Raw genomic sequence first — 56,817 nt, forward strand, 5'->3', positions numbered from 1 at the left:
CCGGGGCTTGGGGTCTGCGGCGGTTGGGTCTGATGCGCGGTCCGTGGGTCTGTGCGGTTGTCGTCGGGGACCCGGCGGGGGTCCTTGCGTGGCGGCGGGTCCGGGGCTTGGGGTCTGCGGCGGTTGGGTCTGATGCGCGGTCCGTGGGTCTGTGCGGTTGTCGTCGGGGACCCGGCGGGGGTCCTTGCGTGGCGGCTGGTCCGGGGCTTGGGGTCTGCGGCGGTTGGGTCTGATGCGCGGTCCCTGGGTCTGGGCGGTCCGCGTCTCGGCACCTGCGGTGGCCGCACCTGTGGTCCACTTTCTCGGTACTCCTCGCCCTTCGGCGGTCGCCGTCCTGGGACCTGAGGCAACCAGGGCATGACGCCGCGCCGGCGTCTCGCCGGGTCCCGCGTCCCGGCGGTCCGCGTCCTGGGCGAGGCCTTGGCAGGCTCCGCTGCCGACAGGAGCGCCGCTCGGCACGTACCGGGACCTGATGGGGCGTGGCGTCAGAAGGGGTACCAGCGCACCTCGGGGGCGTTGTCGCGCAGGGACGCCACCCGGCGGCGGAACTCGTCGAGCGCCTTGGGGTTCATGGGTGCGTGCTGGGCAACCCAGGCGCAGCTTGCCGTCTCGCGCGCGCCGCGCAGGACCGCGCAGCCGTCCCACTCGCGCACATCCCAGCCGTAGGCCGCGGTGAACGCGTCGTAGGCGGCCGGGTCGAGGCCGTAGCGGTCGCGGGACAGTGCCATGACCACGAGGTCGTGTTCGCGCAGATCGAAGGAGACGGTCTCCAGGTCGACCAGCACCGGCCCGGCCGGGCCCACATGGACATTGCGGGGGAGCGCGTCGCCGTGGATGGGGCCGGGGGACAGGTGGGGCGTGAGGGCTGCCGCCGCCTCGGCGTAGCCGTCCCGGCGTTCGCGCAGAAAGGCGGCGTCGGCGGGGTCGATCGCGTCCCCGGCGAGCCGCAGCCACCGCTCGACCCCGCCCAGCAGATCACGGCGGGGCAGTGCGAAGGAGGGGGAACCGAGCGCATGGACACGGAGCAGCAACCGTGCGAGATCGGCCGGTTCAGCCGGGCGCACGGCAGCGGGCAGCCGGTACCAGAGGGTGACCGGGTGGCCGTCGCCGAGTCGGGGTGCCGACTCGGCGGCGCGCACCACGGGGACACCTGCGCCCGCCAGCCAGGAGGCCACCGCCAGCTCCCGCTCGGCGCGCGGCAGCAGTTCCGCGTCCCGGCCGACCTTGACCACGATGTCGCCCGTCGCGAAGACCGCGTTCTCGCCGAGCGCCAGGAGAGCGGCGTCCTGGGCGGCGGTCGGAAGCCCGGCCGCCGCCAGTACGTCGCGCGCCCGTGCCTCGTCCATCGCTCTCTCCCAGCGCCGTGCCTGCCGCCTGTCCGGCAAAGTCTTGCATCCGTGCAGGCCGTCTTGACGAGCCGACGACCCGTCAGCACGATGACGGAGCCGCCGGGGCGGCGGACCAGGACCCGGTCAGGGCCGGGCCGCCCGAAGGAGTCGACCAGGTGACATCGGCGACCGCAACGGCGCGGTCCGGGAGGAGACCGGCCTCAGGGGCCTGGCTCCTCGTCCTCCCCGCGCTGATCCCGATTCTGGTGCTGAGCGTCGGCCCGCTGCTCTACGGCATCGTTCTGGCCTTCACCGACGCGCAGGCCGGCCGCACTGCGCGGTGCGCGGTGCGTGGTGCCCGGTGCGGTGCCCCCTGCCCCGTGCCCCGTGCGGTGCCGGGGCGGGGCGGACCGGACGCTTCGTCCGGCGCGGGCCCCGGGCCCCGGCCGCCTCCTGCTCGATATCGGCGCGGCCGGTACGCCCGCAAGCGGTTCGGCGACCACGGCCGTTGGTCGCAGCTCACCCGTTGCCCACTGGCCACGGTGGCACTGGTGACTGCTCGGCAGGGTGCGACGCGAGGATTTCCGTCCCGTGCCGTGCGCCGGCGTCGGCATCGGTCGCATCGAGCGGCGTACGCGGCTGCTGCCGGCGCCCGGCGATGCGGCCGCGTACCCCCGGCTCGTTGAAACGGGCTTTCGGGCGCGGCGGTTCTCCGTAAGGCCCGTCTGTGCGACGACGGTCACCCGGTGCGCCTGCCGCATGCGGCGTTCCCGGGTCGTGCTGGTGTCGCTGGGGTCGACGTTCACCAAGCAGCCGGCGTTCTACCGGGAATGCGTGAAGGCTTTCGGCGGGCTGCCCGGCTGGCACCTGGTGCTCCAGATCGGCAGGCATGTCTCGCCGGCGGAGCTCGGCGAGCTGCCGTCGAACGTGGAGGTCCACGACTGGGTGCCGCAGCTGTCGGTGCTGCGCCAGGCGGACGCGTTCGTCACGCATGCCGGAGCGGGCGGCAGTCAGGAGGGCCTTGCGACGGGCACCCCGATGGTCGCGGTCCCGCAGGCGGTGGACCAGTTCGGCAACGCGGACACGCTGGTGGGGCTGGGTCTGGCGCGCCGCCTGTCGACGCAGGAGGCGACGGCGCACGATCTGCGGGAGGCGGTGCTGTCGCTGGTGTCGGACGGCGAGGTGTCGGCCCGACTGGCCCGGATACAGGAGGAGATGTCCCACGAGGGCGGGACGGTGAGGGCGGCGGATCTGATCGAGGCGGAGCTGGTGGGGTGAGGGGGTCTCCTCCTCCCCGCCCTTCCCGAACCGGAGGACGCGGAGGCGGAGGGTCCCCCCGCCTCCGGCCCGGCTACGCGCTCACCCGCTCCGGCTCGCGCGGGACCGGCGCACCCTCCGCCCCCGGCGGCGGGTGTTCGTCGTGCGTCAGGTCCGGCAGCCGGCGCAGCCACCGCGGGAAGTACCAGTTGCGCTCGCCCAGCAGCGCCATCACCGCCGGGAGCAGCACGCCGCGAATGATCGTGGCGTCGATCAGCACCGCCGCCGCGAGGCCCACACCCATCTGCTTCATCGACTGCATCGACAGCGTTCCGAAGATCGCGAACACCGCCACCATGATGACCGCCGCGCTCGTCACCACGCCCGCCGTCGTCACCACGCCGTGCGTGATCGCCTCACGCGTCTCGCGGCCCTGGAGCTTCGCCTCGCGGATTCGGGACACCACGAACACGTGGTAGTCCATCGACAGACCGAACAGGATCACGAACAGGAACAGCGGCAGCCACGCGATGATCGCGCCGACCCCCTCCGCGCCGACCAGCGACGCGCCCCAGCCGTGCTGGAAGACGGCCGTCAGGATGCCGTACGCCGCGCCGACCGACAGCAGGTTGAGGACGATCGAGGTGGCCGCGATCGTCAGCGACCGGAACGACAGCAGCATCAGCACGAAGGCGAAAACCACCACGAACGCGAACACCGGCGCCACCGCGCCCGTCAGTTGGTCGTTGAAGTCCTTCGAACCCGCGACCTGACCGCTGATCGGCGCCTCGACCCCCTCGACCGTGCCGAGCGTGGCAGGGCGGACCTTGTCGCGCAGCAGCTCCAGGCTCTTCTCGGCCCGGTCCTGGTCGGAGCCGCCCACCAGGGGGACGTACACGAACGCGAGGTTCTGCCTCTTGTGCGTGACGACCTCGACGGGGCCGTGTGAGGCACCCGAACTCACCGCCTGCTCAAGGAAGTCGGCGAGTGCGCGACGCACCGGCGCGGAGTCGATGTCGTCGGCCCTGACCACGACCTCCGCCGGGTCCGCCCCGCCGGGGAACGCCTCGTTGACGCGCTCGTACGTCGCCACGATCGGCACGGAGTCGCCGAACTCCTGGTCCAGGGTGAAGTTCTGCGTCTTCATCCCCACCGCCGGCAGGGCGACCGCGACCAGCGCGCCCGCCGCGACCAGGAACGAGACCAGCGGGCGCCGGAGCACACCACCGAGCACCTTCGTCCACACGCGGCTTCCGCCGCCGCCCTGCCCGTCGCGCTTCAGGCGGCGCAGGAACGGCACACGGCCCTTCTCCACCCGCTCACCGAGCAGGGACAGCAGCGCGGGCAGCACCGTCACGGATCCCACCATCGCGACCGCGACCACGATCAACGAAGCCAGGCCCATCGACTCGAACTCACCGATCCCGGTGAAGAGCATGCCCGCCATGGCGACGCACACGGTCACGCCGGAGACCACGACGGCGCGGCCGCTGGTCGCCGCCGCGATCAGGATCGCCGTGCGGCCGTCACGGCCCGCAGCCCGTTCCTCGCGTTCGCGCCGCAGGTAGAACAGGCAGTAGTCGACGCCGACGGCAAGACCGACCAGCAGCATCACCGAGTTCGCCGTCTCACTCATCGGCATCAGATGGCTCACGACGCCCATCAGGCCCATCGTCGCCATGATCGCGGTGATGGCCAGCAGGACCGGCAGCAGTGCCGCGACCAGCGCGCCGAAGGCGATGAGCAGAATGCCGAGCGCGACCGGCACCGCGGAGAACTCGGCCCGCTGGAAGTCGTCGCCGAAGGCCTCGTCGAACGTCTTGTTCATGCTGGCGCTGCCGATCTCCTCGATCCGCAGCTCCTGGTGGCGCTCCTGCACTCCGGCGACGGCGTCGAGGACCGGGTCGATGCGCTCGCTCGCGCTCTCGGGGTCACCGCGCACATTGAACCGGACGAGCGCGCTGCGCCCGTCCTTCGAGATGCTGCCGCTGTCGTACGGCGAGGTCACGGCAGTGACTTCACGAGTGCCGTCGACCGCCTTCATCACCTCGTCCACGGCCGTGCGGAAAGCGGGGTCCGTCGCCCTGACCGAGCCGTCCCGCGCCTGGACGAGCACGCTCTCGCCCGCCGGCTCCTCGACGCCGGCCTCCTCGGTGATGCGGGCCGCCTGTGTCGTCTCGCCCGACAGTTGCTCGCTGTCCTTGAGTTCCACCCGGCCCGTGGCCGATCCCGCGACCATGGCCAGTAGGACGAACAGCACCCAGATCCCCACGGCGGCCCAGCGGTGCCGAGCACTCCAGCCGCCCGCCCGCGCGGCTATCCCTCGAGGACCTCCTCGGGCTCTCCCCATAACTTTTACACTCCCTCGTGCTTCGCTCCACACATAGCGGCGGCCCGCCGCCGTTTCCCTTTCGAAGCTAAGGGCGTAATCAGGTCGACTCGTCCTGCCGGCCGACGACTGCGAACGGCAATTCCCTCCTCCTTCAGAAGGGGGCGCATCCCCGACATAGGAGATGGAAGCCCCTTACATCCATGGGGAGTTGAGGTCCGCGTCCGACTTGTGGGCCCCTGGCCGATTTCTTATTGCGAAACCTTGTTGAGTAAGTCACAGGTACATGAAGGTCTTGATCTGAGCGTGTCAATCGGTCAGTGTTTCGAGCCAGCCCCCGGAGAATTTCCGTCCGCGGGTCAATCCCCCCACAAATGATGACGAGGAGACCCCTCTTCATGGCAACTCACAAGCGCTCCCACCGGATGAAGCTCACCGCGGCCATCACGGCCGTCGCGGCGGCAGCCGGAGTCACGCTTCTCAACACGACCTTCGCCGGCGCCGCGGCGCCCGCCGAGGGCAAGATCTACGGCGCGAACGCCGAAGGCGCCGTCGCCGGCAGCTACATCGTGATGCTCGACCAGAAGGCCGACAAGAAGGAGCTGGCCTCGGAGTACGGCGGCAAGCTGCGGCGCAACTACAGCTCCGCCATCAACGGCTTCTCCGCCAGCGGCCTTTCGGAGACCGAGGCAAAGCGCCTCGCCGCCGACCCGGCCGTCGCCAAGGTCGTGCAGAACAAGAAGTTCACGATCAACGCCACCCAGGACAACCCGCCGTCCTGGGGCCTGGACCGCGTCGACCAGGCCGACACCGCCGGGGACAGCAAGTACACCTACCCGGACACCGCCGGCGAAGGCGTCACGGCGTATGTGATCGACACCGGAGTCCGCATCTCCCACAAGGACTTCGAGGGCCGCGCCGCCCACGGCTTCGACGCCGTCGACAACGACGACTCCGCCGACGACGGCAACGGCCACGGCACCCACGTCGCCGGCACCATAGCCGGTGCCGCGCACGGTGTCGCCAAGAAGGCGAAGATCGTCGCGGTGAGGGTGCTCGACGACAGCGGCTCCGGCACCACGGAGCAGGTCGTCGCGGGCATCGACTGGGTCACCCAGAACCACCAGGGTCCCTCCGTCGCCAACATGAGCCTCGGCGGCGGCGCCGACGAGGCGCTCGACGAGGCGGTCCGCAAGGCGATCGCCGCCGGTGTCACCTTCGGTGTCGCCGCGGGCAACGAGTCCAGCGACGCGGGCCAGGGCTCCCCGGCCCGCGTCCAGGAGGCCCTCACGGTCGCCTCGTCCACGAAGGACGACGCCCAGTCGGACTTCTCCAACTTCGGTGAGATCGTGGACATCTACGCGCCGGGCTCGGACATCACGTCGGCCTGGAACGACAGCGACGAAGGCACCAAGACCATCTCCGGCACCTCCATGGCGACCCCCCACGTCGTCGGTGCCGCCGCGGTCTACCTCGCCGGACACCAGGACGCCGCCCCGGCGGAGGTCGCGAAGGCGCTCACCGACGGCGCCACGTCCGACAAGATCACCAACCCGTCCGGGGGCACGCCGAACAAGCTGCTCAAGGTCGTCGAGTGACCAAGGGCCCTGCCTCCCGTCGACCGTGACGTGAGCAGGGCCCCCGAGGGGTGTCGTCCGGGCCGGCCGTTCCGCGGCACCCGAGCGGCACCCCTGCGGCGCGCCCGCCGGTGAGCCGGCGGCCGCCGTGCCCTCCCCCACGGGGCGCGGCGGCCGTCTTATCGTGTGTGCATGACGAAGGTGCGCGCATGACGAAGAGGTACGCGGCGCTGCTGCGCGGAATCAACGTGGGTGGCAGCAAGAAGGTCCCCATGGCCCAACTCCGGGTGATTCTCGAGGATCTGGGACACCGAGACGTCAGCACCTATCTGCAGAGCGGCAACGTGGTCTTCGCCGGTCCCGCGCGTGACGAGCAGGCGCTCGCCGCCGGGATCGAGGCGGCCCTGGAGAAGACCTTCGGGTTCCGTGTCGACACCCTGGTGCGCGACGGCGCCTACCTGCGGTCGGTCGCCGATGCCTGCCCCTTCCCCGAGCCCGCGTTGCCGGGCAGGCAACTGCACGTGACCTTCCTCTCCGAGCCGATCGCGCCGGAGCGGCTGGCGTCCGTCGATGCCGCGGCCCACCTGCCGGAGGAGTTCCGGCTCGGGGACCGGGCCATCTACCTGTACACACCAGGAGGCCTCGGCCGCTCGAAGCTCGCCGCCACCCTGGCGCGACCCCGGTTGCTGGAGGGCGTGGTCGCCACCACCCGCAACTGGAACACCGTCCTCGAACTGGTGGAGAAGACCCGTGACTGACCCCGCGACCGATGCCGTGAACGCCGCGATGGAGGCGGAGTTCCGGCTGCTCGACCCGACCGTGAGGTCCACACCCGCACTGCTCGCGCGGCTCCTCCACCCCGATTACGTGGAGTTCGGCACCTCGGGCCGGCTCTGGAACCGTGCCTCGATCCTGGCCGAACTGCCGTCGCACGATGCGTCCGCCCCCCGGCCGATCACCACGTCCCGGATGCAGGGCGTGCAGCTCGCCCCCGACGTGGTGCATCTGACCTTCGACACCGAGTCCGGCGGCCATCGCGCCCACCGCAGCTCCATCTGGCGGCTGACCGGCGGCGAGTGGCTGCTCTACTTCCACCAGGGCACCCGCTTCGCGGAGGCGGACGCGCCGTCGCCCGTCGCGGCGGAGTGAGCCGGGGGAGTGAGGCCGGGCGAGTGAGGCGAGAGGAGTGAACCGGGGGGCCGTGCGCGCCGGAATGGCCCAGGAGAACGGGCGTCAAGTGGACCATTGGGGAGTGCCACTTCCTGGCTAGGGTCGACGACATGGACACCGCGCCGAACACCGACGGCCGAAGCGGCGTCGACAAGACCGTCGTCGACTTCTACTTCGACCCCGTCTGCCCCTTCGCCTGGATCACCTCCCGCTGGATCCTTCAGGTCGAGCACGAGCGCGCGCTCGACCTCCGGTTCCGCCAGATGAGCCTCTTCCTGCACAACATCGGCAACGAACTGCCCGACTGGTACCGCGATCTCGTCGACCGCTCCGTCGGCCCGGCACGGGTCCTGGCAGCCGCCGCCGAACAGCACGGCGACGGGGTGCTGCGCGACCTCTACACCGCACTCGGCACCCGTATCCACCGGGACAGGAACGACGACTTCGCCGCGGTCGTCACCGAATCCCTGGCCGAACTCGGCCTGCCCGCCGCGCTCGCCGAGGCCGCACACGACGCGTCGTACGACAAGGCGGTGCGCACGAGCCACGACAAGGGCAAGGACCCCGCGGCCGACGGGTACGTCGGCACACCCACCCTCCACGTCGACGGCACCGTCTGGTTCGGCCCGGTCCTCAACGCCATTCCCAGGGGCGAGAAGGCCGTCGCCCTCTTCGACAGCTTCCGCGTGCTCGCGAACCACCCCGACCTCTTCGAGGTCAAGCGCGCCCGCATCGGGAACCTCGTCTTCGACTGAGCCGGCGGCGGCGCTGTCGCGTTTGTTCAAGACCCGCCCGTACGGCGCGGCGCAGGATGTGCGGCATGGACAAGGACACCGTGTACCCGTATCTGTCGGAATGCGCCGCCGAGGCCGCGCGCCTCGCCCGGGGCGTGGGCGTGGGCGCGCTCACCGGGCCGACGCCGTGCACCGACTGGGACGTCGCGGCGCTCGTCAACCATCTCGTGCTCTACACATCGCACGGCCTGGAACACCGCGCCCGGCGCAAGCAGCTCCCCGAGGACCTGACCGGTCGTGACTTCACGGCGGACGGCGACTGGGCACGGGGATACGCCGAGCAGCTGGACCGCGCCCTTTCCGCCTGGTCGGACCCGGCGGTGTGGGCGGGTGAGGTGGACCTCGGCTTCGCGACCATGCCCGCCGGCGAGATCGCCTCGCTGATCACCAAGGAACTGGCCGTCCACGGCTGGGACCTGGCCCGTGCCACCGGACAGGAGTACCGCATCTCCGCCGCGGCCGGCGCGTTCGTCCTCGCCGTCGTCGACACCCACGCCGAGGTCTACCGGCAGTACGACGGGTTCGCCGCCCCCGTCGCGGCGCGGCCGTCGGCGACGGCGTTCGAGCGGGCCCTCGCGGCCGCCGGGCGCGACCCCCGCTGGAGCGCGCCGGTCACTGTGTGACCGGCCGGTCGGGAAGGTGAGGCTGACGCGGTCGCCGTGTGACCGGGTGGTCCGCTCGTGGTCCGGAACGGCGGGCTTGCGCGGTCACTGTGTGACCGGCCGGTCGGGAAGGTGAGGCTGACGCGGTCACCGTGTGACCGGGTGGTCCGCTCGCGGTCCGGAACGGCGGGCTTGCGCGGTCACCGCGTGACCGGCCGGTCGGGAAGGTGAGGCTGACGCGGTCACCGTGTGACCGGGTGGTCCGCTCGCGGTCCGGACGCCGGACCTACGCGGTCACCGCGTGACCGACCGGCCCGGAAAGACAGGCCGACGCGGTCACCGCGAACACCCTGTCCCGCGCCCGCGCCCCGTCGTAGCGGGTCAGCAGCAGGCGGGCCAGCTCCGGCCCGGGGCCCAGCACATCGGCCAGCACGTCCGCGTCGCGCGCGCCCTCGGCGATGCGGTCCGGGAGGCGCCCGGGGGCGATCACGTACGGCGCGACCGCCACCCGGTGGACGCCGAGGGCGCGCAACTCGCGCACCGCGTCCTCGGTGCGGGGCAGAGATGCGGAGGCGAACGCAGGTCGCACGGCGCACCAACCGGTGTGCCGCAGCTCCCGCGCTGTTTCGGCGATCACTGCGATCGCCTCCGGGTCCGTGGAGCCCGCCGATGCCAGCACCAGGCCGGTCGAGCTCTTGTCGGCGGGGGTCAGCCCCGCCTCGTACAGCCGCCGGTGGACGGCGGACAGCAGCAACGGCGATGGGCCGAGCACCTCGGCCTGTCGTACCCGCAGCGACGTGGGCGCCTGCCGCAGGACGGCGGGGATGTCCGCCTTCGCGTGGAAGGCACGGGTCAGCAGCAGCGGAAGCGCCACCACATCGCGCACGCCCTCGGCGGCGAGCCGGTCCAGCACGCCCGTCACCGACGGGAGGTTGAAGTCCAGGAAGCCGACCTCGACGCGCAGCCCCGGCCGCAGCGACCGCACACCCCGGACGAGGGCGTGCACCGTCGCGGCATGGCGCGGGTCGCGGCTGCCGTGGGCGATGACGAGGAGGACGGGGCTGTGCATCGTGACTTCAGCTCCTGACCAGGAGACCGCGGCTGCGCAGCACCCACCGCTCCAGCGGGCTGAAGATCAGCAGGTCGATGGCGATGCCGACGATCAGGATCAGGATGATGGCGAAGAACACCCCGGCCATGTCGGCGTTGTTGCGGCCGTTCTCCAGCAACTGGCCGAGGCCCAGGCCCAGGTCGGGGGAGGAGGCGATGATCTCCGCGGCCATCAGCGACCGCCAGGAGAACGCCCAGCCCTGCTTGAGGCCGGCCACGTATCCGGGCAGCGCCGCGGGCAGCACGATGTGCCAGGTGCCCTTGAGCCCGGTGGCGCCCAGTGTGCGGCCGGCCCGCAGGAACAGCGGCGGCACCTGGTCGACGCCCGACAGCAGCCCGTTCGCGATGGAGGGCACCGCGCCCAGCAGGATCACGGCGAACATCATCGAGTCGTTCAGACCGAGCCAGATCACCGCGGGCGGCACCCAGGCCACCGAAGGCAGCGACTGGAGACCGGACAGGATGGGACCGATCGCGGCGCGGACGAACTTCACCCGGGCGACCAGCAGACCGAGCGGCGTACCGATCGCGAGGGCGAGCAGGAAGCCCAGCAGGCCGCGGGACACGCTCGTCCAGATGACCTCGAACAGGGTGCCTTGCAACCACATCTCGGACAGGTTGTCCCACACCGTGGACGGGGCGGGCAGCTTGTAGTCCTCGGTGACCTCGGCCCAGACCAGCAGCTGCCACGCCACCAGCACCAGGGCGACGGCGGCCAGCGGCGGGAGGACCTTCTTCAGCAGCACCTCGCGCACCGGGGTACGGGTGACCTGTACGGCGTCCAGCGCGTCGAGACCGGCTTCGAGTCCCGCGAGATCGTCGTTCCCGGCCTTGGCCTTCGCGGTCGTGTCAGTGCTGGCCATGTCGGCGGATCTCCCCACGCAGTTCTTCGGTGATCTCGACGGACAGCTCCGCCACGGCGGGGTCCTCGATGCGCCGCGGCTGATCGATGTCCACGGTCCACTCACGGGCGATACGCCCCGGCCGTGACGACAGCAGCACCACGCGCTGTGCGAGGCGCACCGCCTCCCGCACGTTGTGCGTGACGAACAGGACCGAGACGTTGGTTTCCCGCCAGATACGGGTCAGCTCGTCGTGCAGCACGTCGCGGGTGATGGCGTCCAGTGCCGCGAACGGCTCATCCATCAGCAGCAGTCGGCTGTCCTGCGCCAGCGAACGGGCCATCGCGACTCGCTGCCGCATGCCGCCCGACAGCTCGTGGACCCGCTTGCCGTACGCGCCGCCGAGCCGCACCAGCTCCAGCAGCCGCTCCGCCTCGCCGCGGCGCTCCGCCTTCGGCACCCCGCGCAGGCGCAACGCCAGCTCGATGTTCTTGCCCGCGCTCAGCCACGGGAACAGCGCATGCTCCTGGAACATCAGGGCCGGCCGGCCGTCGGGGGTCTCGATGGACCCCGCGGACGGCCGGTCGAGGCCCGCGACCAGGTTGAGCAGCGTCGACTTGCCGCAGCCCGAGGCCCCCAGGAGCGTGACGAACTCACCGGGAGCGACATCGAGGGTGATGTCGTCCAGGACGAGCTGGGTGCCGGCGGGCCCGGCGAAGGACTTGGAGACATGCCCGATCCGGGCCGCGTACTCGGTGCGCACGCGGTCGTCGGCCTTGGCGATGGCAGTGGCCATGGTCGTCACCTCCTGGGAACTCGGCTGATAGGGCAGTTACTTGACGCCGAGCCCGGCGTCGGCGAACGAGGGCCTGCCCTCGGCCTCAAGGACCTTGTTGAGCGGCCGCAGGTCGTAGATCCCGGCCAGATCCGGCTGCTCCAGCAGACCCGCCTTCACCGCGTGCCCGGCCTGCGCGTCGAGCGTCGCGGCCAGCGGGTCGTCGGTGAACTGCATCGACGTCCACGCCGGGTCGATCACCTCAGGCGGCAGCGCCTTGCCGGTGAGCTCCGCGAGCTTGGCGTTGGCGGACGCCTTCGCCTTGCCCGGGTTGGCGTTGATCCACTCGTTGGTCTTCACCGTGCCGCGCAGAACCGCCTCGACGACGTCCGGGTGCTCCTTGAGGAACGACTGCGACACGATCACGTTCGTGATCACGAACTTCTTGTCGGGCCACAGCGTCGACTCGTCGAGCAGCACCTTCGCCCCGTCGCTGACCAGCTTCGAGGCGGTCGGCTCCGGCACCCACGCGCCGTCGACCGCACCGGACCTGTAGGCGTCCGGGGTGACCTTGTTCTCCGTGCGGACCACGGAGACATCGCCCTTGCCGCTCTCCGGGTCGACCTTCCAGCCCTTCTCGTTGATCCAGTTGAGGAACGCCACGTCCTGGGTGTTGCCGTGCTGGGGGGTGGCGATCCTCTTGCCCTTGACGTCGTCCAGAGTCTTGATCTTCTTCGGGTTCACCACCAGCTTGACGCCGCCGGAGGCCGAGCCGCCGATGATCCGCAGGCTCTTGCCCTGGGACTTCACATAGCCGTTGACCGCGGGCGAGGGGCCGATGAAGCCGATGTCGATCGAGCCGGCGTTGAGCGCCTCGATCTCGGACGGACCGGCGTTGAAGGTCGCCGTCGACAGCTGCGTGCCGCCGAGCTCCTTCTGGATGATGCCTTCCTGGTCGCCGACCAGGGCGGTCGCGTGCGTCAGGTTCGGGAAGTACCCGACCTTGACGGTGTCCAGACCGCCGATCTTCTCACCCTTGGCGGCGGGGGCGACCTTGTCCTCCTTCGCCTGGGAGCCGTAGCCGCAGGCGGTGAGCGCCACGGCCAGCAGGGGCAGGGCGGTGGCAGCGGCGAGGCTGCGGCGGACGGTGGTGCGGATGGCTGACACGGGTGGGCTGTCCTCTCGGTGGCCCGGCCTCGGCGTCAGGTGGGACGCGGCCGGGTCGTCGGCGGTCTTCGTCGGTGCTGGGTGCGGGGGGTGTGGGCGCGCGAGCAGTGCGCGTACGTCATCGCCCACATCGCGCCACCCCGCCCGTGCCCGCGCCGAGGACGCCGCTGCCGATCCGGCCGCCCTCCTTGGCGAAGGTCCCGAAGATGTCGGTCATGTCAGAAGTCCCAGCCGTCGTCGTCGCCCTCGTCCCTGACCGGCTCCGGCGACGCGAACGACTCGCCGACCATGCCCGCGGTGAGCGTGGTGCCGTCGGCCGGGTCGATCAGGATGAACGCGCCGGTGCGCCGGGAATCGGCGTACGAGTCGAGCGGCAGCGGCTCGGCCGTACGGATCTTCACGCGGCCGATGTCGTTGGCGACCAGCCGACCCGGGTGCGGGTGCAGGGAGAGGTCGTCGAGGGTGAGCCGGGACGGGATGTCCTTGACGATCGCCTTGACCGTGCGGGTGCCGTGCTTGAGCAGCACGCGGTGGCCGACGGTGAGCGGTTCGTCGGCGACGTGGCAGACGGTCGCCTCGACGTCCTGGGTGGTCGGGGGCGCGTCCTTGCTCGGCACGATCAGGTCGCCGCGCGAGACGTCGATGTCGTCCTCCAGCAGGAGGGTCACCGACTGGGTCGTCCAGGCGACGTCGACGGGCCTGCCCAGCAGGTCGATGCCGGAGATGCGCGAGGTGCGACCCGAGGGCAGCACGGTGACCTCCTCGCCGACCCGGAAGGTGCCGGCCGCGATCTGGCCCGCGTAGCCCCGGTAGTCCGGGTGCTCGGCGGTCTGCGGCCGGATCACGTACTGCACGGGCAGCCGGGCGTGGCAGTGGCTCAGGTCGTGGCTGACCGGGACCGTCTCCAGGTGCTCCAGGAAGGTCGGGCCGCCGTACCAGTCCATGTTCGCCGACGGGTCCACCACGTTGTCGCCGGCCAGCGCCGAGATCGGGATCGCGGTGATCTCCGGGACGCCGAGTTCGAGCGCGTACGCCGTGAACTCCTCGGCGATGGCGGCGAAAACGGACTCCGCGTAGTCGACGAGGTCCATCTTGTTGACGGCGAGGACCACGTGCGGGACGCGCAGCAGTGCGGCGATCGCCGCGTGGCGGCGGGTCTGCTCGACGACGCCGTTGCGGGCGTCGACCAGGATCACCGTGAGCTCGGCGGTCGACGCGCCGGTCACCATGTTCCGGGTGTACTGCACATGGCCGGGGGTGTCGGCGAGGATGAACCGCCGCCGGGGCGTGGCGAAGTAGCGGTACGCGACGTCGATCGTGATGCCCTGCTCGCGCTCGGCCCGCAGACCGTCGGTGAGCAGCGCCAGGTCGGGCGCCTCCTGGCCGCGGCCCCGGGAGGCTCTCTCGACGGCCTCCAGCTGATCGGCGAGCACCGACTTGGAGTCGTGCAGCAGCCGGCCCACCAGGGTGGACTTGCCGTCGTCGACGGACCCGGCGGTCGCGAAGCGCAGCAGGGTGGTGGCCGAAAGCTGCTCGGCCAGCTGCTCGGTGGTGCTGGTCATCTCTAGAAGTACCCTTCGCGCTTGCGGTCTTCCATCGCGGCCTCGGACAGCTTGTCGTCGGCGCGGGTCGCGCCCCGCTCGGTGAGCCGGGATGCGGCGATCTCGGCGATCACGGCGTCCAGCGTGGTGGCGTCGGAGTCGACGGCGCCGGTGCAGGACATGTCGCCGACGGTGCGGTAGCGGATCAGCCGCTTCTCGGTCGTCTCGGACTCCTTCGGGCCGCCCCACTCGCCCGCGGTCAGCCACATGCCGGCCCGCTTGAACACCTCGCGCTCATGGGCGAAGTAGATCTGCGGCAGCTCGATGCCCTCCCGCTGGATGTACTGCCAGACGTCCAGCTCGGTCCAGTTGGACAGGGGGAAGACACGGACGTGTTCACCGGGAGCGTGGCGGCCGTTGTAGAGCTGCCACAGCTCGGGCCGCTGGCGACGCGGGTCCCACTGGGAGAACTCGTCGCGCAGGCTGAACACCCGCTCCTTGGCGCGGGCCTTCTCCTCGTCGCGGCGGCCGCCGCCGAACACCGCGTCGAAGCGGTGCTGCTGGATGGCCTCGGTCAGCGGCACGGTCTGCAGCGGGTTGCGGGTGCCGTCGGGGCGCTCGCGGAGCTTGCCGGCGTCGATGTACTCCTGCACGGAGGCGACGTGCAGCCTCAGCCCGTGCTTCTCGACCGTACGGTCGCGGTACTCGATGACCTCGGGGAAGTTGTGCCCGGTGTCCACGTGCAGCAGCGAGAAGGGGACCGCGGCGGGCGCGAACGCCTTCAGCGCCAGGTGCAGCATGACGATGGAGTCCTTGCCGCCGGAGAACAGGATCACCGGCCGCTCGAACTCACCCGCCACCTCGCGGAAGATGTGCACCGCCTCGGACTCGAGCGCGTCGAGGTGGGAGAGGGCGTAAGGGCTGGCGCCCCCGGAATTGTCTGCAGCCTCGCTCAGGACATGCACACTCGTGGTCACAGGAGACCCCTCTCTGTCAGCAGCGTGTGAACCGCCTGGGCGGACTCCTGCACGGTCTGGTTCTGGGACTCGATCCGCAGATCGGGCGACTCCGGCTCCTCGTAGGGGTCGTCGACGCCCGTCAGCCCGCTGATCTCGCCGGCCGCCTGCTTGGCGTACAGGCCCTTCACGTCGCGCACCGAGCAGACCTCCACCGGAGTGGCGACGTGCACCTCGACGTATGCGGTGCCCTCCTGCTGGTGGCGCTTGCGCACGGCCTCGCGGCTGTCCGCGTACGGGGCGATGACGGGGACGAGCACCGTCACCCCGTGGGACGCGAGCAGTTCGGCGACGAAGCCGATTCGCTGCACATTGGTGTGCCGGTCCTCGCGGCTGAAGCCGAGGCCCGCCGAGAGGAACTCGCGGATCTCGTCGCCGTCGAGCAGCTCGACCCGGTGGCCCTCCGCGCGCAGCCGGCCGGCCAGCTCGTACGCGATGGTGGTCTTGCCGGCGCTCGGCAGACCCGTGAGCCAGACGGTGGCTCCGGTCACGTTGATCTCCTGGTCCTTCTGAGTGTTCGTCATCAGCCGTGCAACCCGCATTCGGTCTTGCCGCGCCCGGCCCAGCGGCCGGCGCGCACGTCCTCGCCCTCGAGCACCCGGCGGGTGCAGGGGGCGCAGCCGACGGAGGCGTAGCCGTCCATGAGCAGCGGATTCGTCAGGACACCGTGCTCGGCGACGTACGCGTCCACGTCGTCCTGGGTCCAGCGGGCGATCGGCGAGATCTTGACCTTCTGCCGCTTCTCGTCCCAGCCGACGACCGGGGTGCCGGCCCGGGTCGGGGACTCGTCGCGGCGCAGGCCGGTGGCCCACGCGTCGTACGCGGTCAGTCCCTCTTCGAGGGGCTTGACCTTGCGCAGGGCGCAGCACAGGTCGGGGTCACGGTCGTGCAGCTTCGGGCCGTACTCGGCGTCCTGCTCGGCCACGGTCTGGCGCGGGGTCAGCGTGATGACGTTGACGTCCATGACGGCGTCCACGGCGTCACGCGTGCCGATGGTCTCCTCGAAGTGGTAGCCGGTGTCGAGGAAGACGACGTCGACGCCCGGGAAGACGCGGGATGCGAGGTGGGCGACGACCGCGTCCTCCATGGAGGAGGTGACGCAGAACCGCTTGCCGAAGGTGTCGGCCGCCCAGCGCAGGATGTCCGGCGCAGAGGCGTCCTCGAGGTCGCGTCCGGCCCGTTCGGCAAGGGACTTGAGGTCCTGCTGAACAGTCGTCATATCTCTTCCCTCCCACTGCTGTCTGTTCCGAGTCCCCGGGCCAGGAGCCCGAGGAACTTCAGCTGGAAGGCCCGGTTGCATGCCGCGCATTCCCACGCACCGTGACCCTGCTCGCTCGGACGCAGGTCCTCGTCGCCGCAGTACGGGCAGTAGAAGGGGGCGGCCCGCTCGCTCACGGTGTCTCCCTTTTCTCCCCCGGAGCCTTCGGCCCGGGGGCACCCTCATCTCCGCTTACGCGGCGCAGAGGTGCGGCCAGCGTCGTCGCCTGCAGCCCGGCGGCCGCGCGTGCTCCCCCAGCTACCGCTGGGAGGTGCCCCCAGCTCACGACAGGGCCTCCTCGCTCGCACGCGCCGCCCAGGTCGCGAAGCGCTCGCCCTCCTCGCGCTCCGCCGCGAAGCGCTTCAGGACCCGCTCCACGTAGTCGGGCAGCTCGTCGGAGGTGACCTTCAGACCGCGGACCTTGCGGCCGAACGCGGGCTCCAGGCCCAGCGCGCCGCCCAGGTGCACCTGGTAGCCCTCGACCTGATTGCCGGCGTCGTCCAGCACGAGCTGGCCCTTGAGGCCGATGTCCGCCACCTGGATACGGGCGCAGGCGTTGGGGCAGCCGTTGATGTTGATGGTGAGGGGCTGGTCGAACTCGGGGAGCCGGCGCTCCAGCTCGTCGATCAGCGCGGAGCCGCGGCCCTTCGTCTCGACGATGGCGAGCTTGCAGAACTCGATGCCGGTGCAGGCCATCGTGCCCCGCCGGAACGGTGAGGGCTTGACCTTCAGATCCAGGGCCTCCAGGCCGGCCACGAGGGAGTCGACCTGGTCCTCGGCGACGTCGAGCACGATCATCTTCTGCTCGACGGTGGTGCGCAGCCGGCCGGAGCCGTGCGCCGCGGCCAGGTCGGCGATCTTGGTGAGGGTGGCGCCGTCGACCCGTCCCACGCGTGGGGCGAAGCCGACGTAGAAGCGGCCGTCCTGCTGGCGGTGGACGCCGACGTGGTCGCGCCAGTGCTCGACGGGCTGCTCAGGAGCGGGGCCGTCGACCAGCTTGCGCTTCAGGTACTCGTCCTCAAGCACCTGGCGGAACTTCTCCGCGCCCCAGTCGGCGACGAGGAACTTCAGGCGGGCGCGGTTGCGCAGCCGGCGGTAGCCGTAGTCCCGGAAGATCGAGATGACGCCTTCCCAGACGTCCGGGACCTCGTCAAGGGGAACCCAGGCCCCGAGGCGCACACCCAGCTTCGGGTTGGTGGACAGGCCGCCGCCCACCCACAGGTCGAAGCCGGGACCGTGCTCGGGGTGGTTCACGCCGACGAAGGCGACGTCGTTGATCTCGTGCGCCACGTCCAGCAGCGGGGAGCCGGAGATCGCGGTCTTGAACTTGCGCGGCAGGTTGGAGAAGTCCTTGTTGCCGATGAACCGGCGGTGGATCTCGTCGATGGCCGGGCTGCCGTCGACGATCTCGTCCTCGGCGATGCCGGCCACCGGGGAACCGAGGATCGTCCGCGGGGTGTCGCCGCACGCCTCGGTCGTCGACAGGCCGACGGCCTCCAGCCGGCGCCAGATCTCCGGGACGTCCTCGATGCGGATCCAGTGGTACTGGACGTTCTGCCGGTCGGTGAGGTCGGCGGTGCCGCGCGCGAACTCCTGCGAGATCTCGCCGATGACGCGCAGCTGCTCGGTGGTCAGCCGGCCACCGTCGATGCGCACCCGGAGCATGAAGAACTCGTCGTCCAGCTCCTCCGGCTCCAGGATCGCGGTCTTGCCGCCGTCGATCCCGGGCTTGCGCTGGGTGTACAGGCCCCACCAGCGCATACGTCCGCGGAGGTCGGCCCCGTCGATGGAGTCGAAACCGCGGTGGGCGTAGATCGTCTCAATGCGCGTCCGCACATTGAGACCGTCGTCGTCCTTCTTGGTCTGCTCGTTGCCGTTGAGCGGCGTGTGGTGTCCCATGGCCCACTGGCCCTCGCCGCGGTGGCGTCCGGTCTTGCGTCGGGGCGTCGCGGGGACGGGCTTTTCGGGGGTGGCGGCCATGGCGGTATGTCCTTCGAGACTGCAGGAGGGCGGCTCTGAGCTGCACACTCGCGACGAGGGCGCGACGGTGCGCAGGGCGGGGTGAAGCAGGGGGAAGCGCGGCTGTGCTGGGCTGTCAGCAGGCCGGACAGATGGCGCTGGACATGCGGCCGAGGTCGACGTGCCGCCGACTCACCAAGGCAATTCCAGTGCTAGACATGACGGAAGCGTGTCATGGGAGTTTGGACTCAGTCCACCGACATCCATAATGTGGACAACACTGTCCCGCATCGCGAGACAGTGTGTCGTGGGTCACGGCAGCGAGGGCGTTCAGACGCCGGCGCCGGGCCACGGGCCGGAGGACACCGCGTCGTCCGCCTCGGCCGGCCGGGCGCCTCCTGCCGGGAGCGAGGTGGTGGGGCCGGTGATGCGGGGCGTGCGGTGGTGGGGGCGGTGCCGGATGTGGGGTGCTGGTACCGGGTGCGAGTGGGCGGCCCGTTGTGCCCGCCGTGCCGTGGGCGGGTCGGGCATGCCGGGTGTGCGGGGGTCGGGCCGCCCGCGTCCGCTGCGCGAGGGTCAGGGCCGCCCGTGCCCGCCGTGCGGGGGTCAGGCCGCCCGCGCCTGCCGTACGGCCGCGGCCGTCGAGTGCGGCAGCAGGTCCCCGGGCGACTTCGGCGTGACCACCTGCACCTCCAGGTCCTCGGCGAACCGGTAGGGCCGGTGTGCCAGCACCTGCGCGAGATACCGCCGCAGCCGCGACATCTCGGCCCGCACCGTCACCGTCCTCGTCCGGTCCTGGAAGATGTCCTCCGCCAGCTGCGCCGCACTGCGCCCGTCCCGGTGCAGCGCCAGCAGGTACAGCAGCTCGGCATGGCGCGGACTCAGCTCGTACGCCCAGCTGCCGAGGCCGCCCGACACCCGCACCGACGGCCGCCACGGCCGGCTCAGGTCCAGCACCACCCGCCCCGGCACCACGGGCCCGGCGTGCTCCTCGTCCACCCGCACCAGCCAGCCGCCGGGCAGCGGCTCCACCGAGCACATGCCGAGCGACGGCAGCCACAGCCGCCCCGCACGCACCGACTTGGGCAGCGCCAGTCTGCCGGGCGGTGCCATCCCGGCCACCGCGGCCGACCAGCCGTTGCCGTCCACGGCCACGGCACGGCCGCCGATCCGGCCCAGCAGCGGCACCGCCGCACTGCGCAGCCGGTCCAGCGCCTCGTGATGGCGGTTGCGCAGCTCGGCCTCGGCCAGCTTGGTGACCGAGGTGACCAGTGCGAGCGTCGCCGGATGCATGGTGGACAGCGGCCCGCTGATGTCGACGACGCCGATCAGCTTCCCGTCCCGCGGATCCGTGAGCGGGGCACCCGCACAGGTCCAGGTGTGGTGCGTGGAGACGAAGTGCTCGGCCGAGTGCACCTGGGCCGGACGGCGGGTCACCAGGGGAGTGCCGACGCCGTTGGTCCCGACCACGCTCTCGGACCAGTCCGCGCCGAGGACGAAGCCGTGCGCGTCGCCCTTGCGCAGCACCGCCGCGCTGCCCTCCCGCCACAGCAGCCGGCCCTCCGCGTCCGAGATCACCATGATGTGCTGCGCCGCCTCCGCGATGGACACCAGGCCGTCGCGGAGCACCGGCAGCACGTCCAGCAGCGGCGAGGCCAGCCTGCGGCGTTCGATCTCCTCCAGCGGCAGCAGGCCCGCCCTGCGGTCCCGGTCGGGATCCACCCCGCCGCGCAGCATCCGCTGCCACGACTCGTCGATATCCGTGCGCGGGCCCACCCGCGGCCGGCGTCCGGCGAGCGCCGCGTCCCGAACGCCCTTCAGCAGCCTGCTGGCCTCCGCGGTGTCCATGGCCGCGAGCCTTGCGAGGTCGAGCGATGCGTTTTGCACTGGGGCCTCCTCGATGACGCCAGCGTCCGGAGCGGGGGGTGGTCTGGGGCGTGCCCTGCCATCCTCCCCCTCGTCGGGCACAACGCGCTGCCATATGCCATACAACGTTGCAACCCTTTGCAACCGTCGCGAACGGACGTGCGCATGTACGAAGGTGACGGAGCACCGGTCCGCTGGTGTGGGGGTGGTGCCGTGTCGGCGCAGCACCACCCAACAAACGTCACGGGCGCGGGCCGTCGCACCTCGGCCCGCGCCCGTTCGACGTCCCTCTGTCCGCGCCCGGTGACGTCACTCCGGTCCGTGCCCGGTGCCCCTGTCCGTGCGCGTCCGACGTCACTCCGGTGCGCGGCAGGGCGTCACACCACGGCGCGGGCCCGCTCCACCACCGACGCCAGGTCCAGCGAGTGCGGCAGCGTCCCCAACGCCGCCCCCCAGTCGCCGCCCAGTCGCGACGCGCAGAACGCGTCGGCCACTTCCGGCGGGGCCCACCGCACCAGCAGCGAGCCCTGCAGCACGAGCGCCATGCGCTCGACGAGCCGCCGCGCCCGCGCCTCGATGCCCTCCAGATCAGCGAGCTCCGTCAGCAGGTTCTTGATCGCCGCGTCCAGCCGGTGGTCCGCGCCCCGCGCCGTGCCGACCTCCTTGAGGAACGCGTTCAGCGCCTCCGGCTCCCTCTGCAGCGCGCGCAGCACGTCGAGCGCCTGCACATTGCCCGAGCCCTCCCAGATCGAGTTCAGCGGCGACTCGCGCAGCAGCCGGGGCATGCCCGACTCCTCCACGTAGCCGTTGCCGCCCAGGCATTCCAGGGCCTCGGCCACCACCGGCGTGCACCGCTTGGTCACCCAGTACTTGGCCGCCGGCACCGCGAGCCGCAGGAATGCCCGCTCCCCGGCGTCGTCCGCGGCGGCCAGCCGCAGCCCGAGCGTCGTCGCCGCCTCCGATTCCAGCGCCAGGTCGGCCAGCACATTGCGCATCAGCGGCTTGTCGATGAGCAGCCCGCCGAAGGCGCTGCGGTACGCCGAGTGATGCACGGCCTGGGCCACCGCCTGTCGCATCAGCGCGGCCGAGCCCAGGACGCAGTCGAGCCGGGTCGCGGCCACCATCTCGATGATGGTCCGCACCCCGCGACCCTCGTCGCCGACCCGCCTCGCCCACGTCCCCTCGAACTCGACCTCGCTGGAGGCGTTGGACCGGTTGCCCAGCTTGTCCTTGAGCCGCTGGATCCTGAAGACGTTCCGCTTCCCGTCCTCGAGGATCCGCGGCACCAGGAAGCAGGTCAGCCCTCCTGCCGTCTGGGCGAGGACCAGGAAACCGTCGCTCATCGGCGCGGAGCAGAACCACTTGTGACCGGTCAGGACGTACTCGCCGTCGGCGGCGAGCGGCTCGGCGCGCGTGGTGTTCGCGCGCACGTCGCTGCCGCCCTGCTTCTCGGTCATGCCCATCCCGAACAGCGAACCTGCCTTCTCGGCCGCCGGGCGCAGGCCCTGCTCGTACACCGTCGACGTCAGCCGCGGCTCCCACTCCGCGGCGAGCGCCGGGTCCGTGCGCAGAACGGGCACCGAGGCGTGCGTCATCGAGAGGGGACAGCCGTGCCCGGCCTCGGCCTGGGTCCACACCAGGAATCCGGCGGCCCGCCGCACATGCCCGGCCGGCCGGTTCCAGGCGTTCACCAGGCCGGAGGAGACACCGTGGCCCAGCAGCCGGTGCCAGGCGGGATGGAAGTCGACCTCGTCGATCCGGTTCCCGTAGCGGTCGTGGGTGCGCAGTTTCGGCGGGTTCTCGTTGGCCTGCGTCCCCCATTCCTGGGCCTGCGCCGAGCCTGCCGTCTGCCCGAGGGCGGACAGCTCCTCGTGCGCCACGTCCCGCAGTTCGGGCGCGACATGCCGCTCGACCGCCTCCGTCAGGGCACGGTCGGCGGTGTAGACGTCGTACCCCACCAGGGGCGGGGCCTGGTTGGTCACTGTGTGGGTGCTGTCTGCCATGCGGATACGGTAAGGAGGTGCAGGCAGCAAATGAAACACCCGGGCGGCCCCATGGGCGGCTCCACCGAGCGCGAGTCCTCTACCGCAATGTCTCGAAGCGGAAGATGGCATGGCTGCTGCTCAAGGACACCGTCAATTCCTGCATCGAGTACCGCATCCTGGGCCTGGCCGCCGAGGCGGCGTTCTTCACGCTGCTGTCGGTGCCCCCACTGATGCTGGGCCTGCTGGGCCTGCTCGGCTACATCGACGACTGGACCAACACCACCACCGTCGCCTCGATCGAGGAGAACATCCTCACCGCCGTCGGCACCGTGCTGTCCGACCGGGGCGTCAACGACATCGCCAAGCCGCTGCTGGCGGACGTCACCCACGGCGGCAGGCCGGATCTCATCTCCATCGGTTTCGCCATCGCGCTGTGGTCCGGCTCCCGCGCGGTCAACGTCTTCATCGACACCATCACCGTGATGTACGGGCTGGACGGGCACCGCGGCATCGTCGCGACGAGGCTGCTGGCGTTCCTGCTCTACATCATCGCCCTGCTGATCGGCGCGGTCGTGCTGCCGCTCGCCGTCGTCGGCCCGGACCGGGTCGTGGACCTGATGCCCTGGGGCACGGAGGTGGTCGAGCTCCTCTACTGGCCGGTGGTGATCCTGCTCTCCATCGCCTTCCTCACCACCCTGTACCACGTGTCCGTGCCGGTGCGTTCGCCGTGGGTGGAGGATGTGCCGGGCGCACTGGTGGCGCTCGGGATGTGGGTGGTCGGCAGCTTCCTGCTGCGCATCTACCTGACCAGCACCGTCGAGGGCCCCACCATCTACGGATCGCTCGCGGCCCCCATCGCGTTCCTGCTGTGGATAGGCATCTCCGCCTTCGCCGTGCTCGTCGGCGCGGCCGTCAACGCCGCCATCGACCGGGTCTGGCCCTCGGTCGCCACGGCCGCGGCCCGCGCCGCCAACGAGCGGGCCCGCGCCGCCGACGCCGCCGAGCTGCTGGCGCGGGCGAGGGCCGCGCATGTGTACGAGGACGACGAGGACGAGGACGAGGGCGGCGGCGACATGCCGTCCGAGTTCCCCGAGCGCTGGTCGAAGTTCCTGCCACCGGACGACGTGAAGTCGCGCCTGCACACGGGGCGGGACGCGGCCAAGGACAACGGCCGCGACAACGGCAGGCAGCAGCCGCGTGACGCTGGGCGCGAGCCCGGTCGGGACAACGGCCGGGACGATGCCCGGGGCAACGGGCGCGACAACCGCAGGTGACAGCCGGGGGCGGAGTCCCTCTCCTCGGTCGTATCCACCAGGAACGGCCCTCGCGGCCGGACGGCTGGGTGGGCCGGACCAGGACCGCCGGACCGCCGCGACGGCCCGGTGCCTGTCGTGCGTCCGGTCCTGCCCGACGGCTGCAGGGACCTGCTGTGCAACGAGGGCCGGCTGCTCGTCGCCGGGGCCTGACATCACGGCGTACCACCCGGGCTGCGTAGCCGGGGCGGCCTGAGCGGGCCTGCGGTTCGCGCCGGGCGTCGCTCCCGCGTTCTTCGGCGTCCGGGCCCAGGAGCTGCGCGACCGGAGCGTCAAGCTCGCCGACCTGTGGGGCGCGGCGAAGGCACGTGCACTCGCCGAGCGCGTCGGCGACGCCACGGACCCGGCCGTCGGGCTGGAGGCCGTGGCGCTGGCCCGTGCCGCCCACACCCCACAGCCGGACCCGCTGTTCGCGCGGATCGTCCGGCACCTCGATGCCGGCGGCACGATCTCCGCCGCTGCGGCCACGGCCGGACTCGGCACCCGCCAGCTGCACCGGCGCTCCCTTGACGCCTTCGGTTACGGCCCCAAGACGCTCGCCCGCATCCTGCGGCTCCAGCGGGCGCTCGCCCTGGTGCGCCGGGGCGTCCCCCATGCCGAAGCGGCGCTCGCGGCGTGCTGCGCCGACCAGGCCCACCTCGCCCGGGAGATGCGCGCACTGGCCGGGACCACTCTCAGCGCCTACGCGGCATCCGCGAAGAGGGAGACTCCCATGCCGTCCGGATCGAGCACCACCGCGTAACGCTGCCCCCACACCGCGTCCCACGGCTTGAGGTGGCCCCGGTACCCGGCGGAGACCAGCTCTTCATAGAGGGTGTCGACCTCGGCGGGGCCCTCGCAGCGGAAGCAGAGCCCGGTCCGCTCCCCGCCCGACGGGGCGGTCCAGCCGGAATCGAAGGAGCGGACGGTCTCCTCGGTGTCCCACAGCACCCGCAACCCGCTGGGCAGGACCGCCTCCGCGTGCGGGGCGGAGTCGGCCCCGGCGGGGATGTCCAGGCCGAGGCGGCGGTAGAAGGCGAGGGAGGCGGCCATGTCGGAGACGACGAGGCCGATGGCATCGAATCGTGGAGTCATGGCGCCACGGTAGGGCGGCGGCCGCGCGGCGGTCTTGAACGAATCGGTCGCGACAGGCGGGAGCGTGCGGCCGTGGTTGCCGGGCGGGGCGCACTGGGCGGCCGCGCCCGGCGGGTAGGGCCCCGGGCCACGGCCGCGGGCCACGGCGGCGGTCGGCCGGCGAGCGCGGCCCAGGGGCATGAGCGCGTCGCCGTCATGGATTCGTAAGGCGGCCCGCTCCCTCGACGGTGCCGGAGGCGAGGAGACTGGGCGTATGCACACGATTCTGGTCGTCGACGACGATCCCACCGTCGCCGAGGTCGTCACCGGATATCTGGAGCGGGCCGGCTTCGCCGTGGACCGTGCGGCCGACGGGCCCCAGGCGCTGCGGCTGGCCGCGGGGCGCAGGCCCGATCTCGTCGTGCTGGACCTAATGCTGCCGGGCATGGACGGACTCGAGGTGTGCCGCCGACTGCGCGCCGACGTGACGGCGGCTTCCGTGCCCGTGATCATGCTCACCGCACGCGGCGACGAGGACGACCGGATCCTGGGCCTCGAAATCGGCGCCGACGACTATGTGACCAAGCCGTTCAGCCCGCGCGAGCTGGTACTCCGCGTGGAGTCCGTCCTGAGGCGCGGCGGCGCGGCGCGGGAGCGGCGCGGCGGTCCCGTGCTCGCGGCCGGGGGCGTCGAGCTGGACCCGACGGCCCGGCGTGCGGTCAAGGACGGCCGTGAACTGTCCCTGACCCTGCGCGAGTTCGACCTCCTCGCCCATCTGATGCGGCACCGTGGGGAGGCCATCGGCCGGGAGCGGCTGATGCAGGAGGTGTGGGGCTGGGAGTTCGGCGACCTGTCGACCGTCACCGTCCATGTGCGACGGCTGCGCGGCAAGATCGAGGACGATCCGGCCCGGCCGCGTCTCATCCACACCGTGTGGGGCGTGGGCTACCGCTTCGACGTGCCCGGGGAGGACTGACCGCCGTGCGGGACATGCTGCTCATCGCCCTGTACGCCCTTCTGGGCGCCGCCGCCGCCGGGATCGCGGGCGCCCTGGTGCTGCGGGTCCTGCGTCACCGCTCGGTGGCCGTGTCGCTGACCGTCGTCGCCGCCGTCACCGTCACGGCGATGCTCGCCGGGACCCTGGCGGTCGCCCAGGCCATGTTCCTGTCGGCGCACGACCTGACCGTCGTCACCATGGTCGCGGCCATGGCCGCCGTCGTCTCGCTCGCCACGGCGCTGCTGCTGGGCCGCTGGGTCGTCGCCCGCAGCCGGGAACTCGCCCGCGCGGCACGCTCCTTCGGTGACGGCGGCTCCTTCGCCGCGCCGGCCCGTCTCTCGACCGCCGAACTCGACGAGCTCAGCCGGGAGCTGGCCGCGACCAGTGAGCGGCTCGCCGCCTCCCGGGAGCGCGAACGCGCCCTGGAGACCTCCCGGCGCGAACTCGTCGCCTGGATCTCCCACGACCTGCGCACGCCGCTCGCCGGGCTGCGCGCCATGTCGGAGGCGCTGGAGGACGGTGTCGTCCAGGACCCGGAGCGGTACTTCCGCCAGATCCGTACCGAGGTCGACAGGCTCAACGCCATGGTGGGCGACCTGTTCGAACTCTCCCGCATCCACGCGGGCGCGCTGTCGCTCACACCGACCCGGATGTCCGTGTACGACCTGGTCGGGGAGGCGCTCGCGGGCGCCCACCCGCTGGCCAGGGAGCACGGCGTGCGCCTGGTCGGGGACGCCGTCGAGCCGCTGCCCGTCGAGGTCGACGGCAAGGAGATGACCCGGGTCCTCGCCAACCTCCTGGTCAACGCGATCCGCCGGACCCCCGCCGACGGCACGGTCGCGGTCGCCGCGGAGCGCCGTGAGGACTGGGTGGTCCTGTCCGTCACGGACGGCTGCGGCGGCATTCCCGAGGAGGACCTGCCGCGGGTCTTCGACACCGGCTGGCGCGGTTCCCAGGCCCGTACGCCCCCCGCCGGCGCGGGCCTCGGCCTCGCGATCGTCCGGGGCATCGTCGAGGCGCACTCCGGCCACGCCGATGTGCGCAACGTCTCCGGCGGCTGCCGCTTCGAGGTGTCGCTGCCGACGACTTCCGCGTAGCCGCCCGGAACGGGCGCCGGGCCGCGGTCGCGTCGGGCCGTGGTGGCGTCGGGCCGTGGTGGCGCGTCGGGCCGTGGTCCCGGCGACTTCCGTGTGGCTGCCCGGCACAGGGTCAGCCCGTGGTCCCGGCGACCGAGCCCCCTCCGCCCCGGTAGCAGCCGACGAGCCCCGCTCGCAACCGCGTGATCGCGCACGGCACTCTATGGGGTGTGACCGCCGCCTTCCCGCATCAGACGCAACCGCCCACCCGTTCCGGCCACATGATCGTGTGTGGCGACGACACCCTGGCGCACCGGCTCGCCGCCGAGCTGCGCGAGGTCTACCGGGAGCGCGTCACGCTCGTCGTGCCGGCCGAGGGCTCGTCGAGAGGCGCCGCACCGTCGCCGGGGCGTGTCAGGGCCTCCGTCCTGTTCGGGCGGGTGTCGGCCGCCATGACCCGTGCGGTCGGCCCGGCCGTCGCACCCGGTGACGCCCCGCCGGCCGACCTCCCGCGCGTCCTGGAGGCACCGGAACTCGACGAGGAGGTGCTGCTGGAGGCCGGGGTCGGCGACGCCGCCGCCCTCGCGCTCGTCCACGACGACGACGAGGTCAACATCCGGGCCGCCCTCGCCGCCCGACGCCTCAACCCCCGCCTGCGGCTGGTGATCCGGCTCTACAACCGCAAACTCGGCCAGCATCTTGAGCAACTTCTCGACCAGGCAGCCGCGTTGGCCGCCCCCGGTATCGACTCTGCGGAACTGGATGCTTCCACGACCGTCCTGTCGGACGCGGACACCGCCGCGCCCGCACTGGCCGCCACCGCGGTCGCCGGGACGAGCAAGGTGGTACGGGCCGACGGCCTCCTGCTGCGTGCCGTCGAACGCACACCGCCCGCCCGCGGCGAGGTGGCCGACCCGGGCCTGTGCACCCTGGCGCTGCTGTCTTCGACCACCAACGACCCGGCGGGAGCCGAGGGTTCGGACCGCAGCGGCCAGGACGGCCCGCGGCTGCTGCCCGACGACCGGATGGTCGCGGAGGCCACTGGACGCGGCACGGTCGTGCTGGAAGCCATCTCGCACGCGGCACCCGGCCGCGGCCCCGGAGGGCTGTCGGGCCGGGGCGCACCGATCGGCCGGCTGTTCTCGCGGCGGCTGCGCTGGTCCCTCGCGGGTCTCGGCGCCGCCGTCGTCGCCCTCGGTGTCGCCACCTGGCTCACCACCGGAGACGATCCGCTGCACGCGATGTACCTGATCCTGCTCGACCTGTTCGGCATGGGGGATCCCGCCCACGGCAAGGACGACGATCGCCAGGTCCTCCAACTGCTCACCGGACTCATCGGTCTGATGCTGCTCCCGCTCACCGTCGCGGCCGCGCTGGAGGCGCTCGGTACCTTCCGTACCGCCTCCTCGCTGCGCCGCCCGCCCCGCGGGCTGTCCGGTCATGTCGTCCTGCTCGGCCTCGGCAAGATCGGCACCAGGGTGCTGATGCAGCTGAGGGAACTGGGCATTCCCGTGGTCTGCGTCGAGGAGGACCCCGAGGCGCGGGGTATCCCGCTGGTGCGGCGTCTGCGGGTGCCGACCGTGATGGGTGACGTGACCCAGGAAGGCGTACTGGAGGCCGCGAAGATCCACCGGGCGCACGCCCTGCTCGCGCTCACCAGCATCGACACGACCAACCTGGAGGCCGCGCTGTACGGGCGCTCGGCCAAGCCGGATCTCCGAGTCGCCCTGCGCATCTACGACGACGATTTCGCCGGCGCCGTCTACCGCAGCCTGCGCGCCGCGCACCCCGACGCCCTGACCCGCAGCCGCAGTGTCTCCAGCCTGGCGGCCCCGGCGTTCGCCGGTGCCATGATGGGACGTCAGATCCTCGGCGCGATCCCGGTCGAACGCAAGGTGCTGCTGTTCGCCGCGGTGGAGGTCGCCGGTCAGCCGCGGCTCGAAGGGCTGACGGTGGCCGAGGCGTTCCGCCCGGGACGCTGGCGCGTGATCGCCCTCGACGCGACGGCTCCGGGGGACCGGCTCCCCGACCTGGCCACCGCCCGCCGCTCGGCCGACGAGAACACCACCGGACTCGTGTGGGACCTCCACCCCGGCTACGTCCTGCGATCCGAGGACAGGGTCGTGGTGGCGGCGACCCGGCGCGGGCTGGCCGAACTGCTCGGCAGGAGGCGTCCCATGTCCGGCGGACACCGCTGAGGAGGGCTCGTCGAGCCGTGCGGCGGGAGGCTTCCCATGTCCGGCGGACACCGCTCGACGAGGCCGCCGGCCATCCGTTTTGGCTCCGGGGCCGATCCTCCATACGATCCGCGGATGATCCTAAGAAGACGGTCGGCGATCGGGGCCTGCGCCCTGCTCGCGGCCCTGGCCGCCGGGCTGCTCCCGGCGGGGCCGGCAGCCGCCGGCGAACCGGTCGCGAAAGAGCCCCCGAAGGTCGAGTTGGTGCTCGACGTCAGCGGCTCGATGCGCGCCCGCGACATCGACGGCAAGAGCCGGATGGCCGCCGCCAAGCAGGCATTCAACGAGGTCCTCGACGCCGTGCCGCAGGAGGTGGAGCTCGGCATCCGCACGCTCGGCGCCGACTACGCGGGCGACGACCGCAAACGCGGCTGCAAGGACACGCGGCAGCTGTACCCCGTCGGCCCGCTCGACCGCACCGAGGCCAAGACGGCGGTCGCGACCCTCGCGCCCACCGGCTGGACCCCGATCGGCCCCGCCCTGCTCGGCGCGGCCGACGACCTCGAAGGCGGTGACGCCACCCGCAGGATCGTCCTCATCACCGACGGCGAGGACACCTGCGCACCGCTCGACCCCTGCGAAGTGGCGCGCGAGATCGCGGCCAAGGGCATCCACCTCGTCATCGACACGCTGGGCCTGGTGCCCGACGCCAAGACGCGCGCTCAGCTCAGCTGCATCGCCGAAGCCACCGGCGGTACCTACACCTCGGTCCGGCACACCGACGAACTCTCCGACAGGGTGAGCCAGTTGGTGGATCGCGCGGCCGAGCCGGTCGTCACGCCCGTGGCGACCGAAGGCGCGGCCACGTGCGCGGACGCGCCCCGGCTCGCGCCCGGCCTGTACACCGACCGCGAGAAGCTCGGCGAGCACCGCTGGTACCGCGTCGACGTGCTGCCCGGCCAGGAGCTGCGTGCCTCCGTCAGCGTCGCCGCCGACCGGGCCGTCCGCAACGACTACGGCGTCTTGATGCGCGCCGTGACCGTACACGGCCGCGAGATCGTCCGCGGCTCCGAGGCGGGCGACGGCCGCACCGATCTGATCTCGACCGGCCTGCGCTACCCCAAGGCCCCGGCCGAGGATGACGACGGCGTCAAGCCGGCCGCCGAGACCGTGTGCCTCCAGGTCGCCAACTCCTTCTCGGCGGCCCCCGGCGTCCCGGCGGAACCGGGCCTGCCGCTCGAACTCACCGTCGATGTGCTCGAGGCCCCCGACGAGGCGGCGGACGTCGCCTCCTTCGGCCTGGGCCGCGGCTGGTGGCTCGTCGGACTGCTCGTACTGACCGGCTTCGCCGCTGGTCTGGTGTGGGGCTGGATCTCGCGCTGGCGCGTCGCCGTCTGGAGGACCAACTGATGCGTAGAGCAGGCATATGGGCGGCCGCAGTGCTGTCCGCCGCGTCGCTGCTCGCCGCCGCGGGCACGGCGCTCGCGGACGGACCGTCACCGAGCCCGACGGCGGGGGAGAAGAGCCCGACCGACGCCGGCACCACCTTCCGCACGGCGACGGCGATCGCGCAGAGCCAGAAGGCGACGGCGAGCGCGTCGAGCGGCGACTACCTGTACTGGGTCTTCCCGGCTGACGCCGGGCAGCGCGCCACCGTCAGGGCCGAGGTCGCCCTGCCCGACGCCGCCGCCCGGCACGGCGCCTCGACCTGGCGGATCGACGTCTACGACGGGCTGCGCCGCCGCCAGCCCTGCATGTACGGCATGCAGTCGCGTACGGCCGCCGTCGGCGCGGCCTCGGTCGAACTGTCCTGCACCCTGCGGACCGTGCGGGCCCTGGCTGAGCCGTGGGCGAACGACCCACTGCCGGGCAGCTACTACGTACGCCTGACCATGACCGAGGCGCCCGAGCAGGACATGGGCCTGCCCGTGCGCGCCGAGGTGGAGGCGGTCGCGAAGGACATGGGCGGCGCGTACGCGGTCGACGGCACGCTGTCCGAGCCGCTGGTGCCGGGCGTCTCGGCGGCATCGGGGCAGGCGGGCGATGCGGAGGAGGTAACGGACGGGGCCTCGGACGAGGGGTTCTCGTGGTCGTCCGGATGGTGGTCCGACCGCTGGCTGTGGACCGGAGCGGGAGCGGTGCTTGCGGCACTCGCCGGCATCGGCGGCCACGCGCTGACCCGCGGCTCCGGCCGACCCGCGCGGGTGCCTCCGGGCGCCTGAGACGCGGCACCCGACGACAGGCACCCGAGGCCGGGGGCTTGAAGCCGGGTGCCTGAGGTCTTGCGCCTTGAGCCGCGGGCTTGAGGCTGGCGCCTTGAGCCGCGGGCTTGAGGTCTCGCGCCTTGAGCCGCGGGCTTGAGGTCTCGCGCCTTGAGCCGCGGCCTGAGGCTTGCGCCTGAGGCCGCGGCATGACGTCGGGGATGGCGGCCAAAGGTCACCTGTGGCGGGTCCTGGTGCCAGGGCCGCCGGCCGTCGGGCTCCTGAGACCCGGGTTCCCGAAGCCGGCGCTCCGAGGCCGGGCCCAGAGTGGGCCCGGCATCAGGGTCCTGGTGCCGGCACCTGAGGCCGGGGCTCTCGAAGCCGGCGCTCCCTTGTAGGGCCCGAGGCCAGGGCCCTCACCCCGGGCGTCCGAGCGGGACTGACGCCAGGGACCGACGCCCGGCTTGGGGCGCTGGCATGAGTACCCGCGCCTGAGGTCGGCCCCTGACGCCGCGGCTCCCGCCGCCGCGGGCGTTCCGGCGGATGTCGAGGCGGGCGGCCACCACGGACGGGCGGCCACGGCGCACACGCGCCGCGGCCGCCCACATTCCCGCGCGGGGCTCAGAAGCCGAAGACGACCCCGTCGGAGCCGTCCTTGAGACAGGCGTTGCCGAAGGTGTGCGTGAAGCTGACCCGCTTGCCGTCCCATACGCCGTCCGCCGTGACCGTCACCGGATCCCACTGCCTGGTGCACATGACGCCGCCGTCCGCGGTGGTGATGGCCTCGAAGCGGGCCTCGGCGGCGCGCAGTTCGGCGCAGGCGGCCTCGGGGTCGGGGTGAGTGCCGCTCGCCGTGGGCGCGCAGCCGAGGGTGACCGCGCGGAGCACACTGCCGTTCAGGGCGTCCTCGCCGGCGGTGACGGTGAGCACGAGCGCGGAGGGGGCGTAGAGGCTCTGCGAGCCGGTCTGTGCCGCGCCCGCGCTGCCCGTGCCGGGCGCGAGGGCGATCCCGAGCGCCATGGTGGCGAGGACGGCGCTTCTGGCGATGTACCGCATAACGAACACTCCTTGGGTGATGTTGTCGGAAATCGGACGGGGAGGTCGGAGCGGAGTCTTACTCACCTCGCGCCGGAACGCCCGCCCCTACCGTCGAAATCAGTCACCTGCTGTGACCCGTCGTGGGCAGGTTGTGACTGCCGCTTCCGCGCTGACCAGCGGTTCAGTGGCGCACCGAAACGGCCGAAGAAAGCTGTTGAGGATAGTCGATCAAGAAAAGATAAGGGAAACGGATGCTTGAAGCATTGATTGAAAGGTGTAGGTGAATTCATTCCTTCGTCACCCACGCGTTGGACTGTTCCGTCGTGCAGGGGTTCACTGAGCAGGGGACCTGGGAGGTGTCATGGAACCGGCCGAAGCACTGGACCGCGTCGCCTTTCTGCTGGAGCGCACACTCGCCGAGAGCTACCGGGTACGGGCCTTCCGCACCGCCGCCGCGGCCCTCGCGGAACTCGACCGCGACGAGATCGCCCGGCGCGCGGCGGCCGGAACGCTGGTCGACATCAAGGGCGTCGGTCCCAAGACGGCCAAGGTCGCCGAAGAGGCACTCGCGGGCGGTGTCCCCGCGTACCTGCGCCGCCTGGAGGAGGAGGCCGCCGCGCCGCTCGCCGACGGCGGCGCGCGGCTGCGCGCGGCCCTGCGCGGCGACTGCCATCTGCACTCGGACTGGTCGGACGGCGGCAGCCCCATCGAGGAAATGGGTCGCGCCGTGGCGGAACTCGGCCACGAATGGGCCGTCCTCACCGACCACTCGCCCACGCTCAAGGTGGCCCGCGGCCTGAGCGCCGAGCGGCTGCTCGCCCAACTCGACCTCGTCGAGCGCCTCAACGAGGAGTGGAAGCCCTTCCGGCTGCTCACCGGCATCGAATGCGACATCCTGCCCGACGGGACGCTCGACCAGGACCCCGAACTCCTCGACCGCCTCGACCTCGTCGTCGCCTCCGTCCACTCCAAGCTCCGCATGGACGCCCCGGCCATGACCCGGCGGATGCTGCGCGCGATCGAGAACCCCCTCACCGACGTGCTCGGCCACTGCACCGGACGCCTCGTCACCGGCGGCCGGGGCACTCGTCCCGAGTCGCGGTTCGACGCCGACCGCGTCTTCGCCGCCTGCGCCGAACACGGCACCGCCGTCGAGATCAACAGCCGCCCCGAACGGCGCGATCCGCCCCTGCGGTTGCTGCGCCGCGCTCTCGACGCCGGCGTCCTGTTCGCCATCGACACCGACGCCCACGCACCCGGCCAGCTGGACTGGCAGATCATCGGCTGCTCCCGCGCCGAGGAGTGCGGCGTGCCGGCGGAGCGTGTGATCAACACCTGGACGGCGGACGAGCTGATCCGCTGGACCCGTACGCGCAAGCCGCCGGACGGTGGCTGAGCCTTTGGGGGCCGGACAGCGGCCGAACCCCCACGGCGGCTGAGCGCGCGTCAGCCGTGGGCGCGGAGAATGCCTGGCTGCGACCGTCGTATGCGGCTGAGTCCGGTCGGGCGCCGGGGTCCCCGTGGGCCGGGGTCCAGGTGCGGCGGCATATCCTGCCGATCCCATCGTCTGATGAGAAGTTGACCCGGCAGCCGTTCCTACGCTGGCGGCGTGACGAAACAACTGGTGGTGAACGGTGAGGGAGAGGCCTGGGCCTCGGCGGTCGACGGACATCTGCGGTGGATCGATCGCCTGCTCAGCAGTCTTCGCCTACCCGCCGACCGTGGGGACGTGTTGCGTTCCCGTCGCCGCGCTGTCCAGGCGCGCGCTGAGGACCCGGAGCTGCGCATCGCGTGTTCGGCGAGGCGACCAGCGGCAAGAGCACCCTGCTCAACGCTTTCCTGCAGCGCCGACTGCTGCCTGCCTCCGCCCGGGTGACCACGCATACCACCACAGTGCTGCGCTACCGGGACGGTGCCGAGGGCTTGGTGGTCCGCACAGCTGACGATGCCGTGCTGACTTGGCCGTCCGGGGCGTTCGCCCAGTGGACGGGGCGGCGCCAAGTGTCCGGGCCGGCCGATCTGGCGGACGCGCTGGAGCGGGTGCTGACTGAGCGCCCAGCATCCAGGCCGACGTTCGAAGCGAATCCCTGTCTTCCAAGCTGAGCTGGTCTTTCGTAAGATCAGCGTGATGGCGCAAAGAACTTGCCCTCTTCGAACAGCCCGACACCGACGCGGTGACAGCACAGATGAGGTACGTCCTGGACGCGCTGGAGGCCAAGTTGCCCAAAGCCGCGGTCCACTTGGACACGGGCCAGGATGCTGTACGGCTCGCGGCGTGACGATGGTCCGCAGGCCGGCGCTGTCGTGCGGGTGAGGCCCCGAATTTAACCGGTGGTGCCGTGCCCTGGAGTGGGGCTATGGTTCTGCTCGTTCCAAGGCGCGACTGTGTGTCGTTGCCGAGGGCACGGTGTTGACTCGTTGAGAAGAAGCAGGAGGTGAGGACATTGATGACTGTCATGGTGACGGGCGCTGCCCGCATTCAGGAGTTCATCGTTTCCACCCCTGTGGTCTCCGGCTGACACCCACTCGACTTACGCGCGCAGAGCGCGCCGCCGGGGCCACCCTTCGAAGGGTTCCCCTTGTTCAACGCTTCGCTCAACACGTCTTCCGCTTCTGATGCTCAGCACGTCCTCGCCGCCTATGGCTGGGATGAGGGCTGGGAAGCGGAGTTCGCTCCGTACGCCGCGCAGGGTCTGGTCCCCGGGCGGGTCGTGCGGGTCGACCGCGGTCAGTGTGACGTCGCCACCCCCGCTGGCGTCATCGGGGCCGACACCGAGTTCGTTGTTCCCCATGACCCGATGAAGGTCGTGTGCACGGGGGACTGGGTCGCCGTCGATCCCGAGGGCGGTGATCCGCGGTACGCGCGCACGATCCTCCCGCGCCGTACGGCCTTCGTGCGGTCGACGTCGTCCAAGCGGTCCGAAGGCCAGGTACTGGCCACTAACATCGATCACATCGTCATCTGTGTCTCCCTCGCGGTCGAACTCGACCTCGGGCGGATCGAGCGGTTCCTCGCACTCGCGATGTCCAGCTCCAGTGGTGATGCGCTGCTGCGTAAGTCGGCGGACTCCTGGGAGAGCGGCGCGCAGCCCCTCGTGGTCCTCACCAAGGCGGACCTGGTGCCCGACGTCACCGCGCTGTCCTACCTCGTCCAGGACGTCGAGACCACGGCGCCGGGAGTGCAGGTACTCCCGGTCAGCGCCACCACCGGGGAGGGCATCGACGTGTTCGGCGCGATCATCTCCGGCGGCACGAGCGTGCTGCTGGGTGTCTCCGGCGCGGGCAAGTCCACGCTCGCCAACGCGCTGGTCGGCGAGGACGTTCTGGACGTGCAGGCCACCCGGGAGGTCGACGGCAAGGGCCGGCACACCACGACGACCCGCAACCTTCTCGTCCTGCCGGGCGGGGGAGTCCTGATCGACACCCCCGGCGTGCGCGGGGTCGGCCTGTGGGACGCCGAGTCCGGGGTCGGCCAGGTCTTCGCCGAGATCGAGGAACTCGCCGAACAGTGCCGCTTCCACGACTGCGCCCACGGGGCGGAGCCGGGCTGCGCGGTGCTCGCCGCGATCGAGGACGGCACGCTGCCCGAGCGCCGGCTCGACAGCTACCGCAAGCTGATCCGCGAGAACCTGCGGATCGTGGCGAAGACGGACGCCCGCCTGCGGGTGGAGATGCTGCGCGACTGGAAGCTGAAGAGCGCGCAGGGCAGGGCGGCCCTGTCAGCCAAGCGGGGCAGCCGGCGCTGAGGCACCGAGCGGCGCCGCGCCCCCGGAAGGCCCTGGGGGCACGGCGCCGCCGCGTCACGTCCCCAGCACCACACCCACCCATGCCCCCACCACCAGCAGACAGCCGAACAGCTCCACCAGGACGCTGGTGCCCGCCGCCCGCATCGCCGACCGCGTCGACGCCATGGCCTGACCATGGCCGCCCAGGCGGCGGCGTTCGCAGACGTAGATCCCGCCGATGAACCCCGGCACCGCTCCGACCACGGGTACCACCACGAAACCCACCAGTGCCCCCACGCCCGCGTACACGGCCGTCCGGCGGGTGACGGCCACCCCGCGCCGACGTGGCGGCAGCAGCCACACGATGACCTGGATGATCAGCAGGACCACGGTCGCGCCCACCAGCAGCGCCCAGGCGGCTCCCGACAGCTCGTGCATCGCCCACCACAGGACCGCGGCCCACACCAGCAACCGGCCGGGGACCCCCGGCAGCAGCACGCCCAGCAGGCCCAGCAGCATCACCCCGCCGACCATCAGCAGCTGCCACACGCCCATGCGATCAACAGTGCAGGATCAGGGCCGTTCCCGCAGGTCGCGAGCCACCCACCCCTTCGCGTACGCATGCCAGCCCAGCTGCAGCCGGGTGGTCACACCCGCGAGCTCCATCAGGCCCTTTACCCGGCGCTGCACCGTGCGCAGGCCGAGGTCCAGCTGCTTGGCCACGCTCGCGTCCGTCATCCCGGCGAGCAGCAGCGAGAGGATCTCCAGGTCCGTCGTGTCCGGACCGGCGGTGGCCGTGGTGACCGCATCGCCCCCGCCGCCCAGCCGCAGGGGCAGGGCCTCGCGCCACACCGCCTCGAACAGGCCCGTCAGCGATTCCAGCAGACCGCTGGCGTGGACGACGAGCGCCGCCGGCTCCGCGCCGCGGCCGGTCAGCGACACCATCGCCAGCGAACGGTCCGCGACGACGAGCTCGGTCGGCATCCGGTCGACCACCCGGATCTGCTCGTCGCGGCCGAGGGCGGCGGTCAACTCCGCGATGCCGCCCGGCATCATCAGCACCTCGCGTTCGACGACCACCCGATACGTCACCCCGCGCGTCGCCGCCTTCTCCTCCGCCTCGTCGTCCGCGCACCTGACAGCCATCGGCCGGCCCGTCACCAGGGCGCATACCTCCTCGGTGGCCCCCAGCTGCAACTGGACGAAACGGTGGGTGACGGCGCTCGCTCCCGTGACCACCTCCACCAGGTCGTGCACGGCGGGCTCCGCCGACTCCGCGCGGTACTCCTCCGCCAGCAGCGCCGCCGCCAGCTCCGCCTGCTCCAGCTCCTGCCGCTGCTGCGTCAGGAGCGCTCCCAGCGCGACGCCGGGCGGAGCCGCGACCCACCGCCCGGTGCGCGCGGAGGACTGAGCCGCGAGCCCCTGCTGCTCCAGCCGGCGCAGCGTCCGCTCCGTCTCCGGCTCCGGCAGGGCGAGCCGGTGCGCGAGATCGGTGATCTCCGCGGCTCCGAGCGCGACGAGCGCGCGGTAGGCCGTCTCCTGTCTCTCGTCGAGACCTATCGCTCCCAGCACGGTGCCCCTCCCCGGACATGCGTTTCTAAGCCGCCGTGGCGGAAAACGGCCACGGCGCGGACCCGCCGCGCACATCATCCCCGGACGGGCCGTTCCTCTGCCAATGTGGCGCAACCACCCCCGGCGACAGGGCGCTTGCGCCCTTTCGCGGCCGGATTCGGATGTGGAGAGAGATACGCCGCGACGTTGCGTACGGCACTGGGGGCGGCCACCCACGCCGTCCTCGGCATCACGGCCCTCGCGCCGTCGGTGGCCGGACCGCGCCGCGCGAGACCGTGGGGAAGCCCGTGCTCGCCGCCGCACGGCAGGGCCACCTCATCGGCGTGGCCCCCGTGATGTGGGGCGACACCGAACGCTCCGCCTCGCCGGGTCGTTCGGGTGACATCGGCACCATGCGACTGCTGCGCAACGGGGGAGGGATAGGGCAGACTGGATTTCCGTTCGGGGTCTTCGAGGTCCCGGCGGACGACGCGCTGTACGAACTGTCGCTGAACCAAGCGCAGCCGGGACAGCCGGCCGCGGTCCGGAAGCGCTCCACCCAGCTGCTGACGACCTGGAAGTTCCGCTCACGCCTGGACGAAGGCGTGTACTCGTAAGGGATCCCGCTGCTCTTCCCGGGATACGGCCTCCCGGAGGCGGCCTCAAGACCGTCGTGGCGAGCGACGGCCTGCGGGTCGCCCTGAGCGCCACCGGACACGCGGGCCACGAGCCCGGTGAACTGACCGGCACGAAGCTGTCGTACTCGTACCGTCGGCGGCACATGGAACCAGGCGGTCACCCGGAAGCGGGGCGATGCCTGTACGGCGACCGCGGACCACGCGGGCGCTTCGGGCCCGCTGGTCAGCCGAAGACCGAACTGACGGATGCCAAGGGCAACTCCGTCACCCAACTCGTGGTCGGCGCATACGCCGTGCGCCGACCACGACGGTCCGCCGGGCGACCTTCCCGTGGGGGGTTGGGCCGCCCGGCGGACCACTTCAGGAGTGGGAATCTTCGGGATGCCCCGTTTCGCCTGCCTCTTGCGGTCGACAATGGAGGGCATGAGCGAGCAGGGGGAGAGGCCGAGCAGGCCGACCGCCGAGGACGACTGGTGGAGCCGGCTCTACGACGAATCCGCCCCGGACACGGGCCCGGGCCCGGCACGGACGGACGACACACTCGACGCACGCTTCGCCTCGGCGTCGGGCACGGTGTCCCGCCCCCGCGCCCGGTGGGACCCGCGTGCTCCACAGGGGGGCGGTGCACCGACCGGCGGCCCGCCGGATGCCGGTCCGCCGGGCGGTGCACCTGACGCCCCGCGGGCCGTGACCGGCCGGTCTGCGCCGGGTGATCCGGGCTCGGTACGCGAGTCCGGTGCTCCGCCGAGTGGTTCAGGTTCGGTAGACGAGTCCGGCGCTCCGCCGGGTTATCCGGGCTCGGTAGCCGAGTCCGGTCCGCCGGGTGTCCCGCTGCCTGCACGGCGTGGGCCGTCACCGGGTGGCCCGCCCGCTGTCGGGCCAACGGAGACCTTGCCGCAGGCGGGGCCGCCGCCCGGTGGTGCCGGCTCGCCCGGCAGCCCGGAGGGCACAGCACCTGACGCCCCTCCTGCCGCCACTGACCGGGCCGCGTCGGGTGATCCGGGCTCGGGGCCGGTGCCAGGCCGTCGGCCGGACGTCGCGCCGGACGCGGGCCCGCTGCCTGGTGACGCCGACTCACCGGAGGCCCCGAGGCGCCCCGGCAGCAGTGGCGCGTCGCATGACCCGCGCTCCGCGCACCCCGACACCGCCGGGCCGCCGGGCCCCATGACGCAGGCGGCCCCGCCGGATGCCCGCCCGCGGGGGACAGCACGTGATGCCCCGACTTGCGCCACTGACCGGGCAACTGCGAGCGATTCGTGCCCTGGCACGGTGACGGGCCGTCGGCCGGATGCCGCGCCGCAGGCGGGGCCGCCGCCCGGTGGTGCCGGCTCGTCGTCTGCGCGGCGTGAGCCGTCGCCCGGCGGCCCGCCGGACGTCGCCGCCGACACCCCACCGGATGTCGCCGGCCGGGCCCCGGCGGGCGGGCCGGAGGCGGGGACCGAGCCCGGGGCTCGGGCGGGGGGCGGTCCGCAAGGTGATCCGCGCTCGTGGCCCGAAGGGCCGTTCGGCGCTGCCCGGCAGGCGAGTGGGCCCGGTGACGCGGGGCGGCCCGGCGTCGGGGTTGTCGGGGGCGGGCCACCCACCTATGAGGCCGAGCCCACCGCCCTGCCCGCCGCAGAGGCGCTCGCGCTGGAGCAGCTCGTTCCCGACACCGTCCTCGACGGCGCGCGGTATGGCACGTACACCCTGCGGGCCGCCTCCGTCCGGGGCGATTCCGCGCGGTTCCGCGGCGAACCCCGGCACGACGCCCTCCTCACCGCCCGGTTCGGGACCGGGCCCGCCGCCCTCGTGCTCGTCGCGCTCGCCGGCGGCGGCCGGCACTCCGACAACGCCCACCTCGCCGCCGCCGACGCCACGCGCTGGATCGGCACGGCCGTCGGCCGCAGCCACGAGCGGCTCGCCGAGGACATAAGGGCGGGCCGCAGGGGCGACCTCAAGTCGGGACTGCACCGCCTCACCGGCCGCGGCCTCGGCAGACTCCGCGCCCGCGCCGACGATCTCGGCCTGAAGCCCGAGCAGTACACCGTCGGCCTCCGCTGCCTTCTGCTGTCCGCCGATCCCGACTGCCGCACCCGCGTCTTCTTCGGCGTCGGGGGCGGCGGGCTGTTCCGGCTGCGCGACGGGTCCTGGCAGGACATCGAGCCACCTGTCCCCGAGAAGGCCGCCGGCGCACCCGTCTTGGGCTTCGGCTCCCCGCCGGCCGAGACGCCCGGCGGCGACCGGCTCACCATGGACCTGAACATCACCCCGGCCCCACTCCCCGCCGAACCGTTCCGCTTCCGGGCCTCGATCGCCCGCCCGGGCGACACCCTCCTGCTGTGCAGCAACGGCCTCGCCGCGCCCCTGCGCCGGGAGCCGGCCCTCGCCGCGGCGCTCACGGAGCGGTGGGACGGTCCCGAGCCGCCGGGTATGACGCAGTTCCTCGCGGACGTCCAGCTGCGGGTGAAGGGGTACGCCGACGACCGTACGGCCGTCGCCGTCTGGGAGGCGTAACCGCACAGGCGTCCGGCCGGGCCATGGTTGATGGACTGCGACGTCCACGAGAAAGGGCACGTAACCGTACGCACCGGCGGCCCGCGCCACGGCCGCGAAGATCGCGCTGGACGGCGGGGTCGGCGGGATGCTCCAGATGGCCCGTTCCAATCTGCGGAACGTCCCCAGGCCCTGACGCTCGCAAAGAGCCACGTCGGCAATCCCATGAGTGGCGTTCCGCGCGCGGGGCATGCATCCGGTGAGCACATACGCACCACGACCTGTTCCGACGTGTGGGTGGGGGATCGATGTCAGAACGTCACGGGGGCACGGAAGTACGCGGGCGGTTGCACCGCAGACTCGGCAGCGGTGACCTGACCGCTGTGCCCGAAGTGCGGCACGCGTTACGCGACCTGCTGGGCAAGTGGCCCGGGCCCGCGGCGGACAGTCCCGCCGACGCCGCGGACGTGGCCGAGCTGCTCGCCAGCGAACTGGTGACCAACGCGCTGGTCCACACCGACCGGGGCGCGGTGGTCACGGCCACCGTCGAGGACTCACGGCTCCATGTGGAGGTCCGCGACTTCATGGCCGGACTGCCGGTGCCGGACGTACCGACCGCCGACCTCGGCAGGTGCGACGCCGGTACGTCGGACCTCGGTACGTCCGATCTCGGTACATCCGGCAGGGGGCTGGTCCTGGTGGAGAGACTTGCCGACGCATGGGGCGTGCGTACGGCGCAGGGAGTGGGCAAGGTGGTGTGGTTCGAGCTGCACGCCGGGGCGGCCTGAGCCCGAAGGCCCCGGCCGCCCCGGGCGTCCGGGCGATCAGCCGAACTGCCGCTCCAGATCCTTGAGTTTCTGCTCCAGCGAGTCCAGACGCGGCAGCGCCTGGGTGTCGTCCTCGGCCGTGAGGTCCACCGTGATGGGTTCAGGGCCTTTCGGCTTGACGGCCTGGAGGGAGGGCCGGGCGCGCAGGGGCAGCTGTCCCTGCTCCGCTATGGCGGGCTCCACGACGGCTCCCGAGGGCTCCAAAACCGATCCGGCCGGCGGTGCCTGGCTCTGCGCGCCGCCGGCCGGGCCGAGCGCGGGCAGCTGGGCGGGGCGCGTGGCCCGGCCCAGGCCCCAGGCCCGGTGCTGCCGGTTGTACGCCTTGATCTGCGCGCGCTCCAGCTTCTCCCGGTCCCGCCTGTGCATCCGGTTGCGCTGCTGCTCCCGCCGGTCCTCGCGTACCTCGTCGACAGCCTCGTCCAGGGTGCGTACGCCCTCCAGAAGCATCAGTGACCAGGCGGCGAACGTCTCCCGGGGAGCGCGCAGCCAGCGGACGATCCGGATCTGCGGCAGCGGGCGGGGCACCAGGCCCTGCTCGCGCAGTGCTGCCCTGCGCGTCTGCTTCAGTGCCCGGTCGAACAGGACAGCGGCCGAGAGGGACATGCCCGCGAAGAACTGCGGGGCGCCCGCGTGGCTGAGGCCGCGTGGCGCGTGCACCCAGTTGAACCAGGCCGCGGCGCCCGCGAAGGTCCACACCAGCAGCCGTGAGCCGAGTGCGGCGTCACCGTGGCTGGCCTCCCGCACGGCGAGGACGGAACAGAACATGGCCGCGCCGTCGAGTCCGAAGGGGACCAGGTACTCCCAGCCGCCGGTGAGGTCGAGGTTCTGTCGTCCGAAGCCCACCAGGCCGTGGAAGGAGAGCGCGGCGGCGACCGCGGCGCAGCAGAAGAGCAGGACGTAGGAGGCGATGCCGTAGATGGCTTCCTTGCGTCTGCGGCGTTCCTCGCTGCGTTCCCAGGAATCCTCGTTCGCGGCTGTGCTTCCGGTGTTTCCTGCGCGCTTGCCGCGCGTGAGCACCGCCATCGCCGTCAGGACCCCCACCAGCATCACGCCGCCGGGAAGCAGCCAGTTCAGCGATATGTCGGTCAGTCTCATGCGGTGTCCCTTGCATCGCGGTAGGCGTAACGGCGGCCATATTGGCCGACCGCGCAGCACGTCCAAGGGGTTTCGGCACAAGAGCATGCCAACGAGGCGCTTCGGTGCACGGATAGGTGCGATCTGGTCGAACTGCCCTACGGGTGAAGGGGGTTGCGTTCGAATTGAATCCGCTCGAAAGAGTGGCGTGGGTCCGTGGAACGGGATTGATGCCGAGACGCGGCTCACGCGCCCGCGCCGCAACCTCACGCGCCCGCGCCGCAACCTCGCGCGCCCGCGCCGCGACCCTCGCGCGCCCGCGGCGCACCCTCACGCGCCCGCGCCGCACCCTCACGGGCCCGGCGGCAGCATCCTCACGCGCCCTGCCGAAGCCGTTCCACGCGGTCGGCGTCGCAGGTGCGCGGGCAGGTGACGCAGGTGTCCTCGGGGCGCAGCGTGTAGAACAGGCAGCAGCTCGCCCGGTCGCGGGTCGGCAGCTGTTCGCCGTCCGGTCCGGTCAGCTCGCGGAACCCCGCGGTGCCCACGTACGGCTTGGCCGTACCCGGCAACAGTCGCTCCAGCTCCGTGACGGCGCGGCGCTCCTCGCCGAGCAGGTGTGCGATGTACCACAGGCCCTCGACGACCTCGTCCGTCACCATGCCCCACAGGGCGCGCCTGCCGCGCCGCATCCGGGGGCCGAAACCCTCCAGCACCGGGCTGATGTGCTCGGCGACCGCGGCGCGGACCTCCTCGCGCAGCGCCTCCTCGCCCGGCACCACACGGGCGCCGGGCAGTGCGGATGCGGGGTCGCCCGGCAGGCAGGCGAAGGAGCTCACACGGACCCTCATACGTCCTAGGGCGCGCTGGAAGGCCACGTCCTCCACGGGTACCCGGGGCACCCGGCGATGCAGGAACCACGGGACGGTGATCAGCAGGCAGGCCGGCCAGGCGTAGCGGTGCAGGCCGAAGCTGGCGACGACATCGGGGCGGGCCTGCTGCCCGTAGTCCCGCAGAGCCTGTGCGTTGTCCCAGGCGAGGAAGGAGTCGAGATCCGGGCCGCCAGCGGCGAGGTCGCCCGCGCGGACCCAGCCCGCGCCGGCGGGCGTGGGCTCGCCCTCGCCCAGCTCCTGGACGCGCAGACCGGGGAAGACCTCGGCCAGGCGCGCGTAGGCGTCGCCGACGGGGGAGGCGAGGCCGGTAGACAGGGCGGAAAGGGTCATGCCGGGGACCACCGAATCGCGATCGTAAGCAGGTTAGGCTTACCTTACCCGATCTTTTCGATGTTTGAACTGCGCCCTGGCCCGCCTATCGTGCACAAGGGGGCCCTCGCATACGCCAGCCGGCCCCAGCACCTGGCCGGAGGAGGACCCGAGTGGAGCAGGCCCGAGCGCGCGATGCCGCCGACCGGCCGTACCCGCCCGCACGCGTCCCCGCCCAGGGCATGCCCGGCCCGCTGGAGCAGGTCCGCGGTGAACACACGCACGGCGAACCGCCGGCGCCCGCCCCGCGGTCCGTCCGGCGGCACTCCGTCCGTACCCAGGTCCTGGAGGCGCTGCGCGTCGCCCTGGTCGACGGCGACCTCGTCCCCGGCGAGGTCTACTCCGCGCCCGCACTGGGTGAACGTTTCGGCGTCTCCGCGACCCCCGTGCGCGAGGCGATGCAGCAGCTCGCGACCGAGGGTGCCGTCGAGGTCGTCCCCAACCGCGGCTTCCGCGTCCTGGTGCGCACCCCGCGCGAACTGGCCGAGCTCGCCGAGGTGCGCGCTCTGATCGAGGTGCCCGTCATGCTCCGCCTCGCCCGGACCGTCCCGGCCGCGCAATGGAGAGCGCTGCGGCCTCTCGCCGAGGCGACGGCCGTGGCGGCGGCGACCGGCGACCGCGCCGGATACGCCGAAGCGGACCGAGCCTTCCACCACGCGGTCCTCGCCCTCGCCGGGAACCAGCAACTCCTCGCCGTCGCCGACGACCTGCACCGCCGCTCCCAGTGGCCCCTCACCGACGCTCCCGTCATCCGGCGAGCCGACCTGGTGGCGGACGCCGCCGAACACGCGGCCCTGCTGGAGGCGCTGATCGCCCAGGACCTGGGCGTCGTGCAGTCGCTGGTACGCGAACACTTCACCGGTTCCGACATCTGACGGGAGCAGGCGTGCGCGGCACGGTATGGACGGCGGCCAACCAGCTCGGCGTGGTCGCCGGCACCCCCGCGGAACTCCAGTCCGCCCTCCTTTCCGGCGTACCGCGCACACTTCGGCTCGGACGGACGGGCCAGGACCCCGCGGCCGTCGACGAACTGGCCCGAATTCTGCGGGAGTTCGGCCATGTGCGGGTGGTCGTCGAACAGGTCGCGGACAGCGGGCCGCCGCCGAGCCGACCCGTGGATCTCGCCGACCCGGCCGCCGTGTGCGCCGCCGACCCGCTGCTGATCACGGCGGCGTACGAGAAAGACACCACCGGACACGGCGGGCTGCGGACAGCATGGCTGCGGGCGGGACAGGCGCTGATCAGGGACCAGGACCCGGCCGGGCGCGCCACGGCGCTGCTCGCCGCGCTGCCGGCCGCGGCCGCACCGCAGCTGCGCGCGACCCTCACCGAACTGGCCGCCGGCTCGTGCTGGAGCGTCTCCTGGGCCCGCGACCGCGCCGGCGCGGAGCCGCGGCTGCCGGGGCCCGTCGCCGCGCTGACCGTCGCGGCGGGCAGGCTCCTGATCGCCGAACGCACCGGCGCCGTACGGTACCTGGACGCCGAACCCCACACGGCGCCCGCGTCCGGCCGGGTCACCGCGATGGCGGCCACGGGTGACGACACCGTCCTGCTCCTCGACGAAAGGGGACGCCTGCACACCCGTGGGCCGGGCACCCGGCTGACCGCAGCCGTCACCGCCACCCTCGCCGCCCATCCGGGCACAGCCCTGGCCGCGGCCGGCGACACCGTGCTGGTCGGCGACCGCCACGGATCCGTGCACGCCTTCGGCCCGGCCGGGGTGGATCAGGCCGCACCGCACTCGGGCCGGGTCACCGCCCTCGCCGCGACGGGCACCCTCGTCTGGAGCGGCGGCGCGGACGGCGCCGTGTGGCTCTGGTCGCCCGGCGGCACCCGGCGGCCCGCCCCGCTGACCGAGCGCCCCTGCCCCGTCGTCGCCCTGCATGCCGCGGACACCCCCGAGGGCCCGGCCGTCGCCGTCGCCTGGGCGGACGGTCTCGCCGCACTGCACCGCCCGGGAACGAAAGGGGTACCGACCTTCCGCCCGGGGCCCGCGATCCGCGCCGTCGCCGTGATCCCCGGGAGCGGCCAACTGGCCCTCGCCACCGACGAGATGCTCATCTGTCTCCGCGCCGGGTGAGCCCTCCGCGCGTGCCTGGACTACCCTGTTCGGCCGTGCTGTACACCAGCGAGGGGGTATCGATGAGCGGGGAGCTGCCGGAGAGACCGGAGCCGTCCATATCCGACGAGGAATGGGCCCGGTTCCAGATCGAGAGCGAGGGGCCCGCGCGTCTCGCGGCGCCCAAGGAGCCGTCCGCACGGGCGCGGATGGTGACAGAACGGCTGCGCCGGGCCGACGAGGAGGCCGCACGGCAGCAGGGCCGCGCGCGGCGACTCGTCCGCAAGGGCCGGCCCGTGCAGGCTCAGCCGGACGGCTGGCGCGCCTGGCCCGACCGGCGGACGCGTCCGCGGCGCGGCCGGGTGTGGACCTTCTTGTGGATCGCCGTCGCGATCGGTGCGGTCGTGGTGCTGCTGAACCCGGTCGCGGCGATGTCCTGGCTCTGGTGACCGCCGCCCTTCTCGTTCCGTCGACCGGCGCGCTGGTCTCGCCCCGGTGAGCGGCTCGTTCAGTCGGGCGGTTCGAGGCCGGACAGCAGCGAGGCGACGTCCAGGCCGGTCAGCAGGTACTGCTCGAACGCCAGGTTGTGCAGTGCCCAGGGCGAGCGGCGCAGCCTGACGCGGTCGATGGCGCTCTCGCTGTCGTGGCCCAGTTCGATCAGGGTCTGCGCGGCGACGAGCCCCGAACGGTTGTAGCCGGAGTAGCAGCGCACCAGGACCCTGCGGCCCGCCCGTACGGCGTCCGCCGCGACCACCGCGATGCGGCGGACGCTGTCGATCTCGCCGGCGGTCAGCCAGTCGTCGGGGATGGGCACCACATGGTGCGCCACACCGGCGGCCGGGCCGTGACCCGCGCGGGTCCACAGGCTGATCACCAGGTCGAACTCCCGGCCGACCACGACGTCCTGATGGCCGCGTACCCCGTCCGACCAGACATGGCCGCCCATCCACAGACCGGTCGTGACCTCGTCCCAGCGCGTCCGGGGTTCCGGAACGTCCCCTTCCCTGCGGCGTGTTCTCACGGGGCGGCGGGTTCGGGGCGGACGGGGGCGACCTGCGGCGGCACCGCGGACGACAACTGCGGGTTCAGCCATACCGGTACGCCGCCCAGCAGCCGGAACAGCCGGCGCGCCTCCGCGCGAAGACGGCTCGCCTCCGGCTCCGGTTCACAGTCGGCGAGTCCGGCGAGTGCGGGCGCCGTACCGATCAGGTAGCCCAGCTCCTCGCGGATGTGCAGGCACTCCGCGAAGCCGTGCCGCGCCTGCGTCAACTCCCCCTCGCGCAGGGCGATCCCGGCCAGCTGCTGCCAGGTGAAGGAGAGCAGCAGCGGATCACCGTGCGCGGCGGCTCCCGCATGGGCCCTCTCGTAGGCGGCACGCGCGGCCTGCGGCGAGTCGGCGATGTGCTCGGCGACCAGCCCGCGCCGGAAGTCCAGCAGCGGACGCCGCGGTGACGTCGGCGCGAGCAGCGCCGTCGCCCGGCCGAGGGCCGAACGCGCCTCGTCGGCCCTGTCCCGTACCCCGAGGCGGGTCGCGGCGTACGCCAGCCTGCCGCGCTCGCTCGCCGCGCCGCCGCGCTCCTCGTCGTCCCCGGCCACGGCTTCCGCGGTGCGCAGCGCGTCCTCGGCCTCGGCCCAGCCGTCGCAGGTGAACAGGCAGCGTTCGACGAGTAGTCCGGCGCGCTCCAGGGCCGCCGCCGGGTCCGCGGCACGCGGCGCGAGGAGAGCCGCCGCGTCGGTCCAACAGCCGCGCGAACGCAGCCGCCATACCGCGGTCTGGAGTGGATCGTCACCTGCTGTGGTTCCGGAACCAGACATGGCGGTATGCGCCACTTGCCCTCCCCGAGCACGCCATTGAGCTGTTGAGTCCACCGCATCTCAGCATGGATGGGCTCGCCTGGCCAAGAGGTCGAGTGAATCAGTTCACAATCTTTCTGCGGCCGACCGGGTCACCGTGAGCGGCGTCCTCGGGGACGGCCGGGGCGAGATGACCCCCGTCGTTGAGGGTGCCGGGACCGAGAGGGTCCGTACCGGCGCGAAGGCGGCCGACGCCGCGTCGGCGTCAACCGGATGGATCTCGCCATGACCCCTACGGGTGACGGTCGCGGGCGGGGATCCGGGTGACGCGGCGATCGCCCGGCGCCGCACCCCGTCCCACGGTGTGCCGCCGGGCCTGGGCGCACCGTCCATGGCGGACAGGGGTGGGCGCGCCGATCCGGGGCTCGCCGGAGTCCGTGGCGATCAGGATCCTTTCGTCCCCGCCGGAGTGGACGCGCGCGAAGGCGACATGGCGAGCGGCGACGGCGCTCGGCGGGGCTGCCCTCGGCGAGGTGGCGGCCGCGGCCGGTCGGAAGACGAGGCCGGGCCCGAGCGGCAGCCTGCCGTTGGTCCCGGAGTCGAGCCCGTGCCGCCAGGCGTCGTTCGACCACTCGGGCCGGCGGCCGGGGCCGGCCGGGCCGCCCCGCCCCGCACAGGACACAGGTGCGGCGGAGGGGGTCCAGGCGCAGGTAGTAGCCGCGGCCCTCGCCACCCCAGGGCCGTGGCTGCTCCGCCCATAGCGCGTCACCCACGCGGCGGCGCGGTGCGCCGCGTCGCCCATGGCGGCGTACAGCCGTCCGGTGAGCGGATCGTGGGCGTGCCGTGCCCGTCGTCGGGGAGCGGCTGGTCGGCCACGGGCGTGCGCGGCTGGACAGGCGCCGGCCGCTGGACGAGACAACGGCGAACCTCGATGCGGAGGGCGGCGCGGCCGTGGCCACGGCTCTGACGGAAGGCTCGGGGTCCCGTACGACGCTGGTGACAGCCCACCGCCCGTCGACGGTCCGCCGGGCGGACCGGATCGCGGTCCTGGAGGCGGGCCGGGTCGTGCAGCTGGGGACGTGGGAGCAACTGGCGTCCCAGGGCGGCGTGTTCGCCGGTTCCTCGCGCGCTGACCCGGTGCTTCCCGAGGGCCCCGCGCACCGGGGCGCCGCACCGCGACGCCGGGGGAAACACCGGGGTGCCCCGGGGGCGCCACGCCCCGGGGGACACACCGGCGTCAGCTCATGCGGAGCGCCAGGAAGAAGTCCAGCTTGTCCTCCAGGCGCGACAGATCGCGTCCCGTCAGCTGTTCGATCCTGCCGACCCGGTACCGCAGCGTGTTGACATGCAGATGCAGGCGCGTGGCGCAGCGGGTCCAGGAGCCGTCGCAGTCGAGGAACGCCTCCAGCGTCGGGATCAGCTCCGCACGGTGGCGCCGGTCGTAGTCCCGCAGCGGGTCCAGCAGACGGGCCGTGAACGCCCGGCGCACGTCGTCCGGCACGAACGGCAGCAGCAGTACGTGCGAGGCCAGCTCGTGATGGCCGGCCGCGCACACCCGGCCCGGCCGCGCCGCCGCCACGCGGCGGGCGTGGCGCGCCTCCTCCAGGGCGCCGCGCAGGCCGTCGGCCGAGTGCACGGCGGCGCTGACGCCCAGCGTGAGGCGGCCGTCGCCGTCGAGGCCCGCCGACAGGGGGGTGCGTACGGACTCCAGCAGCGCGTCGGCGTGCAGCCCGGCGTCGGCGGACGGTGTGCCGCCCTCCTCGTCCGGGGCCCCGTCCGCGCCCAGCGCGGGCAGCGGCACCAGCGCGATCGCCTCGTCACCCGTGTGGGCCACCGCGATCCGGTCCGCGGAGTCCTGCCCCGCGGCCGACGGGTCGACGAGGATCTCCTCCAGCAGCGACTGGGCGACCGGGCCCGCCTCGATGCCGGAATCCGCGCCCCAGTCGACGCGGGCCACCACGACCTGCCAGTGCGGGGCGGTCCCCAGGCCCGGCAGGAGCACTGGGGCGGCCACCCGCAGCCGGGCCGCGATCTCCGCCGGCGCGGCACCCGTCTGGACCAGTTCCAGCACCTCCTGGGCAAGCCGGCGCCGTACCGTGCGGGCCGCCTCGCGCCGGTCGCGCTCGACGGCGATCAGCTGGGTGACGCCCTGGAGCAGGTCGAGCCGGGCCGCCGGCCAGTCCCCGGCGTCGGCCTCGACGGCCAGCAGCCAGTCCGAGAGCACGCTCTCGCGCACGTCACGCGACGCGGGCGCGGCCCCGCGGCCGGTGTTACGGATCGGGAAGAGGGAGTAGGTCACGCCCTCGACGACCGCCCGGTGCGGGGGGCGCCGGCCGGCCCGTACCGCGGCCAGGTGCTCCCCCGCCAGCGCCGCGCCCGTCCGCGCGGACAGCCCGTCACCCGCGCCCGCGATCTGCCGCCCGGTGGGGGAGAGGACCCAGGCCCGCAGATCCAGATCGGAGCCGAGCAGATCGAGCACGGCGTCCGGGCCGCCGCCGGCCGGACCCGAGGTCATCAGTCTCCTGTGTCTGTCGACGACTGCCGCGAGGTCCCCGGCGCGCTCCCCGGAAACCTGCCGTACGACGTACTCCGTGATCGTTGCGAACGCAACGGACTCGTTCACGGCGAACAGTGGAAGCCGGTGGCGGGAACACGCCTCGATCAAATCGTCGGGAATGTCGCCGAGCTCCGCCTCGCCGGCCGCGAGCCCCGCGACCTGAGCGCCGGCGAGGATGTGTACGAACGGTTCCGAGTCCTCGGCGCTGCGGCGCCAGGCGAGCCCGGTGAGCACCAGTTCGCCGCCCGAGAGGTATCGGCTCGGGTCCCGGAGGTCGGTGGTCATCACGCCCCGCACGCCACGGTCGAGCTCCTCCTCGCCGCCGAGCAGCCGCAGCCCCAGCGCGTCGGTCTCCAGCAGTGCGCGCAGCCGCATCTCGTCGCCACCGATCTGTCTCGTTGTCGCGGGTTCCGGCCAGAGATCCTTGGCCACGGTTTCCGGGGGAAAACGGTGAGGTTGCTGATCTCCGCCTTTCGTTCGAATCTACAAGACGAGAGAGGCGGCCAGCCAACTCCTTCATGGTTTCGGTGACTGCACCGGTCGGATCCCGCCTTGTGTACTGGACCACACCGCGTAAACAGCACGTGAACATCCAGTCGAGGGCCGGCCGTCCCGGGCCCGTTGCGACGACGACCCCGAGATAAGAAGAGAGCCACTCATGGACTTCCTTCGCCCCGCCAGCTGGGAGGAGGCGCTCGCCGCCAAGGCCGAGCACCCCACCGCTGTCCCCATCGCGGGTGGCACCGATGTGATGGTCGAGATCAACTTCGACCACCGTCGGCCGGAGTACCTCCTGGATCTGAACCGTATCGGTGAGCTGACCGAGTGGGAGGTCGGCGGGGAGAGCGTCCGGCTGGGTGCCTCCGTCCCCTACACCGCCATCATGGAGAACCTGCGGTCCGAGCTTCCGGGCCTCGCGCTCGCCTCGCACACCGTGGCATCCCCGCAGATCCGCAACCGCGGCGGCGTCGGCGGCAACCTCGGCACCGCGTCCCCGGCCGGCGACGCGCACCCGGCGCTGCTGGCGGCAGGCGCCGAGGTCGAGGTGGAGTCGGTCCGCGGCTCCCGCCTGATCCCGATCGACGAGTTCTACACGGGCGTCAAGCGCAACGCGCTCGCGCCGGACGAGCTCATCCGCGCCGTGCACATCAAGAAGGCCGACGGGCCCCAGCAGTACTCCAAGGTCGGCACGCGCAACGCGATGGTGATCGCGGTGTGCGCCTTCGGCCTCGCCCTGCACCCCGAGACCCGCACCGTGCGCACCGGCATCGGCTCCGCCGCGCCCACCCCCGTCCGCGCCGCGGCCGCGGAGGACTTCCTGAACGCCGCGCTCGAAGAAGGCGGATTCTGGGAGAGCGGGGACATAATCACCCCCTCGATCGCCAAGCAGTTCGCGGAGCTCGCCTCCGGCGCCTGCAACCCCATCGACGACGTGCGCGGCACCGCCAGGTACCGCCGTCACGCGGTCGGCATCATGGCCCGCCGCACGCTCGGCTGGACCTGGGAGCAGTACCGCGGCACCGCCCGCACGCTTGAAGGAGCTGCATGACCATGCGCGTGAATTTCACCGTCAACGGACGCCGGCAGGAAGCGGACGACGTCTGGGAGGGCGAGAGCCTGCTGTACGTCCTGCGCGAGCGCCTGGGCCTGCCCGGCTCCAAGAACGCCTGTGAGCAGGGCGAGTGCGGTTCCTGCACGGTCCGCCTGGACGGCGTGCCCGTCTGCTCCTGTCTCGTCGCCGCCGGCCAGGTCGAGGGCCGCGAGGTCGTCACCGTCGAGGGCCTGGCGGACTACGCCAAGCAGCGCGAGCAAGGATCCTGCGCCGGCGGTGCCTGCGGCACCAGCCTCCAGGACACCCAGCTGGGGGCACCCCCGGAGGAAGTCCGGGGGAGGAGTGCTGTGCCTCGTGACAGGGCCACTGACTCGCAGACCGGCGAGGGCACCGAGCTCGCCCCGATCCAGCAGGCGTTCATCGACGCGGGCGCCGTGCAGTGCGGTTTCTGCACCCCCGGCCTGCTGGTCGCCGCCGACGAGATGCTGGAGCGCACCCCGTCCCCCTCGGACGAGGACATCCGCGAGGCCCTGTCCGGCAACCTCTGCCGCTGCACCGGTTACGAGAAGATCCTGGACGCCGTCCGCCTGGCGGCCGCCCGTCAGGAGCGCAAGGAAGAGGCGGTCTGACCATGGCGACCACCGGTACACCCACCAACCTCACCCAGAAGACCAAGGGCGGCATCGGCGAGTCCACGCTCCGCCCCGACGGCACCCTGAAGGTCACCGGCGAGTTCGCCTACTCCTCGGACATGTGGCACGAGGACATGCTGTGGGGCCAGATCCTGCGCTCCACCGTCGCGCACGCCGAGATCGTCTCGATCGACACCTCCGAGGCCCTCGCCCAGGCCGGCGTCTACGCCGTCCTCACCTACGACGACCTGCCCACCGAGGTGAAGAACTACGGCCTGGAGATCCAGGACACGCCGGTCCTCGCCAACGGCCGCGTACGCCACCACGGCGAGCCCGTGGCCCTGGTCGCCGCCGACCACCCCGAGACCGCGCGACGCGCCGCCGCGAAGATCAAGGTCGAGTACAAGGAACTGCCCGTCGTCACCGACGAGGCCTCCGCGACCGCCCCCGACGCACCACTGCTGCACCCGGGCCGCGACGACCACCACGCCGGTCATGTCCCGCACCCCAACATCGTGCACCGCCAGCCGATCGTCCGCGGTGACGCCGACGAGGCCGCGAAGCGTGCCGACGTCATCGTCTCCGGCGAGTACACCTTCGGCATGCAGGACCAGGCATTCCTCGGCCCCGAGTCCGGTCTCGCCGTGCCCGCCGAGGACGGCGGTGTCGACCTGTACGTCGCCACCCAGTGGCTGCACTCCGACCTCCGGCAGATCGCCCCGGTCCTCGGCCTGCCCGAGGAGAAGGTCCGCATGACGCTCTCGGGCGTCGGCGGCGCCTTCGGCGGCCGCGAAGACCTGTCGATGCAGATCCACGCCTGCCTGCTGGCGCTGCGCACGGGCAAGCCGGTCAAGATCGTCTACAACCGGTTCGAGTCCTTCTTCGGCCACGTCCACCGCCACCCGGCGAAGCTCTGGTACGAGCACGGGGCCACCAGGGACGGCAAGATCACGCACATGAAGTGCCGGATCGTGCTGGACGGCGGCGCCTACGCCTCCGCCTCCCCGGCCGTCGTCGGCAACGCCTCCTCGCTCTCCGTCGGCCCGTACGTCATCGACGACGTCGACATCGAGGCCATCGCGCTCTACACCAACAACCCGCCCTGCGGCGCCATGCGCGGCTTCGGCGCGGTCCAGGCGTGCTTCGCGTACGAGGCGCAGATGGACAAGCTGGCGGCGAAGCTGGGCATGGACCCCGTCGAGTTCCGGCAGCTCAACGCCATGGAACAGGGCACGCTCATGCCGACCGGGCAGCCGGTCGACTCCCCGGCCCCCGTCGCCGAACTGCTGCGCCGGGTCAAGGCCCGTCCGCTGCCGCCGGAGCGGCAGTGGGAGACCACCGAGGGCGCGGACGTCCGCGCGCTGCCCGGCGGTCTGTCCAACACCACGCACGGCGAAGGCGTCGTCCGGGGTGTGGGCTACGCGGTCGGCATCAAGAACGTCGGCTTCTCCGAGGGCTTCGACGACTACTCCACTGCCAAGGTGCGCATGGAGGTCGTGGGCGGCGAGGCCGTCGCCACCGTCCACACCGCGATGGCGGAAGTCGGCCAGGGCGGTGTCACCGTCCACGCCCAGATCGCCCGCACGGAACTCGGCGTCGCGCAGGTGACGATCAGCCCGGCGGACACCCAGGTCGGCTCGGCCGGCTCCACCTCCGCCTCCCGCCAGACGTATGTCACCGGCGGTGCGGTGAAGAACTCCTGCGAGCTGGTCCGCGAGAAGGTCCTGGAGATCGGCCGCCGCAAGTTCGGCACCTACCACCCGGCCTGGGCCACCGCCGAGCTGCTGCTCGAAGGCGGCAAGGTCGTCACCGACGGCGGCGAGGTCCTCGCCGACCTGACGGACGTGCTTCAGGACGAGGCCGTCGAGATCGAGGCCGAGTGGCGCCACCGCCCGACGGAGGCGTTCGACCTGCGCACGGGCCAGGGCAACGGCCACGTGCAGTACTCCTTCGCCGCCCACCGCGCGGTCGTCGAGGTGGACACCGAGCTCGGCCTGGTGAAGGTCATCGAGCTGGCCTGCGCCCAGGACGTCGGCAAGGCACTCAACCCGCTGTCCGTCATCGGCCAGATCCAGGGTGGCACCACCCAGGGCCTGGGCGTCGCGGTCATGGAGGAGATCGTCGTCGACCCGAAGACCGCGAAGGTGCGCAACCCCTCCTTCACGGACTACCTCATCCCCACGATCCTCGACACGCCGACCATCCCGGTCGACGTGCTCGAACTCGCCGACGACCACGCCCCCTACGGGCTGCGCGGCCTCGGCGAGGCCCCGACCCTGTCGTCCACCCCGGCCGTCCTCGCGGCGATCCGGAACGCGACCGGACTCGAACTGAACAGGACGCCGGTGCGCCCCGAGCACCTCACCGGTACCTGATCTGCCCCTGCGGCCCAGCGGCCGTGGGTTCCCCCCATCCCCATCCCCCCACTCCTCTCCGGGCGGTGCGTGACATGGCTCCAAGGAACGTCACTTCCGCACCGCCGGCGCCGCCCGGAGAACCCCGTACCGCACCGCTCGCGGTCACCGCGGGTCCCCGCACCACCAGCAGCACCGTGCAGAACCGCAGAGAACGTTCGTCTCGGGCCGTCCCCCGGGTCGTGCAGCCGAAGCACCTTCCCAAATCCCGCCATCGAAATCCTTCCGGCGGGTGCCCCTGTGAACCTTGGGAGTAGGCCCCATGACCCAGCAGTCCACTGAGCCGAGGACGATGTCGGAGGACCCCGGCACAAGTATGCGCCAGCCCGCCGGTCGTTCCTGGCTCGACCGGTACTTCCACATAACCAAGAGAGGGTCGACCATCGGGCGGGAGGTGCGCGGCGGCATCACCACCTTCATGGCGATGGCGTACATCATCCTTCTCAACCCGGTGATCCTGTCGGTGCCCGATGCGAACGGCGCGCGGCTCGACGGTGACCAGTTGACCACCGCCACCGCCTTCGCCGCAGCCGCAACCACCATCGTGATGGGCGTCATGGGCAATGTGCCCCTGGCCCTCGCCGCCGGACTCAGTGTGTCCGCCGTGATGGCATTCCAGGTCGCTCCCGAGATGACCTGGGAAAACGCGATGGGCATGTGCGTCATCTACGGCGCAGTGATCGTCCTGCTCGTCGTCACCGGCCTGCGCGAACTGATCATGAACGCGATCCCCCTGGCGCTCAAGCACGCCATCACCATGGGTATCGGTCTGTTCGTCTGCCTCATCGGCCTGGTCCAGGCCGGATTCGTCACCTCCATGCCCGGTGAGGGCGGCATCGCCGGTGCCAAGCCGATCCAGCTCGGCACCCACGACATGCTCACGGGCTGGCCCGTGCTCTGCTTCTCCGTCACGGTGCTGCTGATCTTCCTGCTCCAGGTGCGCAAGGTGCCCGGCGCGATCCTCATCGGCATCGTCGGCGGCACGCTCTTCGCCGCCGTCGTCCACCAGTTCGCCGGCCTCGACAAGGCCGCCTGGGGCGGACTGAACGCGCCCGAGCTCACCGGTTCCCTCGTTTCCAGCCCTGACTTCGGCCTCTTCGGTTCCGTCTCCTTCGACGGCATGGCCGACGTCGGCGGCATCACCGTCGGCGTCATCGTCTTCACCCTCGTGCTGGCCGGCTTCTTCGACGCCATGGGCACCATCATCGGCATCGGTCAGCAGGCCGACCTCGCCGACTCCACGGGCAAGATGCCCGGTCTCAACAAGGCCCTGGCCATCGACGGGGCCGGCGGTGCGATCGGCGGCTTCACGGGCGCGTCCGGACAGACCGTGTTCGTCGAGTCCACCGCGGGCGTCGGCGACGGCGCACGCACCGGCCTCGCAAGCGTCGTCACCGGTCTCGCGTTCACGCTCTGCCTGTTCTTCACCCCGCTCGCCCAGCTCATCCCGACCCAGGTCGCCGCGGCCGCGCTGGTCGTCATCGGCTCGATGATGATGAGCAACGCCAAGCACATCGACTGGAACGACTCGGCCACCGCCATCCCGGTCTTCCTGACCACGGTGCTGATGCCGTTCACGTACTCCATCACCGCCGGTATCGCCGCCGGTGTCATCGCCCACGTCCTGATCAAGGCGGTCCAGGGCCGGGCGCGCGACGTCGGCTGGCTGATGTGGGTCCTGTCCGCCGTGTTCCTCGCTTATTTCGCCCTCAACCCGATCGAGGGCTGGCTGGGCGTCAAGTAGCACCTCCGCCGTCCTCCACACACCTTCATCCAGAGGAGACCGACATGCTGGACATCGCCGAAGAGCTGAACCGGTGGGTCGAGCAGGG

50 protein-coding genes and 3 pseudogenes (1 of these 53 cut by a window edge) are annotated in these 56,817 nt (G+C 72.2%); 28 read left to right on the forward strand and 25 right to left on the reverse strand.

Annotation, left to right across the window (positions count from 1 at the left end):
• Window positions 1-485 precede the first annotated feature (485 nt).
• Window positions 486-1,346 (reverse strand): phosphotransferase enzyme family protein, encoded by an 861-nt coding sequence (locus ACH5AF_RS30990; RefSeq protein ID WP_398906259.1) that lies wholly within the window; start codon window positions 1,344-1,346, stop codon window positions 486-488.
• 47 nt (window positions 1,347-1,393) lie between these two features.
• Here ACH5AF_RS30990 and ACH5AF_RS30995 point away from each other — a divergent pair.
• Both ACH5AF_RS30995 and ACH5AF_RS31000 read left to right on the forward strand, forming a co-directional pair.
• A pseudogene (locus ACH5AF_RS30995) lies at window positions 1,394-1,663 on the forward strand (sugar ABC transporter permease); the annotation flags it as partial.
• A 436-nt stretch (window positions 1,664-2,099) separates the two neighbouring features.
• Window positions 2,100-2,606: pseudogene (locus ACH5AF_RS31000) on the forward strand (nucleotide disphospho-sugar-binding domain-containing protein); the annotation flags it as partial.
• A 73-nt stretch (window positions 2,607-2,679) separates the two neighbouring features.
• Here the strand turns inward: ACH5AF_RS31000 and ACH5AF_RS31005 are convergent.
• The gene (locus ACH5AF_RS31005) at window positions 2,680-4,935 is read right to left on the reverse strand and encodes an MMPL family transporter (RefSeq protein ID WP_398906260.1); all 2,256 of its coding nucleotides are present in this window, start codon (window positions 4,933-4,935) and stop codon (window positions 2,680-2,682) included.
• A 377-nt stretch (window positions 4,936-5,312) separates the two neighbouring features.
• On the opposite strand from ACH5AF_RS31005, the gene ACH5AF_RS31010 reads away from it, so the two are divergent.
• The 5 genes from ACH5AF_RS31010 to ACH5AF_RS31030 all read left to right on the forward strand — a co-directional run bounded on the left by ACH5AF_RS31010 (window position 5,313) and on the right by ACH5AF_RS31030 (window position 9,078).
• Window positions 5,313-6,512 carry a S8 family peptidase gene (locus ACH5AF_RS31010; protein ID WP_398906262.1) on the forward strand — a complete coding sequence of 400 codons (1,200 nt, stop codon included), beginning with the start codon at window positions 5,313-5,315 and terminating at the stop codon, window positions 6,510-6,512.
• Between the two features lie 188 nt (window positions 6,513-6,700).
• On the forward strand, window positions 6,701-7,249 hold the full coding sequence (locus tag ACH5AF_RS31015; protein ID WP_398906264.1) for a DUF1697 domain-containing protein: 549 nt from the start codon (window positions 6,701-6,703) through the stop codon (window positions 7,247-7,249).
• Complete coding sequence (locus ACH5AF_RS31020; protein ID WP_398906266.1) at window positions 7,242-7,640, forward strand: DUF4440 domain-containing protein; 399 nt, start codon at window positions 7,242-7,244, stop codon at window positions 7,638-7,640. Before ACH5AF_RS31015 ends, ACH5AF_RS31020 begins: the two co-directional genes overlap by 8 nt.
• A 131-nt stretch (window positions 7,641-7,771) precedes the next feature.
• Complete coding sequence (locus tag ACH5AF_RS31025) at window positions 7,772-8,416, forward strand: DsbA family protein (RefSeq protein ID WP_398906268.1); 645 nt, start codon at window positions 7,772-7,774, stop codon at window positions 8,414-8,416.
• Window positions 8,417-8,481: 65 nt separating this feature from the next.
• Window positions 8,482-9,078, forward strand: a complete 597-nt coding sequence (locus ACH5AF_RS31030; RefSeq protein ID WP_398906269.1) for a TIGR03086 family metal-binding protein — start codon at window positions 8,482-8,484, stop codon at window positions 9,076-9,078.
• Window positions 9,079-9,343: 265 nt separating this feature from the next.
• On the opposite strand, the gene ACH5AF_RS31035 is transcribed toward ACH5AF_RS31030, so the two are convergent.
• The 13 genes from ACH5AF_RS31035 to ACH5AF_RS31095 all read right to left on the reverse strand — a co-directional run bounded on the left by ACH5AF_RS31035 (window position 9,344) and on the right by ACH5AF_RS31095 (window position 22,594).
• The gene (locus tag ACH5AF_RS31035; RefSeq protein WP_398906271.1) at window positions 9,344-10,126 is read right to left on the reverse strand and encodes a sirohydrochlorin chelatase; all 783 of its coding nucleotides are present in this window, start codon (window positions 10,124-10,126) and stop codon (window positions 9,344-9,346) included.
• A 7-nt stretch (window positions 10,127-10,133) separates the two neighbouring features.
• Window positions 10,134-11,030 (reverse strand): ABC transporter permease, encoded by an 897-nt coding sequence (locus ACH5AF_RS31040; protein WP_398906272.1) that lies wholly within the window; start codon window positions 11,028-11,030, stop codon window positions 10,134-10,136.
• A complete protein-coding gene (locus ACH5AF_RS31045; RefSeq protein WP_398906274.1) occupies window positions 11,017-11,805 on the reverse strand; it encodes an ABC transporter ATP-binding protein in 789 nt (262 codons plus the stop codon). The genes ACH5AF_RS31040 and ACH5AF_RS31045 overlap by 14 nt, the downstream gene beginning before the upstream one ends.
• A gap of 36 nt (window positions 11,806-11,841) precedes the next feature.
• On the reverse strand, window positions 11,842-12,951 hold the full coding sequence (locus ACH5AF_RS31050; protein WP_398906276.1) for an ABC transporter substrate-binding protein: 1,110 nt from the start codon (window positions 12,949-12,951) through the stop codon (window positions 11,842-11,844).
• A 218-nt stretch (window positions 12,952-13,169) separates the two neighbouring features.
• Complete coding sequence (locus ACH5AF_RS31055) at window positions 13,170-14,513, reverse strand: sulfate adenylyltransferase subunit 1 (protein ID WP_398906277.1); 1,344 nt, start codon at window positions 14,511-14,513, stop codon at window positions 13,170-13,172.
• Between the two features lie 2 nt (window positions 14,514-14,515).
• Window positions 14,516-15,469: a sulfate adenylyltransferase subunit CysD gene (cysD, locus tag ACH5AF_RS31060; RefSeq protein ID WP_398906279.1), complete on the reverse strand. Its 954-nt coding sequence runs from the start codon at window positions 15,467-15,469 to the stop codon at window positions 14,516-14,518.
• Window positions 15,466-16,050, reverse strand: coding sequence for an adenylyl-sulfate kinase (gene cysC / locus ACH5AF_RS31065; protein WP_398906281.1), 585 nt, complete (start codon window positions 16,048-16,050; stop codon window positions 15,466-15,468). Before cysC ends, cysD begins: the two co-directional genes overlap by 4 nt.
• Complete coding sequence (locus ACH5AF_RS31070; protein WP_398906284.1) at window positions 16,032-16,727, reverse strand: phosphoadenylyl-sulfate reductase; 696 nt, start codon at window positions 16,725-16,727, stop codon at window positions 16,032-16,034. Before ACH5AF_RS31070 ends, cysC begins: the two co-directional genes overlap by 19 nt.
• Complete coding sequence (locus ACH5AF_RS31075) at window positions 16,724-16,903, reverse strand: hypothetical protein (protein ID WP_398906286.1); 180 nt, start codon at window positions 16,901-16,903, stop codon at window positions 16,724-16,726. The genes ACH5AF_RS31070 and ACH5AF_RS31075 overlap by 4 nt, the downstream gene beginning before the upstream one ends.
• Before the next feature lie 145 nt (window positions 16,904-17,048).
• On the reverse strand, window positions 17,049-18,746 hold the full coding sequence (locus tag ACH5AF_RS31080; RefSeq protein ID WP_398906288.1) for a nitrite/sulfite reductase: 1,698 nt from the start codon (window positions 18,744-18,746) through the stop codon (window positions 17,049-17,051).
• Between the two features lie 115 nt (window positions 18,747-18,861).
• The gene (locus ACH5AF_RS31085; RefSeq protein ID WP_310650533.1) at window positions 18,862-18,945 is read right to left on the reverse strand and encodes a putative leader peptide; all 84 of its coding nucleotides are present in this window, start codon (window positions 18,943-18,945) and stop codon (window positions 18,862-18,864) included.
• Between the two features lie 386 nt (window positions 18,946-19,331).
• Window positions 19,332-20,612, reverse strand: a complete 1,281-nt coding sequence (locus tag ACH5AF_RS31090; protein ID WP_398906290.1) for a GAF domain-containing protein — start codon at window positions 20,610-20,612, stop codon at window positions 19,332-19,334.
• 356 nt (window positions 20,613-20,968) lie between these two features.
• Window positions 20,969-22,594: an acyl-CoA dehydrogenase family protein gene (locus tag ACH5AF_RS31095; protein WP_398906292.1), complete on the reverse strand. Its 1,626-nt coding sequence runs from the start codon at window positions 22,592-22,594 to the stop codon at window positions 20,969-20,971.
• A gap of 17 nt (window positions 22,595-22,611) precedes the next feature.
• Between ACH5AF_RS31095 and ACH5AF_RS31100 the strand changes: the two genes are divergently transcribed.
• On the forward strand, window positions 22,612-23,850 hold the full coding sequence (locus tag ACH5AF_RS31100) for a YihY/virulence factor BrkB family protein (RefSeq protein ID WP_398906294.1): 1,239 nt from the start codon (window positions 22,612-22,614) through the stop codon (window positions 23,848-23,850).
• Between the two features lie 68 nt (window positions 23,851-23,918).
• Window positions 23,919-24,631 (forward strand): annotated as a pseudogene (locus ACH5AF_RS31105) (helix-turn-helix domain-containing protein).
• On the opposite strand, the gene ACH5AF_RS31110 reads toward ACH5AF_RS31105, so the two are convergent.
• Window positions 24,571-24,963 (reverse strand): VOC family protein, encoded by a 393-nt coding sequence (locus ACH5AF_RS31110; protein WP_398906295.1) that lies wholly within the window; start codon window positions 24,961-24,963, stop codon window positions 24,571-24,573. The pseudogene ACH5AF_RS31105 and the gene ACH5AF_RS31110 sit on opposite strands and share 61 nt — an antisense overlap.
• A gap of 253 nt (window positions 24,964-25,216) precedes the next feature.
• Between ACH5AF_RS31110 and ACH5AF_RS31115 the strand changes: the two genes are divergently transcribed.
• The 5 genes from ACH5AF_RS31115 to ACH5AF_RS31135 all read left to right on the forward strand — a co-directional run bounded on the left by ACH5AF_RS31115 (window position 25,217) and on the right by ACH5AF_RS31135 (window position 31,414).
• Complete coding sequence (locus tag ACH5AF_RS31115; RefSeq protein WP_398906297.1) at window positions 25,217-25,918, forward strand: response regulator transcription factor; 702 nt, start codon at window positions 25,217-25,219, stop codon at window positions 25,916-25,918.
• A gap of 5 nt (window positions 25,919-25,923) precedes the next feature.
• Complete coding sequence (locus tag ACH5AF_RS31120; protein ID WP_398906299.1) at window positions 25,924-27,036, forward strand: sensor histidine kinase; 1,113 nt, start codon at window positions 25,924-25,926, stop codon at window positions 27,034-27,036.
• A gap of 260 nt (window positions 27,037-27,296) precedes the next feature.
• Window positions 27,297-29,213 carry an NAD-binding protein gene (locus ACH5AF_RS31125; protein WP_398906412.1) on the forward strand — a complete coding sequence of 639 codons (1,917 nt, stop codon included), beginning with the start codon at window positions 27,297-27,299 and terminating at the stop codon, window positions 29,211-29,213.
• 114 nt (window positions 29,214-29,327) lie between these two features.
• Window positions 29,328-30,602: a VWA domain-containing protein gene (locus tag ACH5AF_RS31130; RefSeq protein ID WP_398906301.1), complete on the forward strand. Its 1,275-nt coding sequence runs from the start codon at window positions 29,328-29,330 to the stop codon at window positions 30,600-30,602.
• Complete coding sequence (locus tag ACH5AF_RS31135) at window positions 30,602-31,414, forward strand: hypothetical protein (RefSeq protein ID WP_398906302.1); 813 nt, start codon at window positions 30,602-30,604, stop codon at window positions 31,412-31,414. The genes ACH5AF_RS31130 and ACH5AF_RS31135 overlap by 1 nt, the downstream gene beginning before the upstream one ends.
• Before the next feature lie 600 nt (window positions 31,415-32,014).
• Here ACH5AF_RS31135 and ACH5AF_RS31140 read toward each other — a convergent pair.
• On the reverse strand, window positions 32,015-32,449 hold the full coding sequence (locus tag ACH5AF_RS31140) for a subtilase-type protease inhibitor (protein ID WP_398906304.1): 435 nt from the start codon (window positions 32,447-32,449) through the stop codon (window positions 32,015-32,017).
• 343 nt (window positions 32,450-32,792) lie between these two features.
• Between ACH5AF_RS31140 and ACH5AF_RS31145 the strand changes: the two genes are divergently transcribed.
• The 3 genes from ACH5AF_RS31145 to rsgA all read left to right on the forward strand — a co-directional run bounded on the left by ACH5AF_RS31145 (window position 32,793) and on the right by rsgA (window position 36,177).
• A complete protein-coding gene (locus tag ACH5AF_RS31145) occupies window positions 32,793-33,827 on the forward strand; it encodes a PHP domain-containing protein (RefSeq protein WP_398906305.1) in 1,035 nt (344 codons plus the stop codon).
• A 395-nt stretch (window positions 33,828-34,222) separates the two neighbouring features.
• Complete coding sequence (locus ACH5AF_RS31150) at window positions 34,223-34,534, forward strand: dynamin family protein (protein WP_398906306.1); 312 nt, start codon at window positions 34,223-34,225, stop codon at window positions 34,532-34,534.
• 476 nt (window positions 34,535-35,010) lie between these two features.
• On the forward strand, window positions 35,011-36,177 hold the full coding sequence (rsgA, locus tag ACH5AF_RS31155; RefSeq protein WP_398906307.1) for a ribosome small subunit-dependent GTPase A: 1,167 nt from the start codon (window positions 35,011-35,013) through the stop codon (window positions 36,175-36,177).
• A 54-nt stretch (window positions 36,178-36,231) separates the two neighbouring features.
• Here the strand turns inward: rsgA and ACH5AF_RS31160 are convergent, their stop codons facing one another.
• Both ACH5AF_RS31160 and ACH5AF_RS31165 read right to left on the reverse strand, forming a co-directional pair.
• On the reverse strand, window positions 36,232-36,711 hold the full coding sequence (locus ACH5AF_RS31160) for a DUF456 domain-containing protein (RefSeq protein ID WP_398906309.1): 480 nt from the start codon (window positions 36,709-36,711) through the stop codon (window positions 36,232-36,234).
• An 18-nt stretch (window positions 36,712-36,729) separates the two neighbouring features.
• Window positions 36,730-37,728, reverse strand: coding sequence for a helix-turn-helix domain-containing protein (locus ACH5AF_RS31165; protein WP_398906311.1), 999 nt, complete (start codon window positions 37,726-37,728; stop codon window positions 36,730-36,732).
• A gap of 275 nt (window positions 37,729-38,003) precedes the next feature.
• On the opposite strand from ACH5AF_RS31165, the gene ACH5AF_RS31170 reads away from it, so the two are divergent.
• The 3 genes from ACH5AF_RS31170 (at window position 38,004) to ACH5AF_RS31180 (ending at window position 41,605) form a co-directional block, all read left to right on the forward strand.
• Window positions 38,004-38,324 carry a hypothetical protein gene (locus ACH5AF_RS31170; protein ID WP_398906313.1) on the forward strand — a complete coding sequence of 107 codons (321 nt, stop codon included), beginning with the start codon at window positions 38,004-38,006 and terminating at the stop codon, window positions 38,322-38,324.
• 1,290 nt (window positions 38,325-39,614) lie between these two features.
• Window positions 39,615-40,838 (forward strand): protein phosphatase 2C domain-containing protein, encoded by a 1,224-nt coding sequence (locus ACH5AF_RS31175; RefSeq protein ID WP_398906315.1) that lies wholly within the window; start codon window positions 39,615-39,617, stop codon window positions 40,836-40,838.
• Between the two features lie 287 nt (window positions 40,839-41,125).
• Window positions 41,126-41,605, forward strand: coding sequence for an ATP-binding protein (locus tag ACH5AF_RS31180; RefSeq protein WP_398906317.1), 480 nt, complete (start codon window positions 41,126-41,128; stop codon window positions 41,603-41,605).
• A 36-nt stretch (window positions 41,606-41,641) separates the two neighbouring features.
• On the opposite strand, the gene ACH5AF_RS31185 is transcribed toward ACH5AF_RS31180, so the two are convergent.
• Together ACH5AF_RS31185 and ACH5AF_RS31190 are read right to left on the reverse strand one after the other, a co-directional pair.
• Entirely contained in the window at window positions 41,642-42,739 is a 1,098-nt protein-coding gene (locus ACH5AF_RS31185; protein ID WP_398906318.1) for a DUF2637 domain-containing protein, read from the reverse strand.
• Between the two features lie 353 nt (window positions 42,740-43,092).
• A complete protein-coding gene (locus ACH5AF_RS31190; protein WP_398906319.1) occupies window positions 43,093-43,938 on the reverse strand; it encodes a (2Fe-2S)-binding protein in 846 nt (281 codons plus the stop codon).
• 152 nt (window positions 43,939-44,090) lie between these two features.
• Here ACH5AF_RS31190 and ACH5AF_RS31195 point away from each other — a divergent pair, with 152 nt between their 5' ends.
• The 3 genes from ACH5AF_RS31195 to ACH5AF_RS31205 are packed head-to-tail and all read left to right on the forward strand — an operon-like array spanning window position 44,091 to window position 46,485.
• On the forward strand, window positions 44,091-44,852 hold the full coding sequence (locus tag ACH5AF_RS31195; RefSeq protein ID WP_398906321.1) for a GntR family transcriptional regulator: 762 nt from the start codon (window positions 44,091-44,093) through the stop codon (window positions 44,850-44,852).
• Window positions 44,853-44,863: 11 nt separating this feature from the next.
• Window positions 44,864-46,057, forward strand: coding sequence for a hypothetical protein (locus ACH5AF_RS31200; protein WP_398906323.1), 1,194 nt, complete (start codon window positions 44,864-44,866; stop codon window positions 46,055-46,057).
• 35 nt (window positions 46,058-46,092) lie between these two features.
• Window positions 46,093-46,485 (forward strand): hypothetical protein, encoded by a 393-nt coding sequence (locus tag ACH5AF_RS31205; RefSeq protein WP_398906325.1) that lies wholly within the window; start codon window positions 46,093-46,095, stop codon window positions 46,483-46,485.
• Between the two features lie 59 nt (window positions 46,486-46,544).
• On the opposite strand, the gene ACH5AF_RS31210 is transcribed toward ACH5AF_RS31205, so the two are convergent.
• The 4 genes from ACH5AF_RS31210 to ACH5AF_RS31225 form a co-directional block, all read right to left on the reverse strand.
• Window positions 46,545-47,057 (reverse strand): protein phosphatase, encoded by a 513-nt coding sequence (locus ACH5AF_RS31210; protein ID WP_398906326.1) that lies wholly within the window; start codon window positions 47,055-47,057, stop codon window positions 46,545-46,547.
• Window positions 47,054-47,851, reverse strand: a complete 798-nt coding sequence (locus ACH5AF_RS31215) for a hypothetical protein (protein ID WP_398906328.1) — start codon at window positions 47,849-47,851, stop codon at window positions 47,054-47,056. The genes ACH5AF_RS31210 and ACH5AF_RS31215 overlap by 4 nt, the downstream gene beginning before the upstream one ends.
• Window positions 47,852-48,122: 271 nt before the next feature.
• Window positions 48,123-48,512, reverse strand: a complete 390-nt coding sequence (locus ACH5AF_RS31220) for a hypothetical protein (RefSeq protein WP_398906330.1) — start codon at window positions 48,510-48,512, stop codon at window positions 48,123-48,125.
• Between the two features lie 555 nt (window positions 48,513-49,067).
• Window positions 49,068-50,762, reverse strand: coding sequence for a PucR family transcriptional regulator (locus tag ACH5AF_RS31225; RefSeq protein ID WP_398906414.1), 1,695 nt, complete (start codon window positions 50,760-50,762; stop codon window positions 49,068-49,070).
• 283 nt (window positions 50,763-51,045) lie between these two features.
• Between ACH5AF_RS31225 and ACH5AF_RS31230 the strand changes: the two genes are divergently transcribed.
• The 5 genes from ACH5AF_RS31230 to ACH5AF_RS31250 all read left to right on the forward strand — a co-directional run.
• Window positions 51,046-51,936, forward strand: a complete 891-nt coding sequence (locus ACH5AF_RS31230; RefSeq protein ID WP_398906331.1) for an FAD binding domain-containing protein — start codon at window positions 51,046-51,048, stop codon at window positions 51,934-51,936.
• 2 nt (window positions 51,937-51,938) lie between these two features.
• The gene (locus tag ACH5AF_RS31235; RefSeq protein WP_398906416.1) at window positions 51,939-52,568 is read left to right on the forward strand and encodes a (2Fe-2S)-binding protein; all 630 of its coding nucleotides are present in this window, start codon (window positions 51,939-51,941) and stop codon (window positions 52,566-52,568) included.
• Between the two features lie 2 nt (window positions 52,569-52,570).
• Complete coding sequence (gene pucD / locus ACH5AF_RS31240) at window positions 52,571-54,946, forward strand: xanthine dehydrogenase subunit D (protein WP_398906333.1); 2,376 nt, start codon at window positions 52,571-52,573, stop codon at window positions 54,944-54,946.
• A gap of 301 nt (window positions 54,947-55,247) precedes the next feature.
• Window positions 55,248-56,729, forward strand: coding sequence for an NCS2 family permease (locus ACH5AF_RS31245; protein ID WP_398906334.1), 1,482 nt, complete (start codon window positions 55,248-55,250; stop codon window positions 56,727-56,729).
• Between the two features lie 44 nt (window positions 56,730-56,773).
• Window positions 56,774-56,817, forward strand: the 5' portion of a protein-coding gene (locus ACH5AF_RS31250) for an XdhC family protein (protein WP_398906336.1). The gene runs 1,108 nt beyond the window's last position; the window shows 44 of its 1,152 coding nt (coding positions 1-44); it begins with the start codon at window positions 56,774-56,776; its stop codon lies beyond the right edge, outside the window.

Origin of the sequence: Streptomyces sp. NPDC018833 (assembly GCF_044390825.1) — a bacterium.
Classification (GTDB): domain Bacteria; phylum Actinomycetota; class Actinomycetes; order Streptomycetales; family Streptomycetaceae; genus Streptomyces.

Coding starts and splice junctions, on each gene's coding strand:
- ACH5AF_RS31110 (WP_398906295.1), bottom strand. CDS start 24,963: ATGACTCCACGATTCGATGCCATCGGCCTCGTCGTCTCCGACATGGCC.
- ACH5AF_RS31230 (WP_398906331.1), top strand. CDS start 51,046: ATGGACTTCCTTCGCCCCGCCAGCTGGGAGGAGGCGCTCGCCGCCAAG.
- ACH5AF_RS31035 (WP_398906271.1), bottom strand. CDS start 10,126: ATGCACAGCCCCGTCCTCCTCGTCATCGCCCACGGCAGCCGCGACCCG.
- ACH5AF_RS31095 (WP_398906292.1), bottom strand. CDS start 22,594: ATGGCAGACAGCACCCACACAGTGACCAACCAGGCCCCGCCCCTGGTG.
- ACH5AF_RS31125 (WP_398906412.1), top strand. CDS start 27,297: ATGATCGTGTGTGGCGACGACACCCTGGCGCACCGGCTCGCCGCCGAG.
- ACH5AF_RS31005 (WP_398906260.1), bottom strand. CDS start 4,935: ATGGGGAGAGCCCGAGGAGGTCCTCGAGGGATAGCCGCGCGGGCGGGC.
- ACH5AF_RS31145 (WP_398906305.1), top strand. CDS start 32,793: ATGGAACCGGCCGAAGCACTGGACCGCGTCGCCTTTCTGCTGGAGCGC.
- ACH5AF_RS31115 (WP_398906297.1), top strand. CDS start 25,217: ATGCACACGATTCTGGTCGTCGACGACGATCCCACCGTCGCCGAGGTC.
- ACH5AF_RS31190 (WP_398906319.1), bottom strand. CDS start 43,938: ATGACCCTTTCCGCCCTGTCTACCGGCCTCGCCTCCCCCGTCGGCGAC.
- ACH5AF_RS31135 (WP_398906302.1), top strand. CDS start 30,602: ATGCGTAGAGCAGGCATATGGGCGGCCGCAGTGCTGTCCGCCGCGTCG.
- ACH5AF_RS31085 (WP_310650533.1), bottom strand. CDS start 18,945: ATGTCTAGCACTGGAATTGCCTTGGTGAGTCGGCGGCACGTCGACCTC.
- ACH5AF_RS30990 (WP_398906259.1), bottom strand. CDS start 1,346: ATGGACGAGGCACGGGCGCGCGACGTACTGGCGGCGGCCGGGCTTCCG.
- ACH5AF_RS31015 (WP_398906264.1), top strand. CDS start 6,701: ATGACGAAGAGGTACGCGGCGCTGCTGCGCGGAATCAACGTGGGTGGC.
- ACH5AF_RS31010 (WP_398906262.1), top strand. CDS start 5,313: ATGGCAACTCACAAGCGCTCCCACCGGATGAAGCTCACCGCGGCCATC.
- ACH5AF_RS31070 (WP_398906284.1), bottom strand. CDS start 16,727: ATGACGACTGTTCAGCAGGACCTCAAGTCCCTTGCCGAACGGGCCGGA.
- ACH5AF_RS31030 (WP_398906269.1), top strand. CDS start 8,482: ATGGACAAGGACACCGTGTACCCGTATCTGTCGGAATGCGCCGCCGAG.
- ACH5AF_RS31185 (WP_398906318.1), bottom strand. CDS start 42,739: ATGAGACTGACCGACATATCGCTGAACTGGCTGCTTCCCGGCGGCGTG.
- ACH5AF_RS31040 (WP_398906272.1), bottom strand. CDS start 11,030: ATGGCCAGCACTGACACGACCGCGAAGGCCAAGGCCGGGAACGACGAT.
- ACH5AF_RS31055 (WP_398906277.1), bottom strand. CDS start 14,513: ATGACCAGCACCACCGAGCAGCTGGCCGAGCAGCTTTCGGCCACCACC.
- ACH5AF_RS31045 (WP_398906274.1), bottom strand. CDS start 11,805: ATGGCCACTGCCATCGCCAAGGCCGACGACCGCGTGCGCACCGAGTAC.
- ACH5AF_RS31215 (WP_398906328.1), bottom strand. CDS start 47,851: ATGTCTGGTTCCGGAACCACAGCAGGTGACGATCCACTCCAGACCGCG.
- ACH5AF_RS31080 (WP_398906288.1), bottom strand. CDS start 18,746: ATGGCCGCCACCCCCGAAAAGCCCGTCCCCGCGACGCCCCGACGCAAG.
- ACH5AF_RS31140 (WP_398906304.1), bottom strand. CDS start 32,449: ATGCGGTACATCGCCAGAAGCGCCGTCCTCGCCACCATGGCGCTCGGG.
- ACH5AF_RS31130 (WP_398906301.1), top strand. CDS start 29,328: ATGATCCTAAGAAGACGGTCGGCGATCGGGGCCTGCGCCCTGCTCGCG.
- ACH5AF_RS31235 (WP_398906416.1), top strand. CDS start 51,939: ATGCGCGTGAATTTCACCGTCAACGGACGCCGGCAGGAAGCGGACGAC.
- ACH5AF_RS31025 (WP_398906268.1), top strand. CDS start 7,772: ATGGACACCGCGCCGAACACCGACGGCCGAAGCGGCGTCGACAAGACC.
- ACH5AF_RS31180 (WP_398906317.1), top strand. CDS start 41,126: ATGTCAGAACGTCACGGGGGCACGGAAGTACGCGGGCGGTTGCACCGC.
- ACH5AF_RS31225 (WP_398906414.1), bottom strand. CDS start 50,762: ATGCGGCTGCGCGCACTGCTGGAGACCGACGCGCTGGGGCTGCGGCTG.
- pucD (WP_398906333.1), top strand. CDS start 52,571: ATGGCGACCACCGGTACACCCACCAACCTCACCCAGAAGACCAAGGGC.
- cysC (WP_398906281.1), bottom strand. CDS start 16,050: ATGCGGGTTGCACGGCTGATGACGAACACTCAGAAGGACCAGGAGATC.
- ACH5AF_RS31160 (WP_398906309.1), bottom strand. CDS start 36,711: ATGGGCGTGTGGCAGCTGCTGATGGTCGGCGGGGTGATGCTGCTGGGC.
- ACH5AF_RS31245 (WP_398906334.1), top strand. CDS start 55,248: ATGACCCAGCAGTCCACTGAGCCGAGGACGATGTCGGAGGACCCCGGC.